This window comes from Streptomyces sp. NPDC059917 (genome assembly GCF_042730635.1).
In the GTDB taxonomy this organism is placed as follows: Bacteria; Actinomycetota; Actinomycetes; order Streptomycetales; family Streptomycetaceae; genus Streptomyces.
Map to the genome: position 1 here is coordinate 1 of NZ_JBHWLC010000063.1, position 50,579 is coordinate 50,579.

At 73.7% G+C, this 50,579-nt stretch carries 43 protein-coding genes and 1 pseudogene; 22 read left to right on the forward strand and 22 right to left on the reverse strand.

Annotated elements, in window-relative coordinates:
• Window positions 1-520 precede the first annotated feature (520 nt).
• From ACFWAR_RS29455 to xdhC, 3 genes are read left to right on the forward strand one after another with little or no spacing between them, the layout of a single operon-like run.
• Complete coding sequence (locus ACFWAR_RS29455) at window positions 521-2,041, forward strand: xanthine dehydrogenase small subunit (protein WP_385783440.1); 1,521 nt, start codon at window positions 521-523, stop codon at window positions 2,039-2,041.
• Window positions 2,038-4,449 (forward strand): xanthine dehydrogenase molybdopterin binding subunit, encoded by a 2,412-nt coding sequence (gene xdhB, locus ACFWAR_RS29460; protein ID WP_385783443.1) that lies wholly within the window; start codon window positions 2,038-2,040, stop codon window positions 4,447-4,449. The genes ACFWAR_RS29455 and xdhB overlap by 4 nt, the downstream gene beginning before the upstream one ends.
• A 1-nt stretch (window position 4,450) precedes the next feature.
• The gene (gene xdhC, locus ACFWAR_RS29465) at window positions 4,451-5,269 is read left to right on the forward strand and encodes a xanthine dehydrogenase accessory protein XdhC (RefSeq protein ID WP_385783552.1); all 819 of its coding nucleotides are present in this window, start codon (window positions 4,451-4,453) and stop codon (window positions 5,267-5,269) included.
• A 10-nt stretch (window positions 5,270-5,279) separates the two neighbouring features.
• Here xdhC and ACFWAR_RS29470 read toward each other — a convergent pair whose 3' ends face one another.
• Entirely contained in the window at window positions 5,280-7,502 is a 2,223-nt protein-coding gene (locus ACFWAR_RS29470) for an MMPL family transporter (RefSeq protein ID WP_385783446.1), read from the reverse strand.
• Window positions 7,503-7,610: 108 nt separating this feature from the next.
• Between ACFWAR_RS29470 and ACFWAR_RS29475 the strand changes: the two genes are divergently transcribed.
• The gene (locus tag ACFWAR_RS29475) at window positions 7,611-8,264 is read left to right on the forward strand and encodes a TetR/AcrR family transcriptional regulator (RefSeq protein ID WP_385783448.1); all 654 of its coding nucleotides are present in this window, start codon (window positions 7,611-7,613) and stop codon (window positions 8,262-8,264) included.
• A complete protein-coding gene (locus ACFWAR_RS29480; RefSeq protein WP_385783451.1) occupies window positions 8,261-9,001 on the forward strand; it encodes an LmeA family phospholipid-binding protein in 741 nt (246 codons plus the stop codon). The genes ACFWAR_RS29475 and ACFWAR_RS29480 overlap by 4 nt, the downstream gene beginning before the upstream one ends.
• A gap of 38 nt (window positions 9,002-9,039) precedes the next feature.
• On the opposite strand, the gene ACFWAR_RS29485 is transcribed toward ACFWAR_RS29480, so the two are convergent.
• Together ACFWAR_RS29485 and ACFWAR_RS29490 are read right to left on the reverse strand one after the other, a co-directional pair.
• Entirely contained in the window at window positions 9,040-9,432 is a 393-nt protein-coding gene (locus tag ACFWAR_RS29485; protein ID WP_385783454.1) for a carboxymuconolactone decarboxylase family protein, read from the reverse strand.
• Entirely contained in the window at window positions 9,429-10,094 is a 666-nt protein-coding gene (locus ACFWAR_RS29490) for a class II aldolase/adducin family protein (RefSeq protein ID WP_385783457.1), read from the reverse strand. The genes ACFWAR_RS29485 and ACFWAR_RS29490 overlap by 4 nt, the downstream gene beginning before the upstream one ends.
• 130 nt (window positions 10,095-10,224) lie before the next feature.
• On the opposite strand from ACFWAR_RS29490, the gene ACFWAR_RS29495 reads away from it, so the two are divergent.
• Window positions 10,225-10,617, forward strand: a complete 393-nt coding sequence (locus ACFWAR_RS29495; protein ID WP_385783459.1) for a MerR family transcriptional regulator — start codon at window positions 10,225-10,227, stop codon at window positions 10,615-10,617.
• A 46-nt stretch (window positions 10,618-10,663) separates the two neighbouring features.
• Here ACFWAR_RS29495 and ACFWAR_RS29500 read toward each other — a convergent pair whose 3' ends face one another.
• The 5 genes from ACFWAR_RS29500 to ACFWAR_RS29520 form a co-directional block, all read right to left on the reverse strand.
• Entirely contained in the window at window positions 10,664-13,417 is a 2,754-nt protein-coding gene (locus ACFWAR_RS29500) for an exo-beta-D-glucosaminidase (RefSeq protein ID WP_385783462.1), read from the reverse strand.
• 173 nt (window positions 13,418-13,590) lie between these two features.
• Window positions 13,591-14,013 carry a lipocalin/fatty-acid binding family protein gene (locus ACFWAR_RS29505; protein ID WP_385783465.1) on the reverse strand — a complete coding sequence of 141 codons (423 nt, stop codon included), beginning with the start codon at window positions 14,011-14,013 and terminating at the stop codon, window positions 13,591-13,593.
• Window positions 14,014-14,143: 130 nt separating this feature from the next.
• Entirely contained in the window at window positions 14,144-14,563 is a 420-nt protein-coding gene (locus ACFWAR_RS29510) for a RidA family protein (RefSeq protein WP_385783468.1), read from the reverse strand.
• A 49-nt stretch (window positions 14,564-14,612) separates the two neighbouring features.
• Window positions 14,613-15,365: an IclR family transcriptional regulator gene (locus ACFWAR_RS29515; RefSeq protein WP_385783470.1), complete on the reverse strand. Its 753-nt coding sequence runs from the start codon at window positions 15,363-15,365 to the stop codon at window positions 14,613-14,615.
• A 24-nt stretch (window positions 15,366-15,389) separates the two neighbouring features.
• Window positions 15,390-16,463, reverse strand: a complete 1,074-nt coding sequence (locus tag ACFWAR_RS29520) for a sugar kinase (RefSeq protein WP_385783473.1) — start codon at window positions 16,461-16,463, stop codon at window positions 15,390-15,392.
• Window positions 16,464-16,755: 292 nt separating this feature from the next.
• Between ACFWAR_RS29520 and ACFWAR_RS29525 the strand changes: the two genes are divergently transcribed.
• The 4 genes from ACFWAR_RS29525 to ACFWAR_RS29540 are packed head-to-tail and all read left to right on the forward strand — an operon-like array spanning window position 16,756 to window position 21,759.
• Entirely contained in the window at window positions 16,756-18,063 is a 1,308-nt protein-coding gene (locus ACFWAR_RS29525; protein WP_385783476.1) for an amino acid deaminase, read from the forward strand.
• Window positions 18,063-19,688, forward strand: coding sequence for an amidohydrolase family protein (locus ACFWAR_RS29530; protein WP_385783479.1), 1,626 nt, complete (start codon window positions 18,063-18,065; stop codon window positions 19,686-19,688). The genes ACFWAR_RS29525 and ACFWAR_RS29530 overlap by 1 nt, the downstream gene beginning before the upstream one ends.
• The gene (locus ACFWAR_RS29535) at window positions 19,685-20,365 is read left to right on the forward strand and encodes a bifunctional 4-hydroxy-2-oxoglutarate aldolase/2-dehydro-3-deoxy-phosphogluconate aldolase (protein WP_385783481.1); all 681 of its coding nucleotides are present in this window, start codon (window positions 19,685-19,687) and stop codon (window positions 20,363-20,365) included. Before ACFWAR_RS29530 ends, ACFWAR_RS29535 begins: the two co-directional genes overlap by 4 nt.
• Entirely contained in the window at window positions 20,362-21,759 is a 1,398-nt protein-coding gene (locus ACFWAR_RS29540) for a GntP family permease (RefSeq protein ID WP_385783484.1), read from the forward strand. Before ACFWAR_RS29535 ends, ACFWAR_RS29540 begins: the two co-directional genes overlap by 4 nt.
• 41 nt (window positions 21,760-21,800) lie before the next feature.
• On the opposite strand, the gene ACFWAR_RS29545 is transcribed toward ACFWAR_RS29540, so the two are convergent.
• Together ACFWAR_RS29545 and ACFWAR_RS29550 are read right to left on the reverse strand one after the other, a co-directional pair.
• Window positions 21,801-22,343, reverse strand: coding sequence for a hypothetical protein (locus ACFWAR_RS29545; RefSeq protein WP_385783486.1), 543 nt, complete (start codon window positions 22,341-22,343; stop codon window positions 21,801-21,803).
• A gap of 132 nt (window positions 22,344-22,475) precedes the next feature.
• Window positions 22,476-23,042: an HD domain-containing protein gene (locus tag ACFWAR_RS29550; RefSeq protein WP_385783555.1), complete on the reverse strand. Its 567-nt coding sequence runs from the start codon at window positions 23,040-23,042 to the stop codon at window positions 22,476-22,478.
• 128 nt (window positions 23,043-23,170) lie between these two features.
• Here ACFWAR_RS29550 and ACFWAR_RS29555 point away from each other — a divergent pair, with 128 nt between their 5' ends.
• From ACFWAR_RS29555 to ACFWAR_RS29565, 3 genes are all read left to right on the forward strand, one after another.
• The gene (locus ACFWAR_RS29555; protein WP_385783488.1) at window positions 23,171-23,680 is read left to right on the forward strand and encodes a GNAT family N-acetyltransferase; all 510 of its coding nucleotides are present in this window, start codon (window positions 23,171-23,173) and stop codon (window positions 23,678-23,680) included.
• A gap of 103 nt (window positions 23,681-23,783) precedes the next feature.
• Window positions 23,784-24,218, forward strand: a complete 435-nt coding sequence (locus ACFWAR_RS29560; protein WP_385783558.1) for an alpha/beta fold hydrolase — start codon at window positions 23,784-23,786, stop codon at window positions 24,216-24,218.
• A gap of 146 nt (window positions 24,219-24,364) precedes the next feature.
• Window positions 24,365-25,354, forward strand: coding sequence for a phospholipase (locus tag ACFWAR_RS29565; RefSeq protein ID WP_385783491.1), 990 nt, complete (start codon window positions 24,365-24,367; stop codon window positions 25,352-25,354).
• Window positions 25,355-25,412: 58 nt separating this feature from the next.
• On the opposite strand, the gene ACFWAR_RS29570 is transcribed toward ACFWAR_RS29565, so the two are convergent.
• The 3 genes from ACFWAR_RS29570 to ACFWAR_RS29580 all read right to left on the reverse strand — a co-directional run bounded on the left by ACFWAR_RS29570 (window position 25,413) and on the right by ACFWAR_RS29580 (window position 29,921).
• Entirely contained in the window at window positions 25,413-26,600 is a 1,188-nt protein-coding gene (locus tag ACFWAR_RS29570) for an FAD-dependent oxidoreductase (protein WP_385783493.1), read from the reverse strand.
• A gap of 193 nt (window positions 26,601-26,793) precedes the next feature.
• Window positions 26,794-28,056 carry an NAD(P)/FAD-dependent oxidoreductase gene (locus tag ACFWAR_RS29575; protein ID WP_385783495.1) on the reverse strand — a complete coding sequence of 421 codons (1,263 nt, stop codon included), beginning with the start codon at window positions 28,054-28,056 and terminating at the stop codon, window positions 26,794-26,796.
• A 140-nt stretch (window positions 28,057-28,196) separates the two neighbouring features.
• Window positions 28,197-29,921: a serine/threonine-protein kinase gene (locus tag ACFWAR_RS29580; RefSeq protein WP_385783498.1), complete on the reverse strand. Its 1,725-nt coding sequence runs from the start codon at window positions 29,919-29,921 to the stop codon at window positions 28,197-28,199.
• Window positions 29,922-30,072: 151 nt separating this feature from the next.
• Between ACFWAR_RS29580 and ACFWAR_RS29585 the strand changes: the two genes are divergently transcribed.
• Window positions 30,073-30,939, forward strand: coding sequence for an MOSC domain-containing protein (locus ACFWAR_RS29585; protein WP_385783501.1), 867 nt, complete (start codon window positions 30,073-30,075; stop codon window positions 30,937-30,939).
• Window positions 30,940-30,984: 45 nt separating this feature from the next.
• Here ACFWAR_RS29585 and ACFWAR_RS29590 read toward each other — a convergent pair whose 3' ends face one another.
• Both ACFWAR_RS29590 and ACFWAR_RS29595 read right to left on the reverse strand, forming a co-directional pair.
• Window positions 30,985-32,013, reverse strand: a complete 1,029-nt coding sequence (locus ACFWAR_RS29590) for a hypothetical protein (RefSeq protein WP_385783504.1) — start codon at window positions 32,011-32,013, stop codon at window positions 30,985-30,987.
• Window positions 32,014-32,084: 71 nt separating this feature from the next.
• Entirely contained in the window at window positions 32,085-32,870 is a 786-nt protein-coding gene (locus ACFWAR_RS29595; RefSeq protein WP_385783507.1) for a helix-turn-helix transcriptional regulator, read from the reverse strand.
• A 123-nt stretch (window positions 32,871-32,993) separates the two neighbouring features.
• Here ACFWAR_RS29595 and ACFWAR_RS29600 point away from each other — a divergent pair, with 123 nt between their 5' ends.
• Window positions 32,994-33,779: an SDR family oxidoreductase gene (locus tag ACFWAR_RS29600; RefSeq protein ID WP_385783510.1), complete on the forward strand. Its 786-nt coding sequence runs from the start codon at window positions 32,994-32,996 to the stop codon at window positions 33,777-33,779.
• Between the two features lie 81 nt (window positions 33,780-33,860).
• Here ACFWAR_RS29600 and ACFWAR_RS29605 read toward each other — a convergent pair whose 3' ends face one another.
• Together ACFWAR_RS29605 and ACFWAR_RS29610 are read right to left on the reverse strand one after the other, a co-directional pair.
• On the reverse strand, window positions 33,861-35,051 hold the full coding sequence (locus tag ACFWAR_RS29605) for an aromatic amino acid transaminase (protein WP_385783513.1): 1,191 nt from the start codon (window positions 35,049-35,051) through the stop codon (window positions 33,861-33,863).
• On the reverse strand, window positions 35,044-36,018 hold the full coding sequence (locus ACFWAR_RS29610) for an EamA family transporter (RefSeq protein ID WP_385783516.1): 975 nt from the start codon (window positions 36,016-36,018) through the stop codon (window positions 35,044-35,046). The genes ACFWAR_RS29605 and ACFWAR_RS29610 overlap by 8 nt, the downstream gene beginning before the upstream one ends.
• 208 nt (window positions 36,019-36,226) lie before the next feature.
• Here ACFWAR_RS29610 and ACFWAR_RS29615 point away from each other — a divergent pair, with 208 nt between their 5' ends.
• The 6 genes from ACFWAR_RS29615 (at window position 36,227) to ACFWAR_RS29640 (ending at window position 43,726) form a co-directional block, all read left to right on the forward strand.
• On the forward strand, window positions 36,227-36,754 hold the full coding sequence (locus tag ACFWAR_RS29615) for an Lrp/AsnC family transcriptional regulator (protein ID WP_385783519.1): 528 nt from the start codon (window positions 36,227-36,229) through the stop codon (window positions 36,752-36,754).
• A gap of 149 nt (window positions 36,755-36,903) precedes the next feature.
• Entirely contained in the window at window positions 36,904-38,913 is a 2,010-nt protein-coding gene (locus tag ACFWAR_RS29620) for an AAA family ATPase (protein WP_385783522.1), read from the forward strand.
• Between the two features lie 108 nt (window positions 38,914-39,021).
• Window positions 39,022-40,548, forward strand: a complete 1,527-nt coding sequence (locus ACFWAR_RS29625) for an MFS transporter (protein WP_385783524.1) — start codon at window positions 39,022-39,024, stop codon at window positions 40,546-40,548.
• 79 nt (window positions 40,549-40,627) lie between these two features.
• The gene (locus ACFWAR_RS29630; protein WP_385783527.1) at window positions 40,628-41,989 is read left to right on the forward strand and encodes a carotenoid oxygenase family protein; all 1,362 of its coding nucleotides are present in this window, start codon (window positions 40,628-40,630) and stop codon (window positions 41,987-41,989) included.
• 124 nt (window positions 41,990-42,113) lie between these two features.
• Complete coding sequence (locus ACFWAR_RS29635; protein WP_385783531.1) at window positions 42,114-42,671, forward strand: TetR/AcrR family transcriptional regulator; 558 nt, start codon at window positions 42,114-42,116, stop codon at window positions 42,669-42,671.
• Between the two features lie 158 nt (window positions 42,672-42,829).
• Window positions 42,830-43,726: an MBL fold metallo-hydrolase gene (locus tag ACFWAR_RS29640; protein WP_385783533.1), complete on the forward strand. Its 897-nt coding sequence runs from the start codon at window positions 42,830-42,832 to the stop codon at window positions 43,724-43,726.
• Between the two features lie 69 nt (window positions 43,727-43,795).
• Here the strand turns inward: ACFWAR_RS29640 and ACFWAR_RS29645 are convergent, their stop codons facing one another.
• The gene (locus tag ACFWAR_RS29645) at window positions 43,796-44,527 is read right to left on the reverse strand and encodes a hypothetical protein (protein ID WP_385783537.1); all 732 of its coding nucleotides are present in this window, start codon (window positions 44,525-44,527) and stop codon (window positions 43,796-43,798) included.
• A gap of 354 nt (window positions 44,528-44,881) precedes the next feature.
• Between ACFWAR_RS29645 and ACFWAR_RS29650 the strand changes: the two genes are divergently transcribed.
• Window positions 44,882-46,246: an AMP-binding protein gene (locus ACFWAR_RS29650; protein WP_385783540.1), complete on the forward strand. Its 1,365-nt coding sequence runs from the start codon at window positions 44,882-44,884 to the stop codon at window positions 46,244-46,246.
• A 21-nt stretch (window positions 46,247-46,267) separates the two neighbouring features.
• Here the strand turns inward: ACFWAR_RS29650 and ACFWAR_RS29655 are convergent, their stop codons facing one another.
• The 4 genes and pseudogenes from ACFWAR_RS29655 to ACFWAR_RS29670 all read right to left on the reverse strand — a co-directional run.
• Window positions 46,268-46,630, reverse strand: coding sequence for a UBP-type zinc finger domain-containing protein (locus ACFWAR_RS29655; RefSeq protein WP_385783543.1), 363 nt, complete (start codon window positions 46,628-46,630; stop codon window positions 46,268-46,270).
• A complete protein-coding gene (locus ACFWAR_RS29660; protein ID WP_385783546.1) occupies window positions 46,627-48,090 on the reverse strand; it encodes an ATP-binding protein in 1,464 nt (487 codons plus the stop codon). The genes ACFWAR_RS29655 and ACFWAR_RS29660 overlap by 4 nt, the downstream gene beginning before the upstream one ends.
• Window positions 48,087-49,763 (reverse strand): FAD-dependent oxidoreductase, encoded by a 1,677-nt coding sequence (locus tag ACFWAR_RS29665; protein ID WP_385783549.1) that lies wholly within the window; start codon window positions 49,761-49,763, stop codon window positions 48,087-48,089. Before ACFWAR_RS29665 ends, ACFWAR_RS29660 begins: the two co-directional genes overlap by 4 nt.
• A gap of 138 nt (window positions 49,764-49,901) precedes the next feature.
• Window positions 49,902-50,579, reverse strand: a pseudogene (locus ACFWAR_RS29670) (transcriptional regulator); the annotation flags it as partial.

Consider the following 50,579-nt stretch of genomic DNA (forward strand, 5'->3'; position numbering starts at 1 on the left):
TGTTGGGGGGGGTACTCCGCGGTAAAAACCCCCAAAATAATTACCCGCGCCCCCCCCTCACCCCCCCGCCCCACCCCAACGTCCCCCCCCCCCCCGCCCCCCCGGGGGCGGGGCGACGTCGCGTTCCGCCGGACGCAACGGGTCCGGGCCCGTCGGCTTGACCGAAGGTCCCGCGGCGACGTAGCGTCAGCGCACCCATTCGTGAGCACATGGCAGGAGGCGACGTCCGATGTCCACCATCTCCGGCGCGCACCGCCTCGCTCACGAGACCGCCTGGACTCCGGGCCGTCTCGCACACGGCTGCTGAGCAGCCCCCCTCCCGGCGCGCCCCCTTGCGGCCCCGCCACCCTCTCCTCTTCCTCTTCCTTCCACCGCCTTCGCTCGCCCACCGGCCGCGGCACGCCTTCGCGTGCGGACGCGCGCGCCGGTCCCTTGAGCTGCGCCACCCGAGAAAGAAAGCTCCCGACATGGCGATCAGGACCCTCACCACGACGACCGCGCCTCGAACGGGGAACGCCCCGTGGTAGCCGCGCGGATCACGGTCAACGGGCAGGAGATGCCCATCGCTCCGGCCGCGCCCCACACTTCGGCGCTGGACTTCCTGCGCGAGCGCGGCCTCACCGGCACCAAGGAGGGTTGCGCGGAGGGCGAGTGCGGCGCCTGTTCGGTGCTGGTGGCCCGCCCCGGGGTGCACAAGCCGACCGACTGGGTGGCCGTCAACGCCTGCCTGGTCCCGGTGGCCGCGCTCGACGGCCAGGAGGTCATCACCTCCGAGGGCCTCGCCGTCCCCGGCGCAGCGGGCGCGCCGCCCGTCCTGCACCCCGTGCAGGAGGAGATGGCCCTGCGCGGCGGCTCCCAATGCGGTTATTGCACGCCCGGGTTCGTCTGCAGCATGGCGGCCGAGTACTACCGGCCCGACCGCTGCCCCGCCGCCGACACCGACACCGACACCGCCCACGACGACGGCGACGCACACGCACACGCCCGCGCCGAAGGCGACGCGCACGACGACGCCGAACACGGCCCGAACGGCTTCGACCTGCACGCGCTGAGCGGGAACCTGTGCCGTTGCACCGGCTACCGGCCGATCCGCGACGCCGCCTTCGCCGTCGGTGCGCCCGCGCCGGACGATGCGCTGGGACGGCGTCGCGAACTGGCTCCGCCGGAGCCGGTCGCCACCCGGTACACCCGCGACGAAGGCTCCTTCCTGCGACCGGGCACGCTGGCCGACGCCCTGCGGATGCTGGGCGAGCGCCCCGACGCGGTGGTCGTCGCGGGCAGTACCGACTGGGGCGTGGAGGTCAACATCCGCGCGCGCCGGGCGCCTTGCGTGGTCGCCGTCGACCGACTGCCCGAACTACGTGAACTGCGCGTCGAGACGGACCACATCGAGATCGGTGCGGCGCTGACGCTCACCGAGATCGAGCGGCGGCTCGACGGCCGCGTCCCGCTCCTGGCCCAGCTGTTCCCGCAGTTCGCCTCGCGGCTCATCCGCAACGGCGCGACGCTCGGCGGCAATCTGGGGACGGGCTCCCCCATCGGCGACAGCCCGCCGGCGCTGCTCGCGCTGGAGGCGTCGGTGGTGCTCGCCGACGCGGCCGGGGAACGCGTCGTACCGCTGGCGGACTACTTCACCGGCTACCGGCAGAGCGTCCGGCGCCCCGACGAACTGATCCGTTCCGTGCGCGTCCCGCTTCCGCTGTCGCCGGTCACGGCCTTCCACAAGATCGCCAAGCGGCGCTTCGACGACATCTCCAGCGTCGCGGTCGCCTTCGCGCTCGACATCGAGGACGGGGTCGTGCGCAGGGCGCGGATCGGCCTGGGCGGGGTGGCCGCCACCCCGATCCGCGCCCTCGCCACCGAGGCCGCCCTGGAGGGCCGGCCGTGGACGGAGCGGACCGTCGAGGCCGCGGCCCGGGTGCTCCGGGGCCAGGGCACGCCGATGGACGATCACCGCGCCAGCGCGGAGTACCGCTCCGCGATGCTCGGCCAGAGCCTGTTGAAGCTGTACGCGCGAACCACCGAGGCGGTGCCGTCATGAGCCAGTTGTCCGAACGTCCCGAGATGCCCGTCGTCGGCGTCTCCGTGCCGCACGAGAGCGCCGCCCTGCACGTCACCGGCGCCGCGCTCTACACCGACGACCTGGTCGCCCGTACCAAGGACGTGCTCCACGCGCACCCGGTCCAGGTCATGAAGGCCCGCGGCAGGATCACGGGCCTGCGCACCGAACCGGCGCTCGCCGTGCCGGGCGTGGTCCGCGTCCTGACCGTCGCCGACGTGCCGGGCGTCAACGACGCCGGGATGAAGCACGACGAACCGCTCTTCCCCGACGAGGTCATGTTCCACGGGCACGCGGTGGCCTGGGTGCTCGGCGAGACCCTGGAGGCGGCCCGGCTCGGCGCGGCGGCCGTCGAGGTGGACCTCGACGAGCAGCCTTCCTTGATCACGCTCCAGGACGCGATCGCGGCCGGCAGCTTCCACGGCGCCCGGCCCGAGATGGTGACCGGGGACGTCGAGGCCGGTTTCGAGGACTCGGCGCACGTGTTCACCGGCGAGTTGCAGTTCTCCGACCAGGAGCACTTCTACCTGGAGACGCACGCGGCGCTTGCGCTGATCGACGAGAACGGGCAGGTGTTCGTCCAGAGCAGCACCCAACACCCCTCGGAGACACAGGAGATCGTCGCGCACGTCCTCGGCCTGCACAGCCACGAGGTGACCGTGCAGTGCCTGCGCATGGGCGGCGGCTTCGGCGGCAAGGAGATGCAGCCGCACGGCTTCGCCGCGATCGCCGCGCTCGGTGCCCGGCTGACCGGTCGGCCCGTACGGGTGCGGCTCAACCGCACCCAGGACCTGACCATGTCGGGCAAGCGGCACGGTTTCCACGCCTCGTGGAAGATCGGCTTCGACGCCGAGGGCCGCATCCAGGCCCTGGATGCCACCTTGACGGCCGACGGCGGCTGGAGCCTGGACCTCTCCGAGCCGGTCGTGGCGCGCGCACTGTGCCACATCGACAACACCTACTGGATCCCCAACGCCCGCGTCCGCGGCCGCATCGCCAGGACCAACAAGGTCTCCAACACCGCCTTCCGCGGCTTCGGCGGCCCGCAGGGCATGTTGGTGATCGAGGACGTCATGGGCCGGTGCGCGCCGCTGCTCGGCCTGGACCCGATGGAGTTGCGGGAGCGCAACTTCTACCGGCCGGGGCACTCGACGCCGTACGGGCAGCCGGTCAGCCACCCCGAACGCATCTCCACCGTCTGGCGGGAGGTCCAGGAGGACGCCGACCTCGCCGGGCGTCGGCGCGCGATCGCCGTCTTCAACGCCGCGCACCCGCACACCAAGCGGGCGATCGCGCTGACGGGGATCAAGTTCGGGATCTCCTTCAACCTCACCGCCTTCAACCAGGCGGGCGCCCTCGTGCTGATCTACAAGGACGGTTCGGTCCTGATCAACCACGGCGGCACCGAGATGGGACAGGGCCTGCACACGAAGATGCTGCAGGTGGCCGCGACCACGCTCGGCATCCCGCTGCACAAGGTGCGGCTGGCGCCCACGCGGACCGACAAGGTGCCCAACACCTCGGCCACCGCCGCCAGTGCCGGGGCGGACCTCAACGGCGCCGCGGTCAAGAACGCCTGCGAGCAGTTGCGCGGGCGGCTGCTCCAGGTGGCCGCCACCCTGCTCGGTGCGAACGCCTCGGACGTGCGCGTCGTCGGGGGCGTCGCGCGCGCCCTCGGCAGCGACGGGGAGGTGGCCTGGGACGATCTGGTGCGCACCGCGTACTTCCAGCGGGTCCAGCTGTCGGCGGCCGGTTTCTACCGGACCGAAGGACTGCACTGGGACGCGAAGAGTTTCCACGGCTCCCCCTTCAAGTACTTCTCCTACGGCGCGGCCGCCGCCGAGGTGGAGGTGGACGGCTTCACCGGCGCCTACCGCATCCGGCGGGTGGACATCGTGCACGACGTCGGCGACAGCCTGTCCCCGATGATCGACATCGGTCAGGTCGAGGGCGGTTTCGTACAGGGCGCCGGCTGGTTGACGCTGGAGGACCTGCGCTGGGACGACGGTGAGGGCCCCCACCGCGGCCGGCTGCTGACCCAGGCCGCGAGCACCTACAAGCTGCCGAGCTTCTCGGAGATGCCGACGGAGTTCCACGTCAGGCTGTTGGAGAACGCCACCGAGGAGGGGGCGGTCTACGGCTCCAAGGCGGTCGGCGAGCCCCCGTTGATGCTGGCCTTCTCGGTGCGGGAGGCGCTGCGGCAGGCGGCCGCCGCGTTCGGGCCCGCCGGGACCAGCGTGGAGCTGGCCTCCCCCGCCACGCCGGAAGCCGTGTACTGGGCCGTCGAAGCGGCCCGCGCGGGCGGCGTGCGGCCGGACGGCGACGACGGCGCGGGCGGGAAGAGCGGCACCGCGTTCCTCCTCCACGAGGGCGCTCCGCGCGATGCCTGACATGTCCTGGGTCGCCGCGGTCGCGCGGTTGCGGGCCCGCCGGGAGGCCGGCGTGCTGGTGACCGTCGCGACCGTGCGCGGCCACGCCCCGCGCGGGGCCGGTGCCAAACTCGTCGTCGGCGGGAGCGAGACCTGGGGGTTGATCGGCGGCGGCAACATCGAGGCCGTCGCGATCGACCGGGCCCGCGAGCTGATCGGGATGCCCGGAGCGGAGTCCGAGCTGATCGAGTTCGCCCTCAACGACAAGGTCACCGGTCGGCACGGCGTGCAGTGCTGTGGCGGAGCGGTGAGCGTGCTCCTCGAACCGCTGCCGGTGGTCCAGGCGGTGGCGATCTTCGGCGTCGGGCACGTCGGGCTGGAGTTGGCGCGGATCCTGGCCCGCCACAGCCTCGATCTGCACCTGGTGGACTCCCGCGCCGACGTGCTCGCCGAGGAGCGGCTCGGCGTGCTCGCGGACGCGGTGGCCCAGGTCAGCGTCCACCACACGCCGTTGCTCCCGGAGGAGGTGCTCGCCGAGCTGCCGCCCGGCACGCACGTCCTGATCATGACGCACGACCACGCCGAGGACGCCGCCCTCTGCGACGCGGCCCTGCGCACGCCCGGTCTCGGCTCGATCGGCCTGATCGGCTCGGCCGCGAAATGGGCGCGGTTCCGCCGCCGGCTGTCCACGGAGGGCGGCCACGACGCCGCCGCCATCGATCGGATCAAGAGTCCGATCGGAACGGCGGGCATCACCGGCAAGGAGCCCGCCACGATCGCCGTCAGCGTCGCGGCGGACCTGCTCCGGACCTTCGAACGGAGCGCTCCCGCCCGGGGGTGAGCCGCGTCGCTCAGGAGTGGATCCGCGGCAGGATCCGGTCGAGTCGGCGGGGCAGCCACCAGTTCGCCCTGCCCATCAGGAACATGGCGGACGGCACCAGCATCAGCCGCACCACGGTCGCGTCCAGCACCACGCTGACGGCGAGGCCGAGGGCGAGCATCTTCACCACGACCGTGGGCGAGGCGGCGAAGGCGAGGAAGACCGCGGTCATGATGAAGGCCGCGCTGGATATGACCCGGCGGGTGACCGACAGGCCGGTGCCGACCGCGAGGGTGTTGTCCCCGGTCCGCCGGTAGGTCTCGGCGACGGAGGAGAGCAGGAAGATCTCGTAGTCCATGGACAGGCCGAAGACGATCGCGAACATCATCATCGGCACGTAGGACTCGATGGGTACGGGCTCGGACAGCCCCAACAGGGCGCTGCCCCAGCCCCATTGGAACACCGCGACGAGGATCCCGTAGGAGGCGGCCGTGGTGAGGAGGTTCATCAGCACCGCCTTGACCGGGATCACGACGCTGCGGAAGACGGCGGTGAGCAGGAGGAGCGCGGCGGCCAGCACGATCGCGATGATGTACGGCAGGCGTGCGGTGACGGTGTCCCGGAAGTCGAGCTGCCCGGCCGTGGACCCGGTCAGGTAGCCGCGCGCTCCGGAGCCGTCGAGCGCCTCGGGCAGGGTCGTGTCGGTCAGCTCGGTGAAGAGGTGCCCGGTGGCCGCGCTCTGCGGTCCGGAGGTGGGGGTGAGCGTGGTGATCAGCAGCTTCCCGTCCGCGCTGGCGGTCACGGGGGTGATCCCGGCGACCCCCGGGGTGGCGCGCAGGGCGTCGGAGAGCCCCGTGCCGATGCGGTCGACCGGGACGGTGGCCCGGCTGACGTCCGCGACGACCACGAAGGTGCCGGCCGCTCCGGGGCCGAATCCCGGGCCCTCGGCCCCGGCCGTCCAGTCGTAGGCGTTGCGCGTGACCGTCCCCGGGGCGTCGGCGCCGTCGTCGACGTGGCCGAGCCGCATCGAGAACATCGGCACGGCGCACAGCGCCAGCAGCGCCGTGCCCGCCGCGAGGAAGGCCCAGGGGCGCCGGGCGACGAGTGCGGCGTAGCGGTGCCACCCGTCGCGCTCCCCGCCCGTCTCCGCGACCGGGCGGCGCACGGTGACACGGTCGATCCGGCGGCCGACCAAGCCGAGCGCCGCGGGCACGAGGGTCAGCGAGGCCGCGGCGGTGACCACCACGGCGATCGCGGCGGCCAGCCCGAGCTTGCCGATCAGGCTCAGGCCGCAGGCGTACAGGCTCAGCATGGCCACCGCGACGGTGACGGCGGCGACCAGGACGGACCGGCCGCTACCGGCGGTGGTGCGGGAGGCGGCGGCGACCGGATCGTGGCCGTCGAGGAGGTCCTGGCGAAAGCGCGTGGTCAGGAAGAGCGCGTAGTCGATGCCCACGCCCAGCCCGATCATCGTGGCCAGGGTGGGGGCGGAGGTGGCGAAGGTGACGACACCCGCGATGATCCCGACCGCGCCCAGCCCGACGCCCACCGCGAGCAGCGCGGTGACCAGGGGTAGCAGGGCGGCGGCGACGCTGCCGAAGGCGAGCAGGAGGATCAGGAGGGCCGCGGCGATGCCGATCAGTTCGGCGGTCCGGTCGTCGGCGGGCTCGCGCACCACCTGGTTCAGGTCGCCGCCGTAGGCGACCTGGACACCGGCGGCGCGGGCGGGGGCGGTGGCCTCGTCGAGGCGCTCGGTGTAGCCGTGTCCCAGGGTCTTGACCTGCCGGTCGAAGGAGACGGTGGCGGCGACGGTACGGCCGTCCGCGCTGGTGGTCGGCAGGGAGACGGCGCTCACGTGCGGCAGCGCCCGGAGGTCGGCGAGCGTACGGTCCACCGCGCCGGGGTGCTGCGCCACCGTGCCGGAGTCCACATGCAGGACGACGCGCCCGTTCGGGGCGCCGGCGCCGGGGGCGGAGGCCGCCAGGAGTTCCGCGCCGGTGTGGGAGCGGCTGCCGGGCAGGGACACCTCGTCGCTGTACGTCGGCCCGACGGCCTGGCGGCCCGCGAAGACGGCGGCCAGCAGGAGCAGCCAGGCCGCGATCACCCACAGCGGGTGCCGTGCGCAGAAGCCGCCGAGGCGGCCGAGACGGCCCGGACGGCCGGGACCGGCCGGATCGGGCGCGGGTCCGGCGGCGGGTTCGGGATCGGGATCGGCCCGGACCGCGGCCGGGCCTCGAAAGCGTGCGGAAGACACGGCGACTCCAGAAAGTGGCAGGACTGACACCAATGACACGGACGACCATAGAGGCAAAGTGGCAGGACTGACAATTGACAGGGGTGACGCGATTGCTAGGCTGCTGCCATGCGCATCGAACCCGCCGCCGGGGCAGGGACAGAGACAGGAACGGACGCGGGGTTGCGGCGACGCAAGAAGGAGCTGACCCGCACCAGGCTCCGGGAGGGGGCCGCCGCGCTCTTCGCCGAACGCGGTTTCGCGGGCACCACCGTCGCGGACATCGCCGCGTGCGCGAACGTCTCGGAGCGGACCTTCTTCCGCTACTTCGACAGCAAGGAGGCCCTCCTGCTGCCGGACATGAACCTGCTGTTCGAGTACGTCGAGGCGGCCCTCGCCACCCGTCCGCCCGAGGAGGACCCGCTGAGCGCGATCTGCAACGCGCTGCTCACCGCGGCGCAGCCGTTCGCCGCCTCCACCCTGACCGCCCTGACCCACCCCATCGAAGGGGCGGAGCCGCTGATCGCGGCCCGGCTCGTCGAGGCCTTCGCCGCCTTCGAGGACCGGCTCACCCTCCTCGTCGAGCAGCGGCTCCCCAAGGACGCGCCCGACGCGGACCTGCGGGCCGCGGTGATCGCGGGGGCGGCCATGTCCTCGGTCCGCGCCGTGCTGCGCACCCAGCGCCGCCGCCGCCAGGCGGGCACCGTCACCGCCGCCGCCCCCGCGCACCTCCTGATCCGCTCCTTCGACATCCTGCACGAGATCGGAACCACCGCGCCGTGAAGTCCAGCCGCCCCCTGCTCCGCCGCCCCGTCCCCGTGCTCATAGCCGTCGGCCTGACGCTGACGGCCGCCGGCGTGGTCACGGACCTCACCGTCGAGCACGTCGCCCGGCAGCGCATCGAGCGGGCGGCCGCCTGCCGGCTCTCGCCCCAGGGCTCGGTCACGGCCGACCTGCTGGACCCGCTCGCCGGGCTGCGCTCGCTCACCGGCGACCTGGGCACCGTGCGCATCGAGGCGCGCCGCGTGCAGCACGCCGACACCGAGATGGACGTCCGGGCCGATCTGCACGACGTCACCACCGACGGAACCACCAGCGGGGGGACGGCGACGGCGAGCGTCCCGTACGCCGCCCTGCAGAAGCGGCTGTCCGACACGGCTCCGGGAATGACGGTCGGCGGCGACGGCGGCGGCCTGACCCTGACCGGCCGCGCGGGCACCGGGGCCCTGAGCCTGCCCGTGACCGTCCACGCCGGTGTCACCGCCGCGGCCGACGGGCTGACCGTCACCCCGACCACCGTGACGGTGCTGGGCCGCACCATGCCGATCGAGTCGCTCGCGGGCTTCCCCGGGGCGTCCGCCTTCACCGAGAAGCTCGCCCCGCGCACGGTCCCGGTCGGCGAACTCCCCGACGGCGCCCGGCTGACCGGCGCCCGGGCCGACGCCTCGGGCCTGGCCGTCTCCCTGTCGCTCTCCCACACCTCGGGCACGACGACCGGCGGGAAGTGCGCCGCCGCGTAGGCCGTCTCCTTCGGATCCTGCCGGTCCCTCGACCTGCCCTATCCGGGCGGGGCGAGTTCGGCGATGATCTCCGTGCCCAGCGCGTAGGCCGGTACGCCCGAGGTGATCAGCGCCGTCTCGGCGACCCCGATCAGGTCCGCGACGGTGGCGCCCGCGTGCAGGGCGCCCCGGGCGTGCAGGCGCGCGGGATGGTCCCGGCCGAGGGACAAGAGTTGCCCGAAGTGGACGAGTTGCTGTACCCGCGCCCCCAACGGGTTCTCGGTCAGCACGACGTGCCGCAGCGCCGCCAGCGCCTCCTCGGTGGGCAGCCTGTCGAACTCCCGGGCCAGCCGCAGCCGTTCCTCCACCCCGCTGGGCACCGACCCGAGCGTGGCGACGTAGCGTTCCCGGACGGCGTCGGTCCGCGGGGCGAGCGCCCCGTCGCCCGTCACGACGACACCCGTGCGATCGAGGCGCGCACCGCCTCCACGGCGCCCTCCGGGAAGTCCACGGCCCCGCCGATCGCGGCCGCCGCGAGCTCCGCCTCGGCGCTCTCCTCGATGGCCACCACGAGGTGGGCGGTGGCCGCCGGGTCCGGGCCGAAGACGAGCAGTCCGTGGTTGGCCAACAGGGCCGCGGCCGTCGTCGGGCGGTGCTCCAGCACCTCGGCGATGCCGCGCACCGACACGTCCGACCCGCGGGGGCCCCAGGGGACCACCGGGACCTCCTCGGCCTGCCCGAACCTCAGCATCGGCTCCGTACGGCAGGGCAGCGGCCGGTGGGCCACCGCGAAGGCCGTCGCGGCGGGCGAGTGCGTGTGGATCACCGATCCCACCCGCGGGCGGGCCGCGTAGACCGCGCTGTGCATGGTGATGATCTCGGCGCTGACGGAGCGCAGCTCGCCCTCCAGCACCCGCCCGTCGAGGCCGACCGTCGCCAGCTGCTCGGGCCTCAGCCCCCGGACGAAGCCCGGCGTCAGCAGGAACCTCTCCTCGTCGATCCGGGCACTCAGGTTCGCGTGCCCGGAGTGGGACATCACTCCCGCTTCGAAGAGCGTCCTGGCGGCTTCGACGAGCTGCTCGGCCCGTTCCTTCACTTCCTGTACGTCCGTCATCGCGGCCTCTCTCGGCTGGGGTGCCGGCGGCGCCCGTGCGCCGCCGTCCACCTGCCGCCCACTCTTCAACTTGAACTAAGGTTCAAGTCAAGCGGTGTGGAACGGGGTGGGACGCGTGGAGGACCCGCGCATGACGATCGGCCGACTGGCCGAGGTCACCGGCGTACCGGCTTCGGCCATCCGGTACTGGGAACGCCACGGCCTGCTCCCGCGGCCCGAGCGCCGGAGCGGGCAGCGGCGCTACCCTCCGGAGGCGGCGCAGCGGATCGTGCTGCTGCGCAAGTGCCAGCGGGCCGGGTTGACCCTGGTCGAGATCCGCGCGTTCCAGGAGGAGCAGGAGGCGCGTCAGGCGATGCTCCGCGACAAGCTCGTCGAGATCGAGCGGCGCATGGTCGACCTCGACCACGCCCACCAGCTCCTGAGCCACGCCCTCCTGTGCGGCGAGGAGGACATCGTCGGGTGCCCGAAGTTCCGCGAGCAGATGGCGGGCTGGCGCACGCCGCAGCCCGGCACCGGCGCCTGAGGACCGGCCGGTCCGCCGGGCGCCGCAGGGATACGCCCGCCCGCGCTCAGTGGGCAGGAACCGTCAGCGTCGGGGTGTTCCACCCGGAGATCCGCAGCCGCGGCGCCGCTCCGTGCAGGTCGGCGGTCCGGTAGGTCGCCGTGAGCGTCGTCGACTCCCCCGGCCAGAGGCTGACCTGGTTGTCGCTCCACCGCACGGGGAGCACGGGCGCGCCCCGCGCCCCCACGAGGTGGACGTCCGTGAGCAGCGCCGGGGCCTTCCCCGTGCCGTCGTGGCGCAGGGTCACGGTCGTCGTGGACGTGCCGGTGGTGGAACCCCCGGCCTGCGGGGAGGCGAGCGTCGACGCCCGCGCGGTGACCGTCGTGCGCGGCATCCCGGCGAGGCCGCGCAGGTCGGCGTAGGAGCGGGTGGGTGTGTAGTACCAGTTGGTGCCCGCGTAGTCGAGCTCGTCGTCCTGCGTGGACAACCAGTACACGTTGCGGCTCACCTCCCGCCCCGCGCCGTCGGTGAGGACCAGCCGGGCCAGATAGGTCGTGGACAGCCCTGCGACGGACGCGGGCAGGGTGAGTACGGCGCTGCTCGCGCCCCCGCCCGCGACGCCGACGCCGGTCACCGTGCGGTCGTAGCGCCGCGTACCGTCGGTGGAGAAGAGCGTCGCCCGCGCCGTCAGCCCCGAGGCCCCGGACGCCCGGTTGTTGACGACCGCCACCGTGCGGTCGCCGTAGCCGTACTGGACGTGCAGGGGTTCGTTCGCCTTCTTCGCGCCGAAGTAGGCGCCGCCCTGATCGAGGTAGCGGTCGACCAACTGCCAGTGCAGCGAGGTCCAACCGCTGTTGAACATCCAGTAGATGAGCCCGGTCGACGGCTCGGAGGCGTCCTTCGCGTGGCGGGCGTACGCCTCGAACTGCGCGCGCACGGCCTCGTACTGCGCGAGCTGCGCCTTGCGCACGTAGTCCACCAGGCCGGTCGGGGGGCCGTAGCGGCGGGACAACGCCTCGTCGTACAGCTTCAGCGTCGCGAAGGTGGCCGAGGGCGAGCGGTGGTACTGGGCGGCGCCCGGGTCCTTCCACAGGCTGTCCAGCTCGGCCGGGGACATCATGCGGCGCAGCGTGTCCAGGGTCGGTACGTCCGGGCCCGCGCTGGTCTCCGAGTTGAAGCCGCTGGCTCCGCCCGCCCGTTTGTCATACCAGTAGCGGGGCGGGACCCAGTCGTAGGGACCGGTCATCTTCATTCCGGAGGCGCCGGTGAGCGGCGCGGCGGCGGCGGAGGCCGCCGGGATCACCGGGGCCCGCCAGTCGGCGGCCTTCAGGGCGTCGAGGTAGCCCTGCTCGATCTGCCGGTTCGGCGCGGCGTCGCTGCCGATCAGGAAGGAGATCACGCTGGGGTGGTGGCGCAGTCGGGCCGCCTCGGCGGCCATGGAAGCCTTGGCCACCGGGTAGTCGGCCGGGGTCCAACGCTCCCCCGATCCCCCGCGGTTGACCTCGCCCTCCCATTTGTCGCAGCACTCCCAGCCGGGCAGCGTCAGGATCCCGTGGCGGTCGGCGAGGTCGAAGAACTCGTCCGGCTCGATGTGCCCTTCCAGCCTCAGGGTGTTCAGCCCGAGGTCCAGGGCGTAGCGCAGGCGGTCCTCCACGGAGGTGCGGTCCCAGCGCAGGTACGCGTCCGGGGACCAACCGGCGCCCTTGATCAGCAGGGGGCGGCCGTTGACCTCGTACCGACGGGCGCCGTCGGCGTTCAGCGGCGCCCGCACCTCCCGGATCCCGAAGGTCTCGTGCGCGGTGTCGGAGGGGGCGCCGTCGACCGTCGCGGTCAGGTCGAGGCGGTACAGCGGCTGGCGCCCCATCGCCGCGGGCCACCACACGCGGGGCGCGCGCAGGCGCAGTGCGGGGTGGTCGGCCGGGGAGAAGACCACCGTCCTGCTCTCGTGGGGTGCGAGCCCGACGCTCCGGCTGACGGCCACCGGGCCGACGGTGCCGGACACGGTCGTGGTGACGGGCGCCGACGAGTCGTTGCGCACGCGGGCCTTGGCGGTCAGGTCGGCCGAGGACATCGCCGGTAGGGCCAGGGCGCTCACCACGTGCGCGTCGCGCAGGGCGACCGGGCCGCCGCGGCGCACGGTGACGTCGCGGACGATGCCCATGTTCCGGTCGGGCGGCGTTTGCAGCCAGTCGAGCCAGCCCATCGTGAGGTGCTTGCGCGGGTCGTTGGGCAGGACGCGGAAGGCGACCGTGTTGGTGCCCGTCCGGATCAGGTCGGTGAGGTCGATCTCGTGCCGGGTGTAGGCGCCGGTGACGGTGTTCGCCCCGGCGACCCGGCGGCCGTTGACGAAGACATCGGCGGCGGACATGACCCCGCTGAAGTCCAGGTACGTACGGATCGCGGGGTCCGTCACGACGAGGTCGGCCCGGTACCACCAGGGCACGGCGAAGTCCTCGGCCGGGATCCGCTGCTGCCGGGTGGAGTAGAAGGGGTCGGGATGGACGCCCGCGGCGAGCAGCGCCGCGAGGACGGTGGAGCGGGGGCCGGCCGGGTACCAGCCGGTGGCCCGATAGCCGGGGCTGGACACGGCGGTCGCGGAGTCGGTGACCTTCGCGGTCGACTGGATCGCGTAACCGGCCAGGGCCGTCGTGCTGCCCGGGGCCGCGCCGACCTCGGTCCGCACCACCGGCCCGGGCGCCGACCTCGGGGCGGCGGGCACGGGGGCGGCCCCGGCCGTCAGGGTCAGGAGCAGGCCGAGGAGGGCGACGGACGCGGCGGCGACGGCGGTTCTTCCGCGCGGGAGGGCGGGCCGGTGGAACAAGGGTCCTCCTGCGGCGGGGACGGCGGGGCGGTCACCCGGGGCGATCCTCACACACGCCCCGCCCCGCGCCGCGGAAGCCCACCACGCCGCCCGCCACTCTCACCCCACCGGTCGCACGCGCCCCGGGCGGGCGGCCCCGGTGGTGGGGCGGGGACGCTCGCTGGGGCTTTCGGTCAGGGGCGGCGCTTGTGGCGGCGTTGGGCGGTGACGGCGTTCGGGCCGCTGAGGTACGTGTCGAGGCCGTCGTCGTCGACGCCGAAGACGGCGGTGGTCTCGCAGTCGCCGCCCTTGCGCTGCAGGATGATGCGGTTCCCGTCGCGGCGGGCTATCCCCTTGGCCTGGCGGTCGTCGCCGTAACCGTAGTTGGAGACGAACTCCTGGCCGAGGGTGAACTGCAGGACGGACTCCTTCGCCGCGACGGTGCTCCGGAAGGTGTAGTGGTCGCCTTCCTGCACGATCTTCACCGTCTGGGGGTCGGACGCCAGGGCCTCCCGGGTAGCCGCGTCGACCTCGATCGACTCCAGGTACCTGTCGTACCCCTCGCTGCTGACCAGTTCGTACGTGCCGGAGAAATCGGTGAAAGCTCCGCCCGTCATACGGTTCCCTCCATCGTGATCATGAGCGCGGCGCCCGGGCGGGCACCGCTCGCCATGATCCACGCAGACCACCGGCGCCCGGGCGGAAACCGCGGAACCCTCGCGCCGGGGGCCCGGCGGGGCCGGCCGCTCAGCCGATCACGGCCTGGGCGTCGATCTCGACCAGCATCGGCTCCTGCGGGAGTTCCACGAAGATGGTCGTCCGGCACGGCTTGACCCCGCCCGGCTCGATGTTCTCGTCGATGAAGGCCGCGTAGACCTCGTTCATCAGCGGGAAGTCGGCCCGCTTGGTGAGGTAGACGCGGAACATCACGACGTCCTCGATCGTGGCGCCGCCCGCCTCGACGATGGCCTTGACGTTCTCCAGGGTGCGCCGGGTCTGGGCCTTGACGTCCCCGTGGTAGAGGTACTCGCCGGTCGCCGGGTCCTGCGGGCCCTGGCCGGATACCTGGAGGATCGGGCCCTTGCGCACGCCCTGGGAGAACATCCAGGCGGGGGCGGGGGCGCCGTCGGTGCGGACTTCGGTCTTCTCGGTGGTGCTGTCGCTCATGATGTCTCCTTGTGGTGGTGGGGTGTTCGGGGTCGGGGAGAGGGGTGGTTCAGGAGTCGGCCGACGGGGAGCCCGCGTCGGCCGAGATGGCACGGGTGGCCGCCAGGAGCTCGGGGAGCAGCTCCAGGACCTGCTCGTACGGGAGCACCACGTCCGGTACGGAGATGGAGGCCGCCGCGACGGCGCGCCCGGAGGCGTCGCGGATCGGGGCGGCGATGCAGTTGATGAAGGACTCGTGCTCGGCGTGGTCCTCGGCCCACCCCTGGGCGGCGACCTTGTCGAGCTCGGCGAGGAGCGCCTCGGGGGTGGTGATCGTGTTCGGGGTGTGGACGGTGAACTCGACGCCCTCGACCACGCGGCGCCGTTCGGCCTCCGGGAGGTCGGCGAGGAGGATCTTGGCGACGGCCGTGTTGTGCAGGGCCGCGCGCAGCCCGATCCGGGAGTACATGCGCACGGGGTGCCGGGAGTCGTACTTGTCGATGTAGACCACCTCGCCGCCCTCGTACGCGGCCAGGTGCACGGTCTGCCCGGTGTCCGCGTTGAGCGCGGCCAGGTGCGGGGCGGCCGTGCGGCGGATGCCGCGCTGTTCCAGGGCCAGGCTGGACAGGGCGAACAGACCGGCGCCCAGGTGGTAGCGGTAGCCCGCGTCCCGGTACACGAACCGCGCCTCCTCCAGGCTCTGGAGCAGTCGCAGCGCGGTGGTCTTGTGCACGTCGAGGACGTGGGCGAGCTGTTCGAGGGAGCGCTCGCCCTCGCCCAGCTCGGTGAGGAGGCGCAGGGCGCGGGTGACGGTCTGGCTCATGGGTGGTGGCGCTCCGGCTCGGGTCTATGGAGTGGTCGACAGGGGTGACACGATGCCACCCGCCGTGACCGAGGTCGCGGCCCACTGCTGCGGCGACGCGCCGAGGAGGTCGTTCAGGACCGACGCCTCGGCCGGTACTCCGTGGTCCTCGTGCGCGGTGAGCGCGGCGGCCGCGCTGAGGTGGCCGAGCCGCAGTCGGCTGCGCTGGTCGAGGCCGCGCAGCGTACCGGCGAGGTACCCGGCGGCGAAGGCGTCGCCCGCCCCGGTGGCCTCCACCACTTCCACGGTCAGCGCCGGTTCGGTGACGGTGCGGCCGTCCCGGGTCAGGGCGGTGACGGCGTTGCCGGAATCCTTGACGACGAGGGTGGCGGGCGAGGGGAACAGGGCCCGCAGCGCCCGCGGATCACCGGTGCCGAAGGCGGCCTCGGCCTCGTCCGCGCCGAGGAGCACGAGGTCGGCCGCGTCCAGCAGGGCGCGCAGGACCCCGGGGTCGCGGTCGTGCCACAGGGCGGGGCGCCAGTTCAGGTCGAAGCTGACGAGCGTGTCGGGGCGCCGGTGCGCGGGGGCCAGCAGGGCCCGTACCAGGTCGAGGCAACTGTCCGAGAGCGCGGCCGTGATGCCGCTGAGGTGCAGCAGCCGGGCCCCGTTCAGCAACCGCGCCGCGGCGGGATCCGCGAGCAGCTCCGGGCCGAGGGCGGAGGCCGCCGAACCGGTGCGGTAGTAGTGCAGGCGACTGCTGCCCGCGCCGAGGTCCCCCCGGTGCGCGGAGCCGCCGGTCTCCTTGAGGTAGAGGCCGGTCGGGCGGTGCGGGTCGACCGCGACGGCGCTGGTGTCCACGCCGCGGGCGCCGACCTCGGCGGTGAGCCGTCGGCCGAAGCCGTCGTCGCCGACGCGGCTGATCCAGGCGCTCGGTATGCCGAGGGAGGCCAGCGCGCAGGCCACGTTGGACTCGGCGCCGCCCACGGACGGCCGGAAGGCGCCGACGGTGTCGAGCGGGCCGGGGCCGTCGGCCAGCAGGACAGCCATCGACTCCCCCAGGCAGACGGCCTGGACCGGTTCGGCCGTACGGGGTGCGGGTGCGGTGTCCTGCCGGTTCATCAGTCGCTGCTCCCTGGTTCGCGTGTCTGCTGCTCGTGGTGCGCCCGTCGCTTCCGCCTCCCGGCACCCGGGGGCCTTTCGGACGTTGCCATCCGTTCCGACGGAATGCTAGAACCATAACAGCAACATACGCAACGAGCGTTGCACATGTTGCAACGCGGAATCCATGCCCGACGCCGACCCCGGCGCGCATGCCGATGTCCGGCCGGACGTCCCCGCCCGCGTGAACCCGCAACACCCGCACCAGTCGCACCAGTCGCACCAGTCGCACCAGTCGCACCGGAGGATCACCGTGGATCACCAGAGCTACGCACGCCATACCGACGGCCCCGGGATCGACCACGCCGCCTTGTCCTCGCTGGCGGACGAGCCACTCGACTGGCGCTTCAAGGCGCTGCCCGACGCCGCCCGGGGCCTGACGGTCGGCCAGTACCTCGCGACCGGCCCCGCCCTCCACGACCTCGGCACCCCGTTGCTGACCCTCGACGCCGGCGCCCTCGCGCACAACACGCGCACCATGGCCGACTGGTGCCGCCGCTCCGGGGTGGTCCTCGCCCCGCACGGCAAGACCACGATGGCCCCCGCCCTGTGGCGCACCCAGCTCGACGCCGGGTGCCACGGCATCACCCTCGCCAACCTGCCGCAGCTGCGGGTGGCCCGCGCCTTCGGCGTCTCGCGGTTGATGCTGGCCAACACCCTCCTGGACCCGGCCGGACTGGCCTGGCTCGCCCGCGAGCTCGACCGCGACGCGGAATTCGCCTTCACCTCGTGGGTCGATTCCGTCACCTCCGTGGAGCTGATGGACGAGGCCCTGCGGGCGGCCGGGGCCCGCCGCCCGGTGGAGGTCCTCGTCGAACTCGGCGCAGCGGGCGGCCGGACCGGGGCCCGCGACCTGGAGACGGCCGAGCGGATCGCCGCCGCCGTGGTGGCGGCACCGACCCTGCGCCTGGCGGGCACCGCCGGGTACGAGGGGGCGCTGGCCCACGAGGCCACCGAGGGCGGGCTGGCCGTCGTACGCGACTACCTCCGCTCGCTCGCCGCCCTGCACCGGCGCCTGGCCGCGGCGTACGAGACCTCCGCGCCGGTGGTCACCGCGGGCGGCAGCGCCTACTTCGACACCGTCGCCGAGGAGCTCGTACCGCTCACCGGGCAGGTGCCGGGCACCGTGGTGATCGTCCGCGCCGGTGCCTACCTCGCCCACGACGACGGCTTCTACCGGACCATCTCCCCCCTCTCGCGCGACGTCGACGAAACGCCGCTGCGCTCCGCGATGCACGGCTGGAGCCGGGTCGTCTCCCGGCCCGAGCCGCAACTCGCCCTGCTCGACGGCGGCAAGCGCGACTTCCCCTTCGACGAGGGGCTGCCCGAACCCCAGGCGGTGCGCGGCGGCGGCCCCCTCGGCTCCGGCCGGATCACGGCCCTCAACGACCAGCACACCTTCCTGCGCGACGCCGGGGACCTGGCCCCGGTCGGCGCGGTCCTGCGGCTGGGGCTCTCGCACCCCTGCACCGCCTTCGACAAGTGGTCCCTGATCCCCGTGCTCGACGACGCCCACGCGGAGCATCCGCGCGTGGTGGAGTTCGTAAGGACGTTCTTCTGATGGCCGATCTGCTCTTCCGGGGCGCCACCGTCGTCGACGGCACCGGCGCCGAACGCTTCCCGGCCGACGTCACCGTCACGGACGGGACGATCGAGGAGGTGGCCGCCCCCGGTACGGGGCACCGGACCGCGCGCGAGGTCGTCGACGCCGACGGGCTGGTCCTGGCTCCGGGCTTCATCGACATGCACGCCCACTCCGACCTGCGGCTGCTGCTCGAACCCGAGCACCCCTCCCGGGTCACCCAGGGCATCACCTGCGAGGTGCTGGGACAGGACGGCCTGTCCTACGCGCCGGTCGACGACACCACCCTCCCGGCGCTGCGCCGCCAGATCGCCGGCTGGAACGGGAACCCCGACGACGGACCGGGCTTCGCGTGGGACTGGCGCACCGTCGGCGAGTACCTCGACCGGATCGACCGGGGCGCCGGGGTCAACGCCTGCTACCTGGTGCCGCACGGCTCCGTCCGGATGCTCGCGATGGGTTGGGACAACCGCCCGCCCGGCCCGGCCGAGCTGGACCGGATGCGCGAGATCGTCGCCCGGGGGATGCGCGAGGGCGCGATCGGCATGTCGAGCGGGCTCACCTACACCCCGGGCATGTACGCCGACACCGCCGAACTGGTCGCGCTCTGCGAGGTGGTGGCCTCGTACGGCGGCTACCACGCGCCGCACCAACGCTCCTACGGAGCCGGGGCGTTGGAGGGATACGCCGAGATGGTGGAGATCGCCCGCCGGTCCGGCTGCGCGCTGCACCTCACCCACGCCACGATGAACTTCGGGGTCAACGAGGGCCGGGCGGGCGAACTGCTCGCCCTGGTCGACGCGGCGCTCGCCGAGGGCGTGGACCTGACCCTCGACAGCTATCCCTACCTCCCCGGCTCCACCACGCTCTCCGCCCTGCTGCCCAGTTGGGCCACCGAGGGCGGGCCGGACGCCACCTTGGCCCGGCTCGACGCCCCCGACGACCGCGAGCGGATCCGGGGGGACGTGGAGGAGCGCGGCAGCGACGGCTGCCACGGCGTGGTCACCGATTGGGCCACGATCCAGATCTCCGGGGTGCAACAGCAGCGTCTGGCACCCCTGGTGGGCCGCACCGTCGCCGAGATCGCCGCGGAGCGCGGCCGCACCGGCACCGAGGTCTTCTTCGACCTGCTGCGCGAGGACGCCCTGGCCACCACGATCCTCCAGCACGTGGGCCACGAGGAGAACGTGCGGGCCATCATGCGCCACCCGGCGCACACCGTCGGCAGCGACGGCCTGCTGACCGGGGCCCGCCCGCACCCCCGGGCGTGGGGCACCTTCCCCCGCTACCTCGCCCGCTACAGCCGCGAGCTGGGCGTGCTCAGCCTGGAGCAGACCATCACCCGGATGACCGGCCGCCCGGCCCGCCGCCTGGGTCTGGTCCGGCGCGGTCTCGTACGTCCCGGCCACCACGCCGACCTGGTCCTCCTGGACCCGGACGCCGTCCAGGACACCGCGACCTTCGAACACCCCCGGCGGCCCGCCGCCGGCATCCCCTACGTCTACGTCAACGGCACGGCGGTCGTCCACGACGGCGCGCCCACCGGTGCGCTGCCCGGCCGGGCACTGCGCCGCACCCACCGAGGAACAGAGGCAGCTGCATGACATCCCCCGCGACCGGCTCCACGTCCGCTCCTGCCACCGCGTCCGCGGCCCTGGTGGCCACGCTCACCGCGGACCCGGTGATCGCCGTCGTCCGCGCGCCCCGCATACCCGACGCCGCCGCGCTGTGCGAGGCGCTGGCGGCCGGAGGGATCCGTACGGTCGAACTCACCTTCACCACCCCGGGGGTGGCCGCCCACATCGCGCGGGCCGTCGCCGCGGGCCACCGGGTCGGGGTCGGCACCGTACTCACCGAGGACCAGGCGCGCGAGGCCGTGGCCGCCGGTGCCTCCTTCCTCGTCACCCCGGGGCTGCGCCCGCTGGTCGCGGCCGTCGCGGCCGAGGCGGGCGTACCGGTGGTGATGGGCGCGCTGACGCCCTCCGAGGTGGCCGACGCGCTGGACATGGGCGCGGCCGCGGTGAAGATCTTCCCCGCGAAGGCCTTCGGCCCCGGCTACTTCAAGGACCTGCACGGCCCCTACCCGGGCGTACCGCTGGTCGCGTCGGGCGGCGTGAACGCCACCAACGCGGGCGCGTTCCTCGCGAACGGGGCGCTCGGCGTCTGCGCGGGGACCGACGTCGTGCCCCCGGCCGCGGTCGAGGCCGGGGACTGGGCGGACATCGCGGCGCGCGCCGCGGCGTTCACCGGGGCCCTGGCCGGGGCGGGGGTCCGGGCGTGATCCACTGGCTCCAGCACGAGACGGCCGGGCTCCTGGTCCTGTCCGCGATATCCATCGCCTTCCTCCTCCTGCTGATCATCAAGTTCAAGCTCGAACCCTTCATCTCCCTCGTGGTCACCGGGTTGTTGTTGGCGCTCGCGGCCGGTCTGCCCGTCAGCACCATCGTCGGGTCGGCGCTCAGCAGCAAGGAGTCGCTGATCGAAGGCGGCTTCGGCGGGATCCTGGGCCACATCGCCCTGATCGTCGGTCTGGGCTCGCTGCTCGGATCGCTCCTGGAGGCCTCCGGCGGCGCCGAGGTCCTCACGCAACGGCTGCTGCGCGCCTTCGGCGAGAAGCGCGCGGGTCTGGCGATGGGTCTGACCGGCCTGATCTTCGGCATCCCGGTCTTCTTCGACATCGGCATCTTCGTCCTCGCGCCGCTCGTCTACGTGGTGGCCAAGCGCAGCGGCAAGTCGATGCTGCTGTACGCCCTTCCGCTGCTGGCGGGCCTGTCGATGACCCACGCGTTCCTGCCGCCGCACCCGGGGCCGGTCGCGCTCGCCGGGTTCCTCGGCATCGACCTCGGCTGGTTGATCGTCATGGGGCTGGCCTGCGGACTGCCCGCGTTCTTCGTGGCGGGCGTGCTGTGGCCGAAGTGGATCGGCAACCGGATCATGATCGAGGTGCCGGAGGAGTTCAGCGCCCCGCAGGAGGACGGCGCGCAGGCGGACGGCGGCCGCGGGCCGGTGTCGCTGGGCAAGGTGGCACTGGTCATCTGCGTGCCGCTGGTGCTGATCCTCGGAGCCACCTTCGGGACGGTCTTCCTCGACAAGGACGCCGGTGTACTGCCCTTCCTGACCTTCGTCGGGAACCCGGCCGTGGCGCTCACCCTGGCGTGCCTGGTCGCCATCAAACTCCTGGGCACCGACCGGGGCATGACCAAGCAGCAGCTCTCGGAACTCGGTGCGGCGGCGCTGCGTCCGGTCGGCATGATCCTGCTGGTGGTCGGCGCGGGCGCCTTCTTCGGCGCCGTCATCTCGGCCACCGGTGTCGGCAAGGCACTGGCCGGGACGCTGTCCACGGCCGGGCTCCCGCTGATCGTCCTGGCGTACGTGATCTCCTGCGGCCTGCGCGTCGCCCAGGGCTCGGCCACGGTCGCCATCGTGACCACGGGCGGCATCATCGCCCCGCTGGTCAAGGACGCCGACTACAGCCAGCCCGCCCTGGCCCTGATCGCGGTCTCGATCGCGGCCGGGTCGATCATCGCCTCGCACGTCAACGACGGCGGGTTCTGGATCATCTCCAAGTACTTCAACACCTCGGTGAAGGACACCCTGAGGTCCTGGACCGTGCTGGAGACGATCCTGTCGGTGACCGGCTTCGCGGCGGCCGTCGGGCTCAGCCTGGTGGTCTGACGGTACGCGCCGGCGCGCCGTGTCTTATTGAGTGCTGCGGGTCAGTTCCCGGTCCCGTCCGAGCAGACGACCGTCAACGCGTCGAGGCGCACGGCGCGCGGCGTTCCGTCGGCGCCGAGGACCGCTTCGACGAAGTTGTTGTTCTCGCCCTCCGCCGTCCAGTCGACCTGGACCAGGCGGTAGTCCCCGCTGAGGAGCCAAGGAGCGTGGCTGACGAGCTTCTTGCCCTGGGGTGTCCAGACCCGGAGCTCGAACTGCAGGTCCTGGTCCGGCTTGACGTAGACCCGGGCCGTGCAGAAGCGGTAGGCCGGTTCGAAGGAGGCCCAGGTGCCCTCGCGCGCCCATCCCCGGGTGGCGGTGATGCGCCCGTTGCCCTGTCCGGTCAGCGCGGTACCGGTGCCGATCTCGAAGCCCGCCTGGCCGTCGCCCCCGGAGAGGCGGTCCCACTTGCCGATGTCGGACGCTTCGAAACCGTTGTAGAGACCCCGTGCACCGGCGTGTGCCGGTGTCGCCGCCATCAGGGCGGCCAGCGGCACCAGGGCCAGGGCCGCCCAACGCGCCGTGCTCCGTGCGCGCTTGCGCATGATTGCCTCCGCGACGATGTGCAGGAACAGGAGAACCTGTCGACCAGGCTCGCACCGCCCGCCCGCCCCTTCCAAGGCAGGATCCCGCCGAAGCCTTCACCCACGGCCCCCAGGCCACCGGCCCCGGCCGAATCAGCCTCGGACGGGGAACGCCGCCTGGAACGCGAGGCGTTCGTCGGCGCCGTCCGCGATGCGTGCGAGGACCTCGTCGAGCGCGAGGAACTCCTCCCAGACCGCCCGGCCGCTCGCCCGCGCCATCCGGGCCACGACGAGGTCCTCCAGGTCGGGGACGCGCTTGTTCTTCCAGACCTTGTCGGCGAGGCTCACCAGGAGATCCTCGAAGCCGACGGACGGCTCCGCCCACGAGGCGTGCGTCGCGGCGAATCGGGCCAGCTCCGGGCTCACGCCGAGGCCCAGCAGCAGGGTCCGCCCCGCCGGCTCGTGCGCCGACCCCGGCCCGGAGAGCTCCTCCACGTGCACCGCCTTCCCCACGTCGTGCGTCGCCGCGCCGAAGAGCACCGCCTCGCGGTCGAAGACCACCGAGGGGCGGCTCCGCGCCATCCAGTCGACGAGTTGGTGCGCCACGTCGTGGACGATCCGCAGGTGGGCGGCCAGTCGCGGCGGGCTGTCGCATTTCACCAGCAGCCCGGCGACGCGTTCCGGCAGGGGGAGCAACTCCGGCTCCGCGGCGCCGTACATCGCCCGCGACAGGGTGGTGATCACCGCGTCAGGGTACCGACCGGTCCGCGCGCGGCGCTCCGCGGTCGGGCACGATCCGCGTCGTACGACCGTTCACCGGTGGACACCATGAGGAACAGGGGGAAGCAGTGGAGTTGCGCGATGTGGTGCGGGGCGACGTCGACGCCTACGTGCGGATGCGGTGCGACCCCGTCATGATGGCCGACCTCGGTGGTCCGCAGTCCCGCGAGGGGATGGCGGACAAGGTCCGGCGGGATGCCGAGCAGGCGGCCGCCGACACCGCCTGGCTGAAGATGATCGTCCCCGATCCGGCCGCCCCCGAGGTGGTGGCCGGGACCGTGACCCTCTGGTCGCACGACGGCGACGACGGACCCACCTCCGAGATCGGCTGGATGGTCCTGCCCCCCTTCCAGGGGCGGGGGTTGGGCGCACGCGCCGTCCGCACCCTCCTGGAGCAGGCCCGGGACGCGGACCGCTGGGGCATCGTGCACGCCTTCCCGGCGACCACCAACGCCGCCTCGAACGGCATCTGCCGCTCGGTCGGCTTCCGCTTCGTCGCGCGGGCCGACGTGCGCTTCGCCGGGCAGCTCTTCACGACCAACCACTGGGCCGTGGACCCGCGCAGCGATCTGAAATGATCACGGGACGAGAACGCGCTCCCACGCGACCGGGACCGTCCGCGTCCCCGCTCCCGGCGGCGGCGGGCTGTGGGCCGAGCGCGGCGGCGCCGGCAGCCCGGTGGTGCTGCTGCACGGCGCCGGTATGGATTCCCGGCTGTGGGACGCCGTCGTACCCGAGTTGGCCCGGCGCCACGACGTGATCCGCTACGACGCCCGCGGGCTGGGCCGCTCCACCCCACCGGGCGGGCCGTTCGGCGACGTCGATGACCTGCGCGCCGTACTGGACCACTTCGGGCTGCGCCGAGCCGCCCTGGTCGGGTTGAGCATGGGCGGCGAGACCGCGCTGGACTTCGCCCTCGAGCACCCCGAGCGGGTCGGCGCGCCGACCCTGGTCGTCCACGGCGACCGCGACCACCCGGAGATCGCGGTGATCGCCGAACGCCTCGTCGCCGACGTCCCCGGCGCCCGCGGCGCGAGCGTCCCGGACGCCGACCACTACCTGCCGCTCCGTACGCCGCGGCGGCTGGCCGAGCTGCTCGTGACGCATCTGACCTGAGGTCCGGTGGCCGTCCTCGACCCGCGCGGACGGCCCGTCGCCCGTGTCCAAATCTCGTTCATCATGCATGTATCGCGTGCCACCATGTGCTCCGTGCGGTCGATCGTCCGCCTCGGCAACCGACAGGAACACGAAGGAGTGCGCTCGTGACCACCCACCCCAAGCGCGGCGCCGTCCCACGGACCTTACTGGCGCTGATCGCGGCCCTGTGCGCGATCGTCGGCACCACCGCGCTCGGAGCGGCCCCGGCGGCCGCGGCCGATCAGCGTCGCCCGATCTACGCCGTCGCCCACCGCGTCGACACGCTGGACGGCGTGGACGCCGCGCTGCGGCACGGCGCCAACGCCATCGAGATCGACGTCTGCGCCTGGTGGAACCCGAACGAATGGCGGGCCTACCACGACTGCTCCTCGGCCGGCGACAACCGCCTGGGCCCCGGCTTCGACAGCATGATCGACCGCATCCTCTCCCACGCCGCCGCGGGCCGCAGGCTCTCCCTGGTCTGGCTGGACATCAAGGACCCGAACTACTGCGGGGACCAGGAGAACCGCGGGTGCAGCGTCGCCGGACTGCGCGACAAGGCGCAGCGCCTGACGGCCGCGGGGATCCAGGTGCTGTACGGGTTCTTCGAGTACCACGGCGGCAGCACCCCCGACGTGGGCGGCCGGGGTTGGAAGAGCCTGGAGGGCCGGCTCGGCGGCCTGGAGGGGATCACGACGACCGGCACCCGCGACCAGGCCCAGGCGGCCTTCAACCGGTCCGGTTCCGGTTTCCCGGCCGGCCGCCGCGCGATGGACTACGGCGACTCCGACATCACCAAGGGCTTCGGCAACTGCACCGAGGCCACCTGGAACACCTGCGCGGAGCTGAAGAAGGGCGCCGCGGACCGTGACGCCGGACGGCTCGCGGCCACCTTCTCCTGGACGACCACCTACAACGACCCCTGGTACGTCGACAAGCTGCTGGGCGAGGGTCGCGTGGACGGCATCATCGCGGGCTACGGAGCCTTCACCGGAGTGCGGGAGTACGACGACGGCTGGCAGTGCGCCAACGCCGTCGGCCTCGTCCGCGACTGGGTGAACCGCCACAGCGGCACCCACCGCATGGCCGCCCCCGGCGACCGCCTGTTCCGCTAGTCCGGTAGTCCGCCTCTTTCGGATCCTGGCGGACCCGGCAGGATCCGACAGGGACGGACTAGAGCGGCCCGTCCTCCTGGGCCAGCGCGGCGAGCAGTCCCTCGGCCGTGTGGCGGGCCGACTCCGCGCCCTCGGCGTCGCCGTCGGGGCCGCCGAAGAAGGGGTCCCCGGTGCCGCGGTCGAACATGTCCTGTTCGTACGCGGCGAGTGCGGCCTCGATGTCGTCGGGGCGGGCGGCGAGGGCCTTGGCGAGCTCCGCGCCGTCGAGGATGGCCAGGTTGGCGCCCTCGCCGTTCGGCGGCGCGAGGTGGGCGGCGTCGCCCAGCAGCGTCACGCCCGGCACCCGGTCCCACCGGTGGTCGGTCGGCAGGGCGTAGAAGGGGCGCAGGACCGGCGGGAGGTCGCCGTCGGTGAGCAGCGCGCGCAGTTCCGGCGCCCAGCCCTCGAACTCCCGCGCGATCCGCGCGGTGGCCGCGGCGGCATCGGTGAAGTCGATCGCGTCGAACCACTCCCGCGGCTCGGACACCATCACGTACGCGTGCAGGGTGTCCCCCCGTTCCCGGTGGGCGAAGATCTCGCGCCCCTCCTTCGGCACGATCATCGACCCGCCGCCGACCGCCTTCGCGGCGGCCGGGTGCCGGGTGTCGGCCTCGAACAGATAGGTCTCGACGACCGACGTGCCGACGTACTCCGGCAGGACCTCGGTGAGCATCGGACGGACCCGCGACCAGGCGCCGTCGGCGCCGACCAGCAGGCTCGTCTCCACGGTGCCACCGCCCTCGAACGTCACCTCGTGCCGACCTGCGCCGAGGGAGCGGACGCCCTTGACCTTGTGGCCCCAGCGGACGGTGCCCACGGGCAGGGAATCGAGCAGCATCTCGCGCAGCTCGCCGCGCTGCACCTCGGGGCGTCCGCCCGTGCCGTCGTCGGGGAGGTCGTGCAGGACCGTGCCGTCCGGGTCGAGGACCCGCATCGCCTGCCGGCCCTCCAGGACGAGGCCGCGGAACTCCTCCATCAAATCGGCTGCCTCGATGGCGAGTTGCCCGTTGTAGTCGTGGATGTCGAGCAGGCCGCCCTGCGACCGCACGGCCGGGGTGGGCTCGGCCTCGTAGACCGTGGCCGGTATGCCGTGCAGGTGCAGGACGCGGGCGAGCGTGAGGCCGCCGAGTCCTGCGCCGATGATCGTGACGTGAGTGGTGTGGGTGGTGCGAGCGGTGTCGGTGACAGCGGGGCTTGTGGGGCTCATGGGACTCACCTTCCGGAGGGCGGCCCGTCGTACGGATGACGGGCGGGGCCGGGGTCGTCGGTGGGCTGCGACGCCGGCTCCTTGCGACTCCACTGTCACGACCGCCGCCGACAGCTCGCTGACAGGCCCCCGCACCCCCCTGACAGCGGACCGACACCCCTCCCCCGCCGCCGTCCGCCGCTCGTTCCGGCCGCTACGCGGCGGCGCCCGGCTTCACGCGTCGTCCGATGTTGACGGCCGAGGCCTTGGCCACGGCGACCGGGCTCAGGAAGCGCAGGGGCCCGATCAGGCGGGACGCGAAGAGGTGCATGTGCCGCGCCACCGCGGCGTCGCGCGCCGCCGCCGAGAACATCAGCCGCTCCAAGGGGTTGAAGGGCCGGGACGTGGCGAAGTCCGCGGCCAGGAACTGGTGGCCGCGCAGCCGACGGCGGTGCCTGCGCGCGTACACGGCCAGTCGTTCGTCCAGGTCGCCCCGCCCGGTGACGGCCGCGGCGACCGCCTCGGCCAGCCACTTCGCCGATTCCAGGGCCCACCCGCAGCCCACTCCCCACAGGGGGTCGCCGGTCAGGGCGGCGTCGCCGATGAGCGCGATGCCCGGGGCGGTCGGCCGGCGGCTGTGCAGCGGGTAGTCGACGGTACCGATGATCTTCGTGACGCGCTCGGCGGAGTCGATGGGCGGTGCCTGCGGCAGGGCGCGGACGAAGTCGAGGAAGCTGCCCTCCAGGTCGTCCCGGAAGGCCGGCAGCCGCTTCTTGTCCGGGAGGACCGCGAGGACGGTCACCCCGTCGTCGTTGGGGAAGGCGTACGCCATGTCGGGTTCGAGGAACCAGGTGTGACCGATCCCGTCGCGCAGCGGGAGGCCGCGGAAGTGCGCGAGGTAGCCGAAGCGCGCGTTCTCGTGCTCCCGGCCCGGTATCCCGGCGTGCTTCGCCACGGCCGAGTCCTTGCCGTCGGCGCCCACCACCAGCCGGGCCCGGATCTCCCGCTCCCCCCGCGGGGTCGACGCGCGCACCCCCACGGTCCGCCCCGCCTCCTGGACCAGCCCGGTCACCTGGTGGCCGAGGAGCAGGTCGACGCCGGGGGTCTGGGCCGCGTGCGACCTGATCAGCGGGTCGAGGGTGCTGCGCCGGATGTTGTACGCGTACGGCAGCTCGGGACCCCCCGGTGCGGCCTTCGGCTCGATCCAGCCCCAACGGGTGTACCAGCGGGCTTCGTTGCGCACGGCTCCCGCTTCTTCGATGGCGCGGACGAGGCCGAGTTCGTCGAGCACCGGGTAGGCGTTGGCCGTGATGGAGTGGGTGCAGAGCACCTTGTACGCGCCGGGGTCCGAGCGGCGTTCCAGCAGGGCGACGCGGGCGCCGCGTCGGGCGAGGAGGATCGCCGCCGCACTTCCCGCGAGACTGGCTCCGCTGATGACCACGTCGTAGTCGTGCCCCGCACTCTCAGGCTCGGTCATGCCCTGATCGCCCCCTTCGGTGTGTGGCGCCGCCGGCCATGTCCCGCTGCCCGTGGCACTCGTGTCGTGCAACTGGAGTCAAGATCAAGGCCAGTTTTCAAGGGTTCGGTACGGGCGACGGGCGACGGGGCCGGGCCGACTCAGGACCGGCGGTACTGGTCCACGACGATCGTGACGGAGCCGCCGGGGGCCGCCTCCACCAGCCGTACGATCGCGATCTCCGTGCGGTCCGGGCTGCGCACGCAGAACGGCCGCGCCCTGGTGAGCGCGCCGAACGGCAGGGCGGACACCGGCCGGGTGTCGATGCCGCGCACGCAGTCGGCGGCCGTCAGCTCCACGGCGCCGGGATCGGCCATGAAGGCGTCGGACTCCTCCGAGGGCAGGAAGGCCTGGCTGTCGCGGGCGAGGTACCAGGTGGCCGTTTCGGTGGCCACGACCTTCCCCGTCTTCAGGTCGAACTCGTAGCCGGCGTCGGGCGCCGTGAGCCGTGCCTTGGCGTAGCCCGGCAGGTAGCCGGGGGCCGCGGGCGTGGGCGTGGGCTTGGCCGACGGGGGCCGCGGGCTCTCGACCGCGCCCGCGCCCGGGTCACCGCCCCCGTCCGCGCCCACTTCCTCGGCCGCTCCGGCCCCCGTGGGGTCTTCCAGGTAGTAGACGACTCCGGCGCAGGTGAGCAGGGTGGCGGCCACCGCGAGCGCGACGACGGGGAGGCGCCTGCCCCGGCCCGCCGACCGGCGTCCGGAACCGGCCGCCGGATCGGGGGCGGGGGCGGGTTCCGGGAACGGGGCCGGTGGCTGCACCCGGGTGCGGACCTCGGTGCGGGCGGCGGCGGGCACCGCGGTGGGAACCGGCGTGGGAACCGGCGCCGGGCCGGGGGGCCGGGCCTCGGGCCCCGGGGGCGCGGGCACGGAGGCCGCCCGGGTCTCCTGGAGGTGGACCGGAGCCGGCCATCCGCCCCCCTCCCGGCCCCCGACCTCGTCGCCGATCGGTCGGGGCAGCCAGCCGTCGGTGAACTCCGGGCGCGGGCCCACCACCGGGTGCCCGTGCACGTACTCGATCAGTTCGGTGGTGGAGGGCCGGTCCTCGGGGCGCTTGGCCAGGCACCAGGAGACCAGCGCGTGCAGGTCGGCGGGGACGTGGCCGAGGTCGGGGTGCTCGTGGACCACGCGGTACAGGGCGCTGGACTCCGGTCCGTTGCCGAAGGGCGGTGCGCCGCCGGCCACGTACCCGATCAGCGCTCCGAGCGCGAAGACGTCGGCGGCCGGTGTCACCTGGAGCCCGAGCGCCTGCTCGGGCGCCATGAAGGCCGCGGTGCCGATCCGCAGCCCGGTACCGGTCAGGGCGGCGGCGTCGGCGGCGCGCGCGATGCCGAAGTCGATCACCCGGGGGCCGTCCCCCGCGATGAGCACGTTGGCGGGCTTGAGGTCGCGGTGGACGACGCCCGCCGCGTGGATCGCCTGGAGCGCCTCGGCTATGCCCGCGACGAGCAGCAGGACCGTGCGCACCGGCAGGGGGCCGTGGCGCCGTACGACCTCGTGCAGCGAGGGGCCGGGTACGTAGGCCGTGGCGAGCCAGGGCGTGCGGTCATCGGCCCCGGAGTCGACCACCTGGGCCGTGAACAGGCCGTGGATCCGGCGGGCGCTGGCCACCTCCTGGGCGAACCGCTCACGGAACTCGGGGTCCGCCGCGAACTCCCTGCGGACGGCCTTGAGCGCGACGGGGCGGCCCCCGGGCGTGTAGGCCAGGTAGACCACCCCCATGCCACCGGAGCCGAGGCGCGCGTGGAGGCGGTAGCCCCCGATCTCGTAGGGGTCGTCGGCGGACAGCGCCGCGGGTGCGGGCTGTGCGCCGGGGAGCTGCTCGTACATGCGGTGGCTCTCTCAACGGTGCGGCAATGACCTGCGCGCATCGTGCCCCTAACTGAAGTTTCAGTCAACATACGACATACGCGACCTCCCGGTACAGGGGCGCCGCGGGCATGCCGCGGGCACCCGCGGGGCGCCGTCCGATAATCCTCCGATGGGAACAGTGGCGGCGTTGTACCGGTACCCGGTGAAGTCCATGCTCGGCGAGGAGCTGACGCGCGCGGAGGTCACGACGCGGGGCCTGACCGGGGACCGCCGGTTCGCCGTGCTCGACGGGTCGGGCGCCGTCGGCAGCGCGAAGCACCCCCGCAAATGGGGCGAACTGCTGCGCTGCCGCAGTCGGCTCGTCGGGACCGGAGCGGCGGGAGCGGCGGGAGCGGCCCGGGTGGAGCTGCCGGACGGCACGGTCCTGTCGGCCGGGGCGGCGGAACTGGACGCGCGGCTCTCCGACCTGCTGAGCCGCCCGGTGCGCGTGTCCGACGTGCCGCCGGAACACGGCGCCCTGGAGCGGGCGGTCCCGGAGTACCCGGGCGGCGTCCCGGACGTCCTGCGCGCCGGCGCCGTCGTGGACGGGACCGGCTCGACCATCACCTCGGGGCGGGTCTCCCCCGGCACCTTCCTCGACTTCGGCGCCGTCCACCTCCTCACCACGGCGAGCCTGCGTCGGCTGCGGATGCTCCACCCCGGGGGCGACTTCGACCCCCGCCGGTTCCGGCCGAACCTGCTCGTGGACGTCCCCGACGTCGACGGCTTCCCCGAGGACTCCTGGGCGGGTGCGACGCTGCGCATCGGGCGGGCCCTCCTGCGGGTCACCGTGCCCACGCCCCGCTGCGCGGTCCCGACCCTCGGGCACGACGAACTGCCGGCCGACCCGGGCGTCATGCGCGCCGTGGCCCGCGAGCACCGCGTGCCGGTGCTCACCCTCGGCGCGCTCGCCTGCCTGGGCGTGTACGCGGACGTACTGGAACCCGGCACGGTCGAGACCGGCGACGCGGTGACGGTCCGGTCGGCCCGGCAGTAACTTCATGAGCACCCCGGTCAGCCTGTGGGGCCGCTAGTGCATCAGCTAGTGCATCAGCTCGATGTGGGGGTGCTCCGGCGCCGTCGGGCAGACGTAGAGCTGCTGGTCGTAGCCGCTGCCTATCTGGACCGCGGGGTGGCTGAAGCCGACCGCGGGTTCGTCCGCCGGTTCCCGGTGCGGGATCCAGGTGCTGCCGGCCTCGCCCTCGAAGGTGGCGATGGTCAGCAGGGCGTCCATGTCGGCGTCGCAGGCGGGGCAGGACCGGGGGGTGGGGTCGGTGGCGCCCCAGCGGGGCCAGCCGCCGACCTTCCAGCCCGGTGCGCCGGCCAACTCGTCGTCGTAGAAACCCTGCGGGTACGACGCGTGGGCGCTGTCCACGCCCGTGTCGGCCGCCTGCCACACGCTCCAGTCCCGGAGCCGTTCCTGGATCTCCTCGCTCAGCTCCAGGTGGTCGGGGTACTCGACGACCTGCTCCGGACGGATCAGGCACGGCTCGGGAAGGTAGTCGACGAACTGCATCGCGGGCGGTTCCGGAGGCGTGGTGAGGATGTCGGTGACCGTGGCCGCCGATCGCCAGAACAGCGCCGTCCCGGGCATGATCGGGTGGTCGAAGGGGCACCACAGGACCTGGAGCAGGTCCGCTCCTTCGGGCGGGCGCAGATCGGGCACGTCGCGCGCGTACAGCTGGGCGACCGGCAGCATCGCTATGGAGCCTTCGTAGGGGGCCACCGCCACGCGCACCGGATACGTCCGGGGCGGGCGGATCCGCAGCCACGCCTCCTGTTCCTCCTCGGTCAGGCTCCTGGTGCGCTGCGCGGCGCGCAGCCGTCGTTCCAGTCGTACGTCCGCCGGTGACAGCGCCGGGTTGATCCCGTCCACCACGTGCGGTCCGTCGCAGTGCGGCCACGGCTCATCGGCGGGCCACAGCAGCGGCCCGCCGATGGAGCTGTCGTGCGCGGACGGCGATCCCGGGTGGGGATGCAACCGGGTCGCCGTGCGCGCCAGGGGGGCCAGTTGAGGGAAGACGGCGGTGACGTCGAACGGCCGTGCAGGTGTGACCGGGGAGCTGTTCATGTGCGCGATCTTCCCAGGCGGCTCTGACAACGGGCGTACCCCGGCCCCCTGCCCCGGCCCCTGAGGTCCGCTCAGCCCTCGGCGTACACGACCAGCGTGTGGTCGGGGCGTTCGGCCAGGTGGAAGGCGGTGTACGCGTAGTCGACCACTCCGCGTGCCGGGTGGCGCAGCCGCTTCACCCCGCCATGGCGGGCCTGGAGGTCGTACTGCGGCCACCAGGTCCGGGCGTGCGGGCTCGCCGCGGTCAGTTCGTCGACGAGCGCCACGTACCGCGGGTCCCCGGGGTGGCTCGCGGCCAGGGTCCGCAGCCGCGCGAGCAGCCCCCGCGCCTCCGGTTCCCAGTCGACCAGGACCTCCTTGGACGCGGGATCCAGGAACACCCAACGGGCCAGGTTCGGCGCCGGGGTGGCGAGGTGGGGGAAGAGCTCCGCGGCGGCCGGGTTGTGACTGAGCACGTCGTAGGTGCCGTTGATGACGTAGGCGGGGGTCGGCTGGAGCAGGTGCGGCACGGCGGCCGCCGCGGCGGGGAGCGGCGCGGGCTCCGTCCCCGACGGCTCCTGCCCCTCGGGCGCGTGCCCGGCGAGCCGGAAGAGGTGGCCGCGCTCGTGGCGGTCGAGCCGCAGGACCGAGGCGAGGGAGTCCAGCACCTGGTCGGAGGCGCGGACGTCCCGGCCCTGTTCGAGGTACGTGTACCAGGTGGCGCTCATCCCGGCGAGGAGCGCGAGTTCCTCCCGGCGCAGTCCCGGGGTGCGGCGTCGGCCCGTCCCCGGGAGGCCGACGTCCCCGGGGGTGATCCGTTCGCGCCGACTGCGGAGGAAGACGCCCAGCTCACGGCGTCGCTCGGACTCCTGCTGCATGGTGGATGGCACTCCTGGTTCCAGAATAAACGGGCTCTGGATACCAGGCTAAGCGGCCCACAGACTGATGACCGGTCCGGGCGTTCGTCCCGGCACCTCAGGCACAGGGACGAGGAATCCACCATGTCGGTCAGCACGTCGCCCCACACGTCCACCAGCGCACCGGGTACCGCCCCGGGAATCGAGGGCAAGGTCGTGGCGATCACGGGCGCCAGCAGCGGAATCGGCGAAGCGACCGCCCTGCTGCTGGCGGCGCGGGGCGCCCGGCTCGTCCTGGGCGCCCGCCGGACCGAGCGGCTCGAGCGGCTGGTGGCCCGGATCGGGGAGGCGGGCGGCTCGGCGGTGCACGCCCGTACCGACGTGACCCGGCCGCAGGACCTCCACGCCCTGGTCGCGCTGGCCCGCGAGCGGTTCGGGCGCCTCGACGTACTGGTCTCCAACGCCGGGGTGGGAGCCATCTCGCCCCTCGACGACCTGCGCGTCGAGGAGTGGGACCGCATGGTCGACGTCAACCTCAAGGGGGTGCTCCACGGGATCGGCGCCGCGCTGCCGGTCTTCCGGGCGCAGGGCGCCGGTCACTTCGTCACCACGTCCTCCACGGCCGCGGACCGCGTCCTGCCGGCGATGTCCGTGTACGCCGGGACGAAGCTGGCGGTGCGCGCCGTCTGCGAGGGGCTGCGCCAGGAGGCCGGGGACCACCTGCGGGTGACCACCGTCTTCCCCGGGATGATCGGCACGGACTTCGCCGAAGCCTCGCCGAACGCGCAGGTCCGGGCGCGGATCGTGGAGGCCCGGGACCGGATCGCCATCCCGCCGGAGGCGATCGCCCGGGCCATCGCCTTCGCCGTCGAACAGCCCGCCGAGGTGGACGTGAACGAGATCGTGGTGCGGCCCACCGCCCAGGCGTGACGACCGGGCGTGACGACCGGGCGCGACGGCGCGGGACGACGACCGGGCACGACGACCGGGCGCGACGGCGGCGCCGGCCGCTCAGGGCCCCGTGACCGCCGCGATGCCGCGCGCGAGGCAGGGGATGCGGTGTTCCGGGATGCCCGCGATGTTCAGGCGCCCCGCGGCCGTGCCGTAGATGGCGAACTCGGTGCGCAGGCGCAGCATCTGCTCGCCGGTCAGCGACAGCATCGAGAACATTCCCTTCTGCCGGGCGAGCGTGCGGGCCTCGTCGGCCCGGCCCAGGGCGCCGAGGCCTACGGCCAGCGCGGCCCGGTGGCCGGTGATCCTGGTGCGCATCAGCTCCAGTTCCGCGCGCCAGGAGGCCCGTAGCCCGTCGTCCTCCAGGATCGTCGTGACGACGGCCGCGCCGTGTTCGGGGGGCATCGAGTACTGGGTCCGGGCGGCGTTCTGCAGGGCCGTCTCGGCGTGCCGTGCGGCGGCGGCCGAGGCGCCGATGACGATGGCGGCGCCCACGCGGTCGCTGTAGAGGCCGAAGTTCTTCGAGCAACTGACCGCGATCAGTACCTCGGGCACGCGCGCGGCCAGGGTCCTGGTGGGCAGCAGGTCGGCTTCCAGGCCGTCGCCGAGCCCGTGGTAGGCGAGGTCGACGAAGGGGATCCAGCCCCTGTCGGCGGCCGAGTCGGCGAGCGCGCGCCAGTCCTCGGGCAGCGGGTCCACCCCGGTGGGGTTGTGGCAGCAGCCTTGCAGCAGGACGACGTCCTCGCGCCCGGCGCCGGCTAGTTCGCGCAGCACGCCCTCCGTGTCGAAGCGGCCCTCGGCGTCGCGCCAGCCGAAGCCGCGCACCGTCAGCCCGGCGGCCTCCAGGATGGGCCGGTGGTTGACGTACGCCGGTTCGCTGATCCACACGGTCGCGCCGGGGCGGGTGCGGTGGATCAGGTCGGCCAGCAGGCGCAGGGCGCCCGATCCGGCGACGGTCTGGACGGCCGCGGCCCGTGCGGCCGGGCCGCCGGGCGCGGAGCCGAGCACCAGGGAGAGCACGGCCCGGTTGAAGGCGGTGTTGCCGGAGAGGCCCCGGTACTCCTTGGACGGCGAGCGTTCGGCGAGGCGGATCTCGGCCTCGCGGACGGCCGCCATCACGGGGGTGCGGCCGCTGTCGTCGCGGTAGACGCCGAGGACGAGGTCGAGCCGTTCGGCCCGTTCGTCCGCGCCGAAGGCGTCGGTCAGCGCCCACAGCGGGTCTGCGGGCGGCGGCGGGAGCAGCTCAAGCATCGGTGGGGATCTCCGGTCGGGGGCGGGTGCGGGGACGGCGGTTGGCGAGGAGGACACCGGTGGTGATCAGCGGTACGCCGACCAGGACGGCGGCGGTCGGCGACTCCCCCAGCACCGGTACGGCGAGCAGGACGACGGCGACGGGGCTGAGGCTGCCCACGACGGAGCTGCGCTCGGCGCCCAGCCCGCGAATGGCGAAGGCGTACAGCAGTCCGGCGCAGAGGCCGACCCCGAGTCCCTGCACGACGAAGAAGAGGGCGATGTCGGATCCGGTGGCGTGCGCGAGGCCGGTGGGCAGGGCTCCGGTCAGGACGAGGACCGCGATGATCGCGAAGGAGGGCAGGCAGAGCAGGCCGATGGACCCGACGGGGTCGAGGTCGACCTCCTTGAGCCCGACCGTGTACAGCGCCCAGAGGCCGCTGGCGACCAGGAGCGTGCCCGCTCCCTCCAGGACGTCGGCGTCCACGGGGACGACGTAGCGCCAGACCAGGGCCGCGACGCCGACCGCGATGAGTACGAGACCGACCGCCTGGGCGCCGCGGGGCGCGCGGTGCCCGCGCGCGACCATGAGCGCGGTGACGAAGAGCGGGACCATGCCGGGCACGATCGAGCCGACGAAGGCGGCGGAGGTGAGGGAGCCGCCGTGCATCGCGGCGAGGAAGAAGGGCACTCCGGCCCCGCAGACGATCTTGACGGCCGGTCCGGGCCGCACCGCGGCGATGCGTCGGCGGCGCCGCCACAGGGCGGGGGCCAGCAGCAGGAGCGGTGCGCCGAAGCGCAGCAGGGCGGCATCGGCCGGCAGCAGCGAGGAGGCGCTCAGGGCGCGGGCGCTGAGCGCGAAGGCCGCCCAGATCGCCACGGTCACCACCAGCGCCGCCATGGCGACGGTCTGCGGGGAGAACCGGCGCGCGAGCGCTCGGCCGGGTCCCCGGGGAGGGGCCGCGGTCGGGGTGTCGATGGCGACCAAGGGGGTTTCTCCAGCTTCTGGGGCCCGGCGGGCGGGCAGGTCGACGCGGCTGCGGAGCGGGGGGTGCGTACGGGCGACACGGGCGGCGCGCCCGCCCGATGTGGCCGGATCCCGTACCCCGGCAACGCTAGGGCTTCGGCCGGGGCAGTCGATTGCCAGTTCTGCCTCCTGGACATACGTTTGGGGCAGAATCTGCCAAGGAGTGGCCATGGACGCAGTCGATCTGCAGATCGTCCGGGAATTGCAGGCCGACGGCCGACTGTCCAACCAGGACCTCGCCGACCGCGTCCGGCTGTCGCCGTCGCCGTGTCTGCGGCGCGTGCGGCGGCTGGAGGAGGCGGGCCTGATCCGCGGCTACACCGCGATGGTGGACCAGGTCGCCTTCGGCCTGCCCATCACCGTCTTCGTCCGGATACGCCTGGAGCGCCACACGGCGGAGGCGGTCCGGCTCTTCGAGCAGCACGTCGCGCTGATCGAGCACATCCAGGACTGCTACCTGATGGCGGGCAGCAGCGACTACCTGCTCCGGGTGGTCATCGAGGACCTGGAGGCCTACGAGTCGCTGGTGCGCGACCGGATCCACGCCATCCCCGGCATCGCCTCGATCGAGTCGAGCTTCGCCTACGGCAGCGTCAAGCAGTCGCGGACCTACCCCCGCCCGGCCCCGGGCGCCTCCGCACGCCGCCGCCCCCTGGCCCCCGAGCTGACCAAGTGGCCTGATCAGAGCCTCGGTTAGGATCGCCGACGGAGCAGCGGCTCGGGAGGCGGACCACCTCTCGGGCACCGGATCCGACAGCTCCCCTCTCGCGCGCGGCACGGCCCGGCGGGCGGAGCCGTCCCCGGACGCGGCTGCCCCGTGAGGCAACGAGGGGGAGGAGAGCCACCATGGTGTCCGTGGGAGAGCGGCTGAGCCGGGCGCGCGTACGGGCCTTCATCGGCCGGGACGAGGAACTCGGCCGTTTCGAGGCCGCGTTGGGCGGTGACCCGCACGCGCCGTTCGCCTTCTACGTGCACGGCCCGGGCGGCATCGGCAAGTCGACGCTGCTGCGCCGCCTGACGGACCGCGCCCGCGCGGCCGGCCGACCGCTCGTCGAGCTCGACGGCCGCTTCGTCGAGCGGGACCCGGCCGATTTCGAGCGGGCCGCCGCGGCCTTCCTGGACGTGCCGGGGACGGTCCTGTTCGTGGACTCCTTCGAGCACTGCCAGTGGATGGAGAGTTGGCTGTGGCACCACTTCCTGCCGCGGGCCGCGGACGGCGCGCTGGTCGTCCTGGCCGGGCGGCGGGCGCCGCAGCCCCAGTGGGCGACCGATCCGGCGTGGTCCGGGCTCCTGCACGTGAGCGAGCTGGGGCCGTTCTCCGAGGACCAGGCCCGCGGTCTGCTGGCGGCCGCCCGGATCCGGCCCGAACTGCGCGATCCGGTGCTCCGCTTCGCCGGAGGCAACCCGCTGGCCCTGTCCCTCGCGGCCGCCGCGGGGTCGAGCGGCTGCGGCCGGGAGGACATCTGGGCCCCCTCGGCGGACGTACTGCGCACCCTGCTGGCGGGCCTGATCGGTGAAGTGCCCACGGCGGCCCACCGCCGGGCCCTGGAGGTGGCGGCGCAGACCCACTCGACCTCCGAGGAGCTGCTCACCTCGGTACTGCCGGAGGAGGACGCCCACCTGCTCTTCTCCTGGCTGCGGGAGCTGCCCTTCATGGAATCCACGCGGCGCGGGCTCCACCCGCACGACGCGGCGCGCGAGACGCTGGCCGCGGACCTGCGCTGGCGGGCGCCCAACGCCTTCGAGACGATGCGCCGCCGCCTGGCGGACGAATACCTGCGGATCCTGCGGGAAGCGCCCGAGGAGCGGGTGTGGACCGTCACCGACGAACTCTTCTTCCTGTTCCGGGAGGGGAAGACCCTGGCCCGGCTGCGCACCTGGTCCCGCGAGGACGAGGTGCACGACCGCCCCCTGCACCCGGACGACCTCGACACCGTCCTGCGCATGGCCGAGGAGACCGAGGGAGCCGCCTCCGCGGAGATCGTCCGCTACTGGGCCCGGCGCCAACCGCAGGCCTTCAGCGTCTACCGCCTCGTCGACACGGGTCGGATCGTGGCCTTCACGGCCCGGCTCGCGCTGGCGGCCCCGCCCGACCCGCAGGACCTGGCCGCCGATCCCGTCGTCGCCGCCGCGTGGCGCCACACCGAGGACACCGCGCCGGTCGGCCCCGGCGAACACATCGGTGTCAGCCGCTTCACCGTCTACCCCGAGCGCTACCAAATCCCCTCGCGGGTCATCGACTTGAGCAGTTCGCGGGCCCAGGCGGAAGCGGCCCGCGCCCGGGGCCGCGCCTACGGCTTCGCCGTCTTCCGGGACGCCGAGGCCTGGGGCGCCCGGGTCAAGGGCACCCTCAAGGACACCGGGGCGCGCCCGCGGGTGGGCGCGTACACCTACGGCGTGTTCGGGGTCGATTGGCGCGGCATACCCGTGGAGGCGTGGATCCAGAGCTTCATGGCGGACGCCGACGCCTCCCCCGCGCCGCCCGGGCCCTCGCCCATCTCGCGCGTCGCCTTCGACCAGGCCGTGCGCGAGGCGTTGGCGCACTGGCGGGACCCGGCCACCTTCGCGGCGTGCGCCCTGCTGCGCACCCGGCTGGCGGCCGATCTCACCGACGCCGTCGGGGAGTTGCGCGCCCTGCTGCGCGAGGCGGTCGACGGGCTCGCCGACGACCCGCGCGCCGTGCGCGCCCGGGAGGCCCTGACGGCGGGGTACTTCTCCGGCGCCCCCACCCAGGAAGCCGCCGCCCGGCGACTCGGCCTGCCGTACGGCACCTACCGGCGCCACCTGCGCCAGGGCCTGGACCTGCTCTGCGAGGCCCTGTGGGAGCAGGAGTTGTACGGCTCGCGGGAACGGTGACGCGCGGGCCCGCGACGGCGGCGGGTGGACAGCCGCGGACAGGAGTGGACAGTCACCGCCGCCGTCGGGCCTGGAGAGTGGACAGCGCTCCGCAGCAGGCTGTGCGACATGAACCTCCCCCACCGCACACCGACCGGGCGGACGCCGCCCGCCGCCCGGGCGACGGCCGCGCTCGCGGTGCTCGCCGCGGCCCAGTTCACCATCATGCTCGCCACCTCGATCGTGAACGTCGCGCTGCCGCAGATCCGCGCCGGGGTCGGCCTGTCGGCGGCGGGCACGACCTGGGTGGTCAACGCCTACGGCCTGACCTTCGGGGCCCTGCTCCTGGCCGGCGGGCGCGCGGCCGACCTGCTCGGCCACCGCCGGGTGCTGATCACCGGCCTCGCGCTCTTCGCGGTCGCCTCGCCGGTGGCGGGGCTGGCCGCCTCCCCCGGCGTGCTGATCGCGGCGCGCACCGTCCAGGGCATCGGCGCCGCCGCCATCGCACCGGCCTCCCTCGCGCTGGCCATGGGTCTCTTCCCGACCGGGCCCGGGCGGGGCAGGGTGCTCGGGGTGTGGGGCGCGGTCTCCGGTGCGGGAGCGGCGGGCGGCGTCCTGCTGGGCGGCGGACTCACCCAGGCGTGGGGCTGGCCGTGGCTCTTCCACTGCGTCGCGCTCGGGTCGGCCCTGGTGCTGGCCGCCGTGGTGGCGCTCGTACCGCGCGGGGCCGGCCGCGCGGACGGCCGGTTCGACCTGGTGGGCACCGTCACCGTCACCCTCGCCCTGACCGGCCTGGTCTGGGGCCTGACCACGGCGCGGGGCGCCGGCTGGACGGACGCCCGGGTGCTGGGCGCCTTCCTCGCCGCCGGTGTGCTGCTCGCCGTCTTCGCCGTGATCCAGTCGCGTCGGCCGGACGCGCTGATGCCGCCGCGGTTGCTCGCCACCGGGCGGGTGGCCGCGGGGAACCTGCTGATGGCCCTGCTCGGGTCGGTGTGGATCGCCCTCTTCTTCTTCCTGCCGCTCTACCAGCAGCAGGTCCTGGGATCCAGCCCGTTGGTGACCGGGGTCGGCCAACTGCCGCTCGCGATCGCCCACATGATCGGGTCGGCCCTCGCGCCGCGCCTCTCGCGCCGCATCGGCGCCACCGCGACCGCGACCGCGGCCCTGTTCACCGAGGCCGCGGGGATGCTGTGGCTGTCACGGATGAGCGCCGACGGCGGCTACCTCGTCGACGTGCTGGGCCCGAGCATCCTGATCGGCCTCGGCCTGAGCGTCGCCTTCGTCCAGCTCACCGCCTTCGCCGTGGAGGGGCTCCCTCCGCGGGACGCCGGCCTGGCGGGCGGCCTGGTGAACACCACGCGCCAGGTCGGCGGGGCGATCGGCCTGGCCGCGCTCGCCACCTTCGCGGGCTCCGTCACCGCCCGGGCGTCCCCGTACGAACCGGCCCTGGAGGCCCTCACCGCCGGGTACCGGGCCGCCTTCGCGGTATCGGCCGCCGTCCTGGCCGCGACGGGCGTCCTCGCCGTGCTCCTCACCCGCCGCTCGGGCCCGCGGACCACCGGTACGCCGACGTACGGGGCCACGGGCCCGCGGCGCCCGCACCTCGTCTCGGGCCCACAGACCCCCGAGGTCCCCACGACCCCGCGCGTCGGCTGACCGGGCCGACCGCGCCACCCATCACCCGTCACCCGTCCGACCCCCCGCACACTCCACGTCCATCGAAGGGAAATCCACCATGACCGCCGACAAGCCCTACCTGACCGGCCACTTCACGCCCGTCGTCAACGAGGTCACCGCCACCGACCTCACCGTCGAGGGCGCCCTGCCCCCCGAGCTGACCGGCCGCCTGCTGCGCAACGGCCACAACCCCAAGCCCGGCGTCACCCCCACCCACTGGTTCAAGGGCAGCGGCATGGTCCACGGCCTGCGGCTGCGCGACGGCCGCGCCGAGTGGTACCGCAACCGCTGGGTGCGCACCCCCGCGCTGGACGGCGCCCCGTACATGACGGAGCGGGGCCCGGACCTCACGGCCAGCGCCGCCGGGACGCACATCATCGAGCACGGCGGACGGCTGCTGGCCCTGTGCGAGGCGAACTTCCCCTTCGAGCTCACCCGGGAGCTGGACACGGTCGGCGCGTGGGACTTCGACGGCAAGCTGCGCACGGCGATGACCGCGCACCCCAAGGAGGACCCCGTCACGGGCGAGCTCCACTTCTTCGGGTCCTCGCCGTTCCCGCCGTTCCTCGTCCACCACGTGGCCGACGCCAAGGGCGAGCTCGTCCACAGCGCCGAGGTCCCGGGGGCCAGCGCCTCGCTCAAGCACGACTTCGCGCTCACCCGCCACCACGTGGTCTTCATCGAGGGCAACGTCACCTTCGACCCCACCGAGCACTCCGGCATCCCCTACGGCTGGAGCGAGGAGCACCCCGCCCGCATCGGCGTCATGCCGCGCGGCGCCGACGGCCCCCGGAACATCCGCTGGTTCTCCATCGAGCCGGGCAACATGCTGCACGTCGCGAACGCCTTCGAGGACGGCCGGGGCCGCGTCGTCCTGGAGGGCCCCACCGTGGACCACGAGGGTTTCGCCCTCTCCTGGAACTGGTGGGCGGGCAACCCCGGTCGCGGCTCCGAGCCCGTCTCCCGCTCCTACACGCGCCGTTGGGTGATCGACATGGCGGCGGGCTCCGTCGACGAGCAGATCGTCGACGACCTGCCGGTGGAGTTCCCGACCCTCAACGAGGCGTACCTGGGTGCCGAGAACCGCTACCACTACGCGGTCTCCTTCCCCGACGAGAAGGGCTTCGGCGGCTACGGCGTGGTCAAGTACGACCGCACCACCGGCGCCCGTCGCATCCACCAGGTCGGTGACGCCCGGATGCCCGGCGAGGCCCTCTTCGTGCCCGCCGCCGGCGCCACCCGCGAGGACGACGGGTACCTGCTGACGGTCGTCAGCGACCTCAAGCAGGACGCCTCGCAGCTGCTCGTCCTCGACGCGTCGGGCCTCGACCGGATCGCCACGGTCCACCTTCCCCACCGCGTGAGCGCCGGGCTGCACGGCTCCTGGGTCCCCGACGCCCCGTCCGGATCCGAGCGCTGACCCTCCCGCCGTCGGACGTGCGCGCCCCCCGCCGCGCGCACCGCCGCCCCCACCGCCTCCCCCGCGGTGGGGGCGGCGCCGGTTCCGCGACCGGGGCTCCCACCGCAGGCCCTAAGGTGACGGCATGAGTACGCGACCGACCACGCGCCCCGGGGGCCGCAGCGCCCGAGTACAGCGGTCCGTGCACGATGCCGTGCGCGACCTCGTGGCGGAGCGCGGCCGGGAGGGGCTGACGGTGCCCATGATCGCCGCGCGCGCCGGTGTGACGCCGTCCACCGTGTACCGCAGGTGGGGCGACCTCCAGGAACTGCTGGCGGACGTCGCGGTCGCGCACCTGCGCCCCGACGGTCCGCCCGACGACCGGGGCTCCCTCAGGGAGGATCTCGACGCCTGGGCCGAGCTGTTCCTCGACGAGATGGCGTCGCCCCCGGGGCGCGCCTACGTCCGGGACGCGCTGAGCGGTGACCCCGAAGGGCGCAACGCCGGTCTGTGTTCGACGTACGCGGCCGAACAACTCGCCGTCGTCCTGGAACGGGCCGTGGAGCGCGGCGAGGAGGCGCCCGGCCTGGAGGACACGATGGACGCGGTGGTCGCCCCGATCATGTACCGGATCCTGTTCCGGCCCGGCGCGCTGACGGCGGACTACGCCCGCGCCCTGGTGGACGCGCTGCTGAAGCGCTGACCCGACCGACTCGCCCCGTCTGGCCCGGCCCGGCCCACCTCGTCTCGTCTCGCCTCGCCTCAGTCACTAAAGCTAAGGGATTGCTTTTCGGTTCGGAGTCTGGTCTTGTTGTTAACGCAATGACATGGACTTAACGGTCCGAGAGTGGCACCCCGCGCATGCTCCGCAGGAGAACTCCCGTGTCCCACTGGCAGATCGGCGACATCGCCGTCCACCGCATCGACGAGATCGCCCTTCCGGCGGCCACCGGCCCCTGGCTGCTGCCCGGTGCCACACCCGCCGTGGTGGCGGGGGTCGACTGGTTGAAGCCGTCCTTCGCCGACCCCGACGACCACATCAAGCTGGCCGTCCACACCTTCGCGCTGGAGATCGACGGCCTGCGCGTCCTCGTCGACACGGGCATAGGCAACGGCAAGACCCGCGCCAACCCGGCGTGGAACGACCTCGACACGGCCTACCCGGAGCGGCTGACCGAGGCGGGCTTCGCGCCGGAGAGCATCGACTACGTGATCCTCACCCATCTGCACGCGGACCACGTGGGGTGGAACACCCGTCGGGCTCCCGACGGTTCCTGGCGGCCCACCTTCCCCCGGGCCCGGTACGTCGTCGCGGCGGCCGAGGACGCGTACTGGTCCGCGGTGGAGGTGGAGGAGAGCCGCCGACAGATGCTGGAGGACTCCGTCGAGCCGGTGCGCGCGCACGGCCAGTTGGACCTCGTCGACGTGGCGGAGGGCGGCACGCGGTTCCTGCCCGGCCTCACGCTCGTGCCCACGCCCGGTCACACGCCGGGGCAGATCGCGGTCGCCCTCACCAGCGGCGGGCACCGCGCGCTCATCACCGGCGACTGCATCCACCACCCGGTGCAGCTGGCCGAGCCCACCCTCTGCAGCTGCGTCGACATCGATCCGGCGGCAGCCGTGCGCACCAGGACCCGGCTGCTGGACGAACTCGCCGACACCGACACCCTGTTGCTCGGCAGCCATTTCCCGCCTCCGACCGCGGGCGTGGTCCGGCGCGACGGCGACGGCTTCCGCCTCCTGCCCGCGGCGCACTGACCCGCCCGGCGCGCGGGAGCGCCGAGGAGCAGGCCGAGGAGCAGGCCGCGGGCGGGGGTCGGCCGGGGATCAGGCGGGGGCGTTCCAGGCCGTCGTCAGGCCGTCCAACCAGGCCGGGGGCAGCTCCCCGGCGTCCCACTCCTCGCGCAGCGGTGCGGGCGCCACGAGCAGCCGCTCCAGCACGGCGATGCCGGTGACCGAGTGGACGAGCGAGTACCGGCCGTGCACCGCGACGCTGCCACCCGGTCCGTACCGCGCGAACATCCTGTCCAGTCGGGCCCGGTGGGCGGTGACGAACTCCGTGAGCCGTCCGGCGTACCCGGCCCGCTGGCGCGGGGTCATCGTGGTGAGGACGGCGGCGAGCACCTCCTCCGTCACCTCCGGGTCCAGCTCCGAGACCTCGGTGAAGGACAGGTACAGGGGGGTGAGCGCCACCCGCGCCCGCTCCACCTCCATGCGCCTGACCCGCTGCCGCGCCGCGCCGAGATCGGGCTCGCCCTCCGCTCCCACGACCTGCAGCAGGGTCCGTTCCGTGACGGCGCCGAGCTCCTCCAGCAGGTCCCCGGCGCCGTCGAGCCAACCGGACTCGTACGCCTCGCCCTTGTCACCGGGCGCGGTCCGGCCGCCGCCGCTCAGCTCCTCGTGGGCGAGGGCCAGCGCGCCCGCCTCCAGAAGCCCCATGAGCGTCCGCGCGTCATCGGAAGGGACGCCCGCACGGGCGAGGAGCTGGAGCAGCGTCGCCCTGGCATTGTCGACACTGACCTCGTCCGGCCACTGCCGTCCCTCGTCGGCCGTGCTCATCGGGTCCTCCTGATCGCTCGGGTGGTGCGCGGTGCGGTCCGTCCCATCAGATCAGATCGCCGGGGCGAGCGCGGGAAGGGTCCCCCCGCGCGGTCCCCGGCGGCGCACCACGGCTCCATGATCGCCGACCCCGCCGACCTCCCGGCCGCGGCTCGGCCACCGATCCGCGCCCAGAAGGGGAGGACCGCGTCGCCGCGGGGCCGCGCCTTGGTCCTTCCGCCGAGGGCGGCCGGCCTCCCTGGTGGGGAAAGCACATTGCGCACCACGGTGTTGGCGTCTTGGATTGATCGGACCAGGTGGCGGGGCCGCTCCCCGATCCCGTGCGGAGCCCTCGCCCCGCAGGGAGGGAAGCGGATGTCACCCACGCTCGACGGCTGTGCGCCCTGGCCCGAGGAGTACGTCGACCGCTACTGGGCGGCCGGGCACTGGCGGGGCAATTCGCTGGACAACCTGCTGCGCGGTTGGGCCCTCCAGTACGGCCCCCGGACCGCGCTCGTGCACGGCGACACCCGCATCACCTATGCGGCCCTGAACCGCCGCGTGGGCCGCACGGCGGCCGGCTTCCGGCTGCGCGGTCTGCGGCCCGGGCAGCGGGTCGTCGTCCAGATGCCCAATGTGCCCGAGTTCGTGATCACCGTGTTCGCGCTGATGCGCGCCGGCGCCGTCCCCGTCCTCTGCCCGCTCCCGCTCGGCGCGCCCGAGGTGTCCCGCATCGTGCGGCACACCCAGGCCGTGGGGTACGTCGGCCCGTCGACGTACCGGGGCGTGGACCGCATCGCGATGGCCGCGGCGATCGCGGCCGAAGGGCCCTTCCTGCGCCGGGTGTTCCCCTTCGAGGAACCGGGCACCGCGTCCCCGTACGGCGGATTCACGACCGACACCTCGGGCTGCCACTACTTCCCGCTGGCCTCCCTGGACTCCCCGCCGGACCAGCCGCTCGCGCGGGGCGCCGACCAGGTGGCGCTCCTCCTGCGCGCCGCCCGCGACGGCGGCGCCCGCGACGCGCCCCTGCTCGTACCCCGCACCCACGACGACTACGCCTACCAGGCGCGGGCCGCCGCGGAAGCGGTGTCGCTCACCGAGGACGACGTCTACCTCGCCGCCCTGCCCGCCGACCGCAACCTCACCTTCGGCTGCCCCGGCATCATCGGCACCCTGACCGTCGGCGGCGCCGTCGTCCTGCTCGACGACCCCGATCCGGCCGCGTGCCTCGCGGCGATCGAGCGGGAGGGGGTCACCGTCGCCTCCGTGACGCCCGCCGGGGCCCGGGCCTGGCTCGACGCGCTCCCCGCGACCGGCGCGGGACCGGGCACGCTGCGCCTGGTGCAGTGCGACGGCGGGCCGCTGCCCCGGGACGTCGCCGAACGGATCGGCGCCGAGCTGGGCTGCCGCCTCCAGCGGGTCTTCGACCTGCCCGAGGGACTGGTCACCCTGACCCGGCCCGGCGATCCGCAGGAGACCGTGCTCACCACGCGGGGCCGCGCGCTGTCGCCGGACGACGAGATCCGCATCGTCGACGCCGAAGGCGCGGACGTGCCCGACGGGGAGCCCGGGGAGATCCTCGTCCGCGGCCCGTACGCCCCGCGGGGGTACTACCGCGCCCCCGACCACGACGCGCGCGCCTTCACCACCGACGGGTTCCTGCGCACCGGCGAGCGCGCGCGGCGCACCCCCGACGGACATCTCGTACCGGTCGGCCCTCCCGGCGACCCGCGGTAGGCCGCTCGCCCGTACGGCCGCTCAGCGGTGCAGTCGGCGCGCCCAGTCCTGCGGGACCCGGTCGGCCGGGCCCGGCGCGGACTGGTCCACGGGGTGGCCGAGGGGCGGTGCGAGCGCGGGACCGGACTCGTACAGCTCACCGGTGCCGTAGTCCCAGAACCACTCCTCGTCCGGTTCGAAGCTCTGCACCAGGGGATGGCCGCTGGACTTCCAGTGGGCGGTGGCGTGTTGGGCCGGCGAGGAGTCACAGCAGCCGACGTGCCCGCACTCGGCGCAGCGCCGCAGGTGGAACCACCACCCGCCGACCGCGTCGCAGTCCAGGCAGCCGGTGCCGGTGGGCACGGCGCTCGGGTCGATTCCGTCGACGGCCTCGTTGTCGGTCATGCGGGCTCCTCTGCGTCCTCGTCGGATTCCGGGGCCGCGGTCAGCGGCAGCAGCACCTGGAAGCGGGTGTCGCCCGGTACGGACTCGACCTGGAGGCTGCCGTGGTGCTTGCTCACCACGATCCGCCAGGAGATGTCCAGGCCGAGGCCGGTGCCCTCGCCCACGGGCTTGGTGGTGAAGAAGGGGTCGAAGATGCGGCTGCGGATGTCCGCGGGGATGCCGGGCCCGGTGTCGCGGAACTCCACCAGCAGCCGGTCCCCCTCCCGCGCCGTGCGGACCGTCAGCGTGCCGTCGCGGCCGGTGCTCCCGATGGCGAAGACGGCGTTGTCGATGAGGTTGGTCCACACCTGGTTGAGCTCCGCCGGGTAGGCGGGCACGTCCGGCACGGAGCGGTCGTACTCCTTGACCACCCGGACCCGGGGGCCGAACTTCCCGGAGAGCATCACCAGGGTGCTGTCGAGGAGTTCGTGGACGTCGACGACCCGGTACGGGGCCCGGTCGAGCTGCGAGTACTGCTTGGCGGCGTCCACGAGATGGGAGATGCGGGTCGTGGAGTCGTTGATCTCGTCCATCAACAACTCGGTCTCGACCGTGTAGTTCAGCCAGCCGATCGCCCCCGGCAGGATGTCCTCGGCGACGGTCTGCGCGACGTGGTCCAGCCAGTCCGTGTCCAGCCCGGCCTGCACGAAGGTCGGAGCGATCCGCCAGCCCTCCTGGATGCCGTGGTCGTCGAGCCAGTCGGTCAGCCGGTCCTCCTGGTCGGAGGCCTCCAGCGGACTCAACACCGGCGCCTTGGCGACGCGTTCGGCCGTGCGCTCCTGGATCTCGATCAGTTCGGCGAGCGCCTCGCGGGAGTAGGGGCCCTTGGCGATCACGGCCAGTTTGTGCCGCATCTTGCCCACCCGCTCGCGCAGGCTCTCGGTGGCCCGGACCGCCGCCGCGGCCGGATTGTTGAGCTCGTGGGTGAGCCCGGCGGACAACGAGCCCAGGGCCAGGAGCCGTTCGCGCTGCCCGATGGCCTGTTGGGTGCTCCTCGAACCGAAGAAGAGGCCCTCCAGCAGGTGCGCGGCCATCGGGAACCACTCCCGCATGACGTCCGCGAACGACTGCGCGGGCAGCACGAAGAAGCGCGTCCGCTCGGTCACCCGCATCGAGTTGTTGTAGGTCTGCGGCACCCGGTCGCCCAGGTAGGCCTGCATGGCCCCCGAGTACACCCCGCGCTGCGAGGTGCGGCCCACTTCCACGTCGTCCGCGCCGACCCGGCGGGCCAACACGACGGTGCCCTCGATCATCACGTAGAAGCAGGTCGCCGGATCGCCCTCGGTGTACACGGGGCCGGCCTCGAAGCGCTCGACCCGTCCTTCGGCGCACAGCCGCGCGAGCTGTTCCGGGGTGAGCTTCTCGAACAGGAACAGCGAGGAGATCTCGTCCGGAGCGCACGGCATGACCTGCCCGCTCATGACTGCTCCAGGTAGCGGTGGACGAGCATCACGGCCATGGCTCCCTCTCCTACGGCGGACGCGACGCGCTTGGCGGACTGGGCGCGCGCGTCGCCCGCCACGAAGACGCCGGGGATGTTGGTCTCCAGGTGGTAGGGCGGCCGGTCGAGCTCCCACTCCGCGGGCGGCCTCCCGTCCGGGGTGAGGTCCGGGCCCGCCAGGATGAAGCCGTGCTCGTCGCGCAGCACGGTGCCGTCCAACCAGTCGGTCAGCGGGGCCGCGCCGATGAAGACGAACATCCACTGGGTGTCCACCAGCTCGGTGGCGCCGCTCACCACGTCACGCACCGTCAGCTGTTGCAGGTGTCCCTCGCCGTGCGCCGCGTCGACGACGGTGCGGGAGCGCACCGCGATGTTCGGCGCCTCCTCGATCTGCTGGACGAGGTAGTGGCTCATCGAGGCCCGCAGCGACTCCCCGCGCACCAGCAGCGTCACCGACTTCGCGCCCCGGGCGAGGTACATCGCCGCCTGTCCGGCCGAGTTGGCGCCGCCCACGATGTACACGTCCTGCTCCTGGCACGAGGCCGCCTCGGTCAGCGAGGAGCCGTAGAAGACTCCGCAACCGGTCAGCTCCTCGCAGCCGGGCGCCCCGAGCTGGCGGTAGGACACCCCGGTCGCCAGGATCACGCTGTGCGCGGCGATCTGCGAACCGTCGGAGAAGCGGACCACGCGCGCCGCGCCGTTGACCTCCAGTGCGGTGACCTCGCGCGCGGTGAGGATCTCGGCGCCGAACCGACCGGCCTGGCGGCGCGCCCGGTCGGTCAGCTGGGCGCCCGAGACCCCGTCCGGGAAGCCGAGGTAGTTCTCGATGCGGGAGCTCTGCCCGGCCTGTCCCCCGGTCGCCGACCGTTCGATCAGTACCGTGCGCAGCCCCTCGGAGGCCCCGTACACGGCCGCGCCGAGTCCGGCCGGACCGCCGCCGATCACGACGAGGTCGTAGAAGTCCGCGGCGGGCGTCGTCGCGAGTCCGACGTGGGCGGCCAGGTCGGCCGTCTCCGGCTCGATCAGCACGGCGCCCTGCGGAGTGACCACCAGGGGCAGCCGCTGCCCGTCGGCCCCGGCGGCCGCCAGCAGTCGCCGGCCCTCGGGCTCGTCGGAGGAGTACCAGCGGTACGGCACCTGGTTGCGGGCCAGGAACTCCCGCACGTCCGAGGAGCGCGCCGACCAGCGGTGGCCGACCACCTTGGTGGCGGGCACCGGCCGGTAGTCACTGGCGCGCCAGGCCGCGAGCAGATCGTCCACGACCGGGTAGAGCTTCTCCTCCGGCGGGTCCCAGGGCTTGAGCAGGTAGTGGTCGAGGTCCACGACGTTGATCGCGTCGATCGCCGCGTTGGTGTCGGCGTAGGCCGTCAGCAGCACCCGCCGGGCGCCCGGGTACACGGTCAGGGCCTGTTCGAGGAACTCGATGCCGTTCATCTGGGGCATCCGGTAGTCGGCCAGGATCACCGCCACCAGATCGCCCCGCAGCTTCAGCTCGCGCAGGGCCTCCAGCGCCGACTCGCCGGACTCGGCGCGCACGATCCGGTACCCGGCGCCGTAGCGTCTGCGCAGGTCACGGGCGACGGCGCGGGAGACCCCCGGGTCGTCGTCCACGGTCAGGATGACGGTCCGCGCGGTGTCGGCGACCTCGACCATGTGCCTCCTGCCCGGGCGGACCCACCGGCACGGCCAGCCGCGCGCCGGTTCCCGACCATCGTAGGTGCGATCGTCCCGGTCCGCTCCGGGGCCGACCGGGGGACGGCCCGGGGCACGGCCCGCGCGGGAGGGTCGGCCTCAGGAGGCCCGGCCCGCGGCCGCCCATCCGTTGCCGCCGAGGGGGAACTCGTATCCGGGGCGGCCGGTGTGCCCGCTGGTGCGGAACGGCTTCCCGTTGTTGTCGATGGTCAGGGTGCCGTGGCGCGGGCCGCTGGACCAGGACAGCTCCAGGTACCAGCTCACGTCGTTCGCCGTGACGCCCGCCCTGACGTACAGCACCTCCGGCTCGGACTCGCTCACCTTGAAGGGGAAGTTCGGCTGGCCCTCCTCGGGCACGGCGGCCGGGCGCGTGGCGTCCAGGGACACGTTGAAGGTGCGGGTGGGCACACCGGCGCCGCAGCCGACGCCCGGATACCCCATGGCGTAGTCGTTCCAGGCGAGGGGCGCGCGCTTGCCGGCCATGCGGACGGTCAGGCCGTCGAGGACCACGGTCTCCTTGCCGGTCCCCTGGAGGGTCAGCGTGAGGTACTGCCCGCCCGACGAGACGGCCCCGGCCGCGGCGACCCAGGCCGGGGCGTCCGGCTCCAGGGGCGGCGGGGCCACGTCGGCCGACGGCTTGTCGATCAGGTAGTGCTGGTCGCAGGGGCTCTCCCAGCTGTAGGGCCGGGTCGTCACCTTGACCGGCGCCCCGGCCGCGGGGGCCGCGCCCCGGCCGGGCGGGGCCGCGGCGGCGCCGGCCTCGCCACCGGCCCCGGT

Bases quoted from the DNA above. Each gene is read 5' to 3' on its own strand.
- xdhB (WP_385783443.1), top strand. From the start codon at position 2,038: ATGAGCCAGTTGTCCGAACGTCCCGAGATGCCCGTCGTCGGCGTCTCC.
- xdhC (WP_385783552.1), top strand. From the start codon at position 4,451: ATGTCCTGGGTCGCCGCGGTCGCGCGGTTGCGGGCCCGCCGGGAGGCC.
- ACFWAR_RS29475 (WP_385783448.1), top strand. From the start codon at position 7,611: ATGCGCATCGAACCCGCCGCCGGGGCAGGGACAGAGACAGGAACGGAC.
- ACFWAR_RS29490 (WP_385783457.1), bottom strand. From the start codon at position 10,094: ATGACGGACGTACAGGAAGTGAAGGAACGGGCCGAGCAGCTCGTCGAA.
- ACFWAR_RS29495 (WP_385783459.1), top strand. From the start codon at position 10,225: ATGACGATCGGCCGACTGGCCGAGGTCACCGGCGTACCGGCTTCGGCC.
- ACFWAR_RS29505 (WP_385783465.1), bottom strand. From the start codon at position 14,013: ATGACGGGCGGAGCTTTCACCGATTTCTCCGGCACGTACGAACTGGTC.
- ACFWAR_RS29510 (WP_385783468.1), bottom strand. From the start codon at position 14,563: ATGAGCGACAGCACCACCGAGAAGACCGAAGTCCGCACCGACGGCGCC.
- ACFWAR_RS29515 (WP_385783470.1), bottom strand. From the start codon at position 15,365: ATGAGCCAGACCGTCACCCGCGCCCTGCGCCTCCTCACCGAGCTGGGC.
- ACFWAR_RS29520 (WP_385783473.1), bottom strand. From the start codon at position 16,463: ATGAACCGGCAGGACACCGCACCCGCACCCCGTACGGCCGAACCGGTC.
- ACFWAR_RS29530 (WP_385783479.1), top strand. From the start codon at position 18,063: ATGGCCGATCTGCTCTTCCGGGGCGCCACCGTCGTCGACGGCACCGGC.
- ACFWAR_RS29535 (WP_385783481.1), top strand. From the start codon at position 19,685: ATGACATCCCCCGCGACCGGCTCCACGTCCGCTCCTGCCACCGCGTCC.
- ACFWAR_RS29545 (WP_385783486.1), bottom strand. From the start codon at position 22,343: ATGCGCAAGCGCGCACGGAGCACGGCGCGTTGGGCGGCCCTGGCCCTG.
- ACFWAR_RS29550 (WP_385783555.1), bottom strand. From the start codon at position 23,042: ATGTACGGCGCCGCGGAGCCGGAGTTGCTCCCCCTGCCGGAACGCGTC.
- ACFWAR_RS29570 (WP_385783493.1), bottom strand. From the start codon at position 26,600: ATGAGCCCCACAAGCCCCGCTGTCACCGACACCGCTCGCACCACCCAC.
- ACFWAR_RS29575 (WP_385783495.1), bottom strand. From the start codon at position 28,056: ATGACCGAGCCTGAGAGTGCGGGGCACGACTACGACGTGGTCATCAGC.
- ACFWAR_RS29580 (WP_385783498.1), bottom strand. From the start codon at position 29,921: ATGTACGAGCAGCTCCCCGGCGCACAGCCCGCACCCGCGGCGCTGTCC.
- ACFWAR_RS29585 (WP_385783501.1), top strand. From the start codon at position 30,073: ATGGGAACAGTGGCGGCGTTGTACCGGTACCCGGTGAAGTCCATGCTC.
- ACFWAR_RS29590 (WP_385783504.1), bottom strand. From the start codon at position 32,013: ATGAACAGCTCCCCGGTCACACCTGCACGGCCGTTCGACGTCACCGCC.
- ACFWAR_RS29595 (WP_385783507.1), bottom strand. From the start codon at position 32,870: ATGCAGCAGGAGTCCGAGCGACGCCGTGAGCTGGGCGTCTTCCTCCGC.
- ACFWAR_RS29600 (WP_385783510.1), top strand. From the start codon at position 32,994: ATGTCGGTCAGCACGTCGCCCCACACGTCCACCAGCGCACCGGGTACC.
- ACFWAR_RS29605 (WP_385783513.1), bottom strand. From the start codon at position 35,051: ATGCTTGAGCTGCTCCCGCCGCCGCCCGCAGACCCGCTGTGGGCGCTG.
- ACFWAR_RS29615 (WP_385783519.1), top strand. From the start codon at position 36,227: ATGGACGCAGTCGATCTGCAGATCGTCCGGGAATTGCAGGCCGACGGC.
- ACFWAR_RS29620 (WP_385783522.1), top strand. From the start codon at position 36,904: ATGGTGTCCGTGGGAGAGCGGCTGAGCCGGGCGCGCGTACGGGCCTTC.
- ACFWAR_RS29625 (WP_385783524.1), top strand. From the start codon at position 39,022: ATGAACCTCCCCCACCGCACACCGACCGGGCGGACGCCGCCCGCCGCC.
- ACFWAR_RS29630 (WP_385783527.1), top strand. From the start codon at position 40,628: ATGACCGCCGACAAGCCCTACCTGACCGGCCACTTCACGCCCGTCGTC.
- ACFWAR_RS29635 (WP_385783531.1), top strand. From the start codon at position 42,114: ATGAGTACGCGACCGACCACGCGCCCCGGGGGCCGCAGCGCCCGAGTA.
- ACFWAR_RS29640 (WP_385783533.1), top strand. From the start codon at position 42,830: ATGCTCCGCAGGAGAACTCCCGTGTCCCACTGGCAGATCGGCGACATC.
- ACFWAR_RS29645 (WP_385783537.1), bottom strand. From the start codon at position 44,527: ATGAGCACGGCCGACGAGGGACGGCAGTGGCCGGACGAGGTCAGTGTC.
- ACFWAR_RS29650 (WP_385783540.1), top strand. From the start codon at position 44,882: ATGTCACCCACGCTCGACGGCTGTGCGCCCTGGCCCGAGGAGTACGTC.
- ACFWAR_RS29655 (WP_385783543.1), bottom strand. From the start codon at position 46,630: ATGACCGACAACGAGGCCGTCGACGGAATCGACCCGAGCGCCGTGCCC.
- ACFWAR_RS29660 (WP_385783546.1), bottom strand. From the start codon at position 48,090: ATGAGCGGGCAGGTCATGCCGTGCGCTCCGGACGAGATCTCCTCGCTG.
- ACFWAR_RS29665 (WP_385783549.1), bottom strand. From the start codon at position 49,763: ATGGTCGAGGTCGCCGACACCGCGCGGACCGTCATCCTGACCGTGGAC.